The sequence below is a fragment of the Methylobacterium haplocladii genome, assembly GCF_007992175.1.
GTDB lineage: Bacteria > Pseudomonadota > Alphaproteobacteria > Rhizobiales > Beijerinckiaceae > Methylobacterium > Methylobacterium haplocladii.
The window spans coordinates 1-57,671 of the sequence record NZ_BJZT01000024.1 but is presented as its reverse complement, the minus strand read 5'-3'; the positions used below and the strand labels follow the sequence as shown (position 1 = coordinate 57,671).

The following is a 57,671-nucleotide window of genomic DNA, read 5'->3' as shown; positions in this document are numbered from 1 at the left end:
CTGTCGGACTCAGCGATCCCGGCCGCGATCGTCGGCGCCTTCGCCGGCATCGGCCAGGGCCTGGCCGACTTCGAGGCCGAGGTCGTCGAGGTTGAACGCCTCGCGCTCGGTGACCGACTCGCCGCGGGCCTGACGCTCGGCCTCTTCGGGGCTGCGGGCGACGTTGACGGTGACGGTGATCTCGACCTCGGGGTGCAGCGTGACCGGCACGTTGTGCAGGCCCAGCGTCTTGATCGGCTGGTGCAGCACGAACTGGTCGCGGCCGACGGAGAAGCCGTCCTTGGTGACGACCTCGGCGAGGTCGCGGGTGGAGACCGAGCCGTAGAGCACGCCGGACTCGCCCGACTGGCGGATCAGGGTGAAGCTCTGGCCGTTCAGCTTCTCGGCGACGCCCTCGGCCTCCTTGCGGCGGTCGAGGTTGCGCGCCTCGAGCTGGGCGCGCTGGGTCTCGAAGTGCTTCTTGTTGCCCTCGGTGGCGCGCAGCGCCTTGCCGCGGGCGAGGAGGAAGTTGCGGGCGTAGCCCGGCTTGACGCTGACGGTCTCGCCCATCTGGCCGAGCTTGGCGACGCGCTCGAGGAGGATGACGTCCATGGTAACAATCCTTCTTGGGGTTGGGTGGTTCAGAGGGAGCGGGGTCCGCCGGGCGGCTCCGCCGGGGCCGAGCGGCGCGCGAGCGCCGTGTCGGCGATGCCGAACAGGGTCAGCGCCACGAAGGCGAGGCCCTGAGTCAGGATGAGGACGAGGTACAGCCCGAACAGCAGGGCGCCGCGCGCCTGCCGTCCGCGCGAGCGGTCGTGGAAGGCGGCGAGCCCCTGCAGGCTGAAGGCCGCGCTCAGCGCGCCGATCAGCGCTACGCCGAGCACGCCGGGATAGCCGGGCACCAGCGCCAGGGCGATGGCGCCGACGAGCATCACCAGCACGTTGCGCGGCATCTGCGTGGAGGGAATGTCCGGCCAGGGCCGCATCAGCCGGCCGGAGATCTTCACGATGCGGGCTGCGGCCCACAGGTAGAACACCAGCAGGATGGTGAGGCCCTGCGCGGCGAGGCCCGGGGCGACGGTGGCCAGCGCGTCGGCGACCTCGTCCTGGACCGTGGGAGCCTTATCTTCGTTCGGGACGGGCGGCGGCTCCTGCGCGGGCGGCGGGGTCTCGCCCGAGGGTTGGCTCTCGGGCTGCCCGGCAATCGTCGCCGAAACCCTTGCGGACCCAGCGCCCTTCATCTGCGCCTGCACCACCTTCTTCGCCATGGTGCCGAGCTGCGTGCGAAACGTCTCGTAATTCGGCGCGGCGATCACGGCGATGGCGACGAAGGCAAGCGCGGCGGTGCCGGCGACCCAGGCGAGCAGGCGGCCGACCGGGTACCATTCGAGCGTGCCGTCGGCATTCGGCCGGCCGAGCAGGGCGAGGTAGGCGATCCACCAGGCGGGGACCGCGAGATAGGCCGCGAAGCCGATGCCGAGGAAGGGCGTGACGCCGATCGCCAGGGCGAGCGATCCGGCCGCGACGGCGGCGAGCCCGGCCCTGTGGCTCCAGCCCAGCCCGACGATGAGGATCGGCAGGGGGGCGAGCAGATAGAGCAGGATCGCGAGCGGCGTCGCCTGGAGCAGCATCCCGAACAGGAGCGCCGAGACGAGCCCGGCGAGGACGCCGATGCCGAGGTTCTGGGCCATTTTTGTGTGCTGCGCTGTCCCGCTGTGCCGGATCGGCCAGGGTTAGAGGCGTCGCTGCGCCCCAACGATAGTGGCTCGCGTGAACCACCCTCGACGAGAAGCCGGCCCAGCGAAGCCGGGCCGGCCACTCACAAAATTACTTGATGACGTAGGGGAGGAGGCCGAGGAAGCGCGAGCGCTTGATCGCCTGGGCGAGCTCACGCTGCTTCTTGGCCGAGACCGCCGTGATGCGGCTCGGAACGATCTTGCCGCGCTCCGAGACGTAGCGGGAGAGCAGCTTCACGTCCTTGTAGTCGATCTTCGGCGCGTTGACGCCGGAGAAGGGGCAGGTCTTGCGACGACGGAAGAAGGGACGACGGCCACCGCCGCCCGCACCACCGGCAGCCGCGCCGGCACTTGCACCGAAAGCCATGCTCAGTTCTCCCCGCCGAAGTTACGCTCGGGCCGATCGCCGCGATCGCCGCGGTCACCCCGGTCCCCACGATCGCCGCCGCCGCCGAACTCGTCGTCACGACGACGCGGACGGTCGCCGCGGTCGCGATCCTTGCGGTCGTCGCGGTCGCGCTTCTGCATCATGGCCGAGGGCTCGGCCTCGAGCTGCTCGACGCGGATGGTCATGAAGCGCAGCACGTCCTCGGAGATCTGCATCTGGCGCTCCATCTCGGCCAGGGCGGCCGGGGGGGCGGAGATGTTGAGGAGCGTGAAATGCGCCTTGCGGTTCTTCTTGATGCGGTACGCCAGGGACTTGATGCCCCAGGGCTCGATCTTCTCGATCGTGCCGCCATTGGCTTCGATGACGCCCTTGTAGGTCTCGACCATGGTCTCGACCTGCTGGGCCGTCACGTCCTGGCGCGCCAGGAAGACGTGTTCGTAGAGAGGCATTCTCGGGCCTTTCATCACAAAAAGGAGCCCGACCGCGTCTCAGCGGGTGTCTCGGGCCGGTTCGTCTCGCAATTCTCTCGGCGCCAAGCCCTTCGAGCCGTTGAATGGCCCGAGCGGAGTGTCGAAGGCGGGAACACCGGACGACGGATTCTTGGAAGACGAACCCTATGCCGCGAACGGCACCGCCCGTTCAGCCCCCGGCCGGAGCGAACGCGAAGCGGGGCGTGTAGCGGGGTTTGAGGGGGATGGCAAGACGCCCCTTCCCTTAAGCGACAACCCTGCCCGAAACCAATCTTGCGCGTTTAAGTGGGAAGAATTTACCTAGATATAAAGAGATATACTTAAATAATTCTAATAAGTCTAATCATGAAAGTTTATATAAAGTCTTAAACTGATATCTTTCTATCCAATAGACAATCATTCGAACGATGCCGATAGCATCATCTCAGTGAACACATTTTGGTCGAAACTAAAATCATAAAGAGCCTTGATACATCCCACGGTCGTAGGTTACAAAATCGACTGGATAGGCGGGGCTCTCGAAATTAAATGACTAGAAATCTCATCACGTGGGCAGCACAACAGCCGTTATGGGTAGCCGATAGCCTGAGACGCATCGCTCTAGCCGAAGATTACGTAGTCAGCGATGACGAAATCGAATTAATTGCTGAAGCAATAAGGCATGAGGTTGGCTTACGGTCTGAAATTCAAGTCTGTGAGGCACTATCTCATCACCATCTTGGTACAGGAAATTCTGAACATCAGCGAGTTGCGTTAGCGCAGCTTGGGCCGCTTGAAAACATTGATCGTTTAGCACCCAACCAAATCCTTAGGTTTGCCCCCGTTGGAATCACATTAATCTATGGGGAAAATGGAAGTGGGAAAAGCGGTTATACTCGCATTGCAAAGAAAATATGCCGCAGCCTGTCGGTTGACGATATTCGAGGAAATGTTTTTGAGAATGAATCCAATGCTATTAGGCAAGTCCAGATCCATTTTCAAATCGGGGATAGTCAGAAAACTATATTTAATTGGGTTACGGACAAAGCCCCGCCGAAAGAATTGCGCCAAATTTCTGTTTTTGACAGCAGAAATGCTCGTTTATACGTCGACAGTCAAAACAAAATAGCTTATCTACCGCATGAAGTGGCAATACTTGAGCATCATGGTCAGTTATGTCGGAAAATCTTGAAGTTGTTCAATGAAGAGGAAAGCAGCATCAAGCTGCGTATAAGTACTCCTTTGCCAACTGGGTACACCCCTGGCAGCCTGGTATCTACGATGCTCGAACGGCTGAATGCAAAATCGTCGTCGCTACCATCTGAGCTTGAAATCAAGCGTACTGCCAAGCTTTCCGAAGAAGAAATTATCGAATTATCTTTGCTAGAGCGAGAATTGGCTCAGGATCCAATTGCGCTAGCGGCAATACGCAAAAGATGCATTCTACTTCTTAACAGAATAATTCAAGTAATTGATTCTTTGAATCAGGGTCTTTCAGCAGAAGTTGAATTGGAATTAAAAAGGTTAAGAAGCAATGCGGATTACACTGCCGCTGCAGTCCGGCTAGCAGCTGCAGAAGGATTTTCGGATGAAAAACTTCCAAAAATTGGATCCGATGCCTGGAGGACATTGTACGAGGCTGCGCGCGCTTTTGCTGCGGTTTCTGACAACCTGAGTTCCGGGCAGCTTCCAGATGTTCAAGGAGCCCCATGTCTATTGTGTCAAGAACCACTAAGCGACGAGGCAGCCAGCCGAATGGCTCGTTTTAACGCATTCGTTCTGAGTGACGCGTCGCGTTGCGCTGATATTGCCAGAAACGAGCTAAACTCGGCTGTTGAAAGAATAGTTTCTTTAACGATACCCAGTGATAGTTTGGTGCAGGAAAGCCTTCAACCCTATTCTAGTCTTGAGTTGAAAAGGGAGGCCCTTGTCTCAAAAATCATGTCGATGTTAGTAAATTTTGAAAGACGTAAATCTTCTTTGTTAGATCAAAATTTAGCGATAGTGTCCTTACCGGACACTGCCGAGATACTAAGTTTTTTAACGTCAGATATCCCAAAAATAGAAGAAGAAATTTTGCAGCTTGAAAAGGTCGCGCTTCATGCCTCAGCATTGGATAGAAGGCGTGCCCGACTAGGCGATCTAAAAGATCGATGCAAATTGGGAAATGCTCTAGATATAACTCTTCAAAGATTATCAGATTTGAATCTTTTGACCGGGGTAAAAAAATGCATTGCCCAAACAAATACTCGTGCAACCTCTCTGCAGCTTAGCATTTTGCGAAAGGATCTAATAACAGATGAATTAGAACGGCGTATCCAAGCGGAAATCACGGCACTGGACCTTTCGCATCTGCCATTACAAACAAAAGAAGTAAGTTCTGCCGGAGAAAGTTTATTTTCGGTGGGTCTCAAGACTGCCTCTAGTTTCAAAAACAATCAAATTCTGTCTGAAGGCGAACAGCGAGCATTGGCTTTAGCTTGCTTTTTGTCTGAGATGGGGAGTGACGGCTCAAGCTATGGACTAATTGTAGACGATCCCGTTTCCTCTCTGGATCACAATCGCGTAAGGAAGGTAGCACAGCGCTTAATTGCTGAGGCAGAAAAGGGTCGGCAGGTAATCATCTTTACTCACAATATTGTATTTTTCAATGAGATTGTATCCGAGGCGTCGCGGTCGACCAACAAAATCCCATTGGTGAAATCAGTTATATCAAAATCCGCAACAGAAGGTTTTGGCATAATAAAAGAAGACTGTGAGCCTTGGATCGCTGACGTGAATGAGAGAATCAAAAATCTACGAGATCGCGCCAAAAGTTACCGTAGTGAAACTAATTTTAGTGATGAAAGATACCGCAGACTCGTAAAGGATTTTTATTCTGATCTTCGCGAAACCTGGGAACGATTGGTTGAAGAGGTTGTGCTTGCAAAGACTGTTGTGCGATTTGTGCCCGACGTCATGACGCAGCGTCTCCGCGAGGTTTGTATAACAGATAATGATTACAGGATTATCTATTTTGCAATGAAACGCGCTTCTGAACGTTCGGGACATGACATGGCAGCCGGCCGAAATATAACAGCGCCTACTCCTGCTGAAATAGAGACAGATCTGAAAGAACTCGATGAATTTAGAATCGAATACAAGAAACGCAGCAAAATGACAAGCACCGCTCGATCAGCCTTGGAAAATGCTGCGAAAGCGGAATTCATATGATAGATGATGAACGACTTGCGCACACAGGGTGTAGGATGATGCTTGAGATGTGCTCGCGCTGTTGACACTCACTTCAACGAAGCCGCAATCGCCTGCTGGATCCCCATCACATCCGCCCCGCGCTTCAGCGTGCGCTCGATCGGATCGGGCCGGCCCGAGACCCAGACCTTCAGCTCGGAATCCATGTCGAAGCTGCCGGCGGTCTCCACGGAGAAGGAGGTGATCGCCCGGTAGGGCACCGTGAGGTATTCGACCTTGCGGCCGGTCATGCCCTGCTTGTCGATCAGGATCAGGCGGCGGTCGGTGAAGACCATTAGATCGCGCAGGACGCGGAAGGCGACGCGGACGCTCTCGCCCTGCGTCAGCACGCCGGCGAGCTGCTGGTCGACCTCGCCGGGGGTGAGGTCGCTGCCGTGGCCAAGAAGTCCGTCGAGGAGACCCATGGGACTGCGCTCCGTGTCGTGTCCCGGTGATGTGGGAGGGCGGGGCCGCCTTTGCGAGCGGCCGCGCCGTCACCCCCCGGCGATCAGGTCCCGGATGCGGCTCGCCAGCGCCTCCATCACGAAGGGCTTCGTCAGCACCTGCATGTCGCGGTCGAGATGGCCGTGGCCGAGCACCGCGTTCTCGGCGTAGCCGGTGATGAACAGCACCTTGAGCTGCGGCCGCAGCACCCGGCCGGCATCGGCGAGCTGGCGGCCGTTCATGCCGCCGGGCAGCCCGACATCGGTGACGAGGAGGTCGAGGCGCACGTCGGATTGCAGCACCTTGAGGCCGCCGGCCCCGTCCGCCGCCTCGATGGCGGTGTAGCCGAGGTCTTCCAGCACCTCGGTGACGAGCATCCGCACGGTGGGCTCGTCGTCGACGATCAGCACGGTTTCGCCAACATCGGCCCGCGGCGCGCCGGAAAGGTCGGGCACCGCCTCGACATCTTCGGCGGCGCCGTAATGGCGGGGCAGGTAGAGGCACATGGTCGTGCCTTCGCCGAGCTCCGAATAGATCCGCACCTGTCCGCCGGATTGGCGCACGAAGCCGTAGATCATCGAGAGGCCGAGGCCGGTGCCCTGGCCGATGGGCTTGGTGGTGAAGAACGGATCGAAGGCGCGGGCGATCACCTCCGGCGTCATGCCGGTGCCGGTGTCGGTGACGCAGAGGGAGAGGTACTGGCCCGGGTCGAGGTCGCGGTCCTTGGCGGCGCGCGCGTCCATCCACTTGTTGGCAGTCTCGATGGTGATGCGGCCGCCGTCCGGCATCGCGTCGCGGGCGTTGATGCAGAGGTTGAGCAGGGCGTTCTCGAGCTGCGACGGGTCGACGAGCGCCGGCCACAGCCCGCCGGCGGCGACGACCTCGAGGGTGATCTGCGGGCCGATGGTGCGGCGGACCAGCTCCTCCATGCCGACGACCAGACGGTTCACGTCCGTCGGCTTCGGGTCGAGGGTCTGGCGGCGGGAGAAGGCGAGAAGCCGGTGCGTCAGCGCGGCGGCGCGCTTCGAGGCGCCCTGCGCGGCGTTGACGTAACGGTCGACGTCGCCGAGCCGGCCCTGGCTGACGCGGGTCTGCAGGAGTTCCAGCGAGCCCGAGATGCCGGTGAGCAGGTTGTTGAAGTCGTGGGCGAGGCCGCCGGTGAGCTGGCCCACCGCCTCCATCTTCTGCGACTGCCGCAGCGCCTCCTCGGCGTAGCGCTGCTCGGTGATGTCGCGCCCGACGATGTAAAACAGTGCGCCCTCCGGCACCGCGCTCCACATGATCGTGCGCTGGCGGCCGTCCTTGCAGAAGATGTGATCGACGAAGCCGTCGACGGTCTCGCCGAGCGCGAGCCGCCGGACGACGTCGGCGGTGGCGGCGTGGTCCTGCCTGTCGATCAGGTCGGAGAAGGGCCGCGCGAGAAGCTCGGCGTCGCTCCAGCCGAGCATCCGCGTCCAGGCCGGGTTCACCGCCTTGAGGTAGCCGTCGAGCCCGGCCGTGCCCATCAGGTCGTTGGTCATCGCCCAGAGGCGGTTGCGCTCGCGGGTGCGCTCGGCGACCTGCCGCTCCAGCTCGGCACGGGATTGCGCCAGCACCTCGCGCGCGTCGACGATCTCCTGGATGTCGGTGCAGGAGCCGAACCAGCGGGTGATGTCGCCCTTCGCGTCCCGCACCGGCTTCGCCCGGCCGAGCACCCAGCGGTAGGTGCCCGAATGGTGCTTGAGCCGGTACTCGATGTGGTAGGTCTCGCCCGTCGCCAGACTGTGCCGCCAGACGCCCCAGGCGCGCTCCCGGTCGTCGGGGTGGAACATGTCGTTCCAGCCCTCGCCGTCGGTCGAGCCGGCCGGCACGCCGGTGAACTCGTACCAGCGGTCGTTGTAGTAGTCGTGGAAGCCGTCGGGCAGGGTCGACCAGATCATCTGGTCGACGGAATTGGTGATGCCGCGGAACTTGCCCTCGCTCTCGCGCAGGGCCTGCTGCGTGCGCACATGCGCGGTGACTTCGTTGCCCTGGTTGAGCACGCCGACCACCGTGCCGTCCTCGGCGCGGATGGGCGTGAAGCTGTAGGTCCACCACGTCTCCTCGATCCGGCCGGCCCGCTCCATCGGCAGCATCTGGTCGAAGGCGGCGAAGCCCTCGCCGGTCTCGATCACGCGCTGGAACTGCGGCGCGACGATCGGCCAGATCTCGGTCCAGACCTCGGCGCCCGGCCGTCCGAGCGCGGCCGGATGGCGCTCCGCCGGGATCGGCGCCCAGGCGTCGTTGTAGATCAGCCGCAGCTCCGGCCCCCAATAGACCGCCGTCGGGAAACTCGAATGCAGGCAAAGGTCGACGGCCGAGCGGAGCGGCTGCGGCCAGGTTTCGGGCGGCCCGAACGGCGTCGCCGCCCAATCGTGCGCGCGGATCAGCGCACCCATGGCTCCGCCGCTGCGCAGGAAGACCGCGTCGCTCGTCATCGGGCCGCCGACTCCGCCCGCAGGAATGTCATGCACCCCGTGCGGTCACGGATGGTTCGGAGGCACGCGGCAATCACATGCGCACTATCGACGATCGGACCCTTCACGGGGCCGGAATGACATAGCTCCATGCGCGAGTCGATCCGTAGCCATTCACCCGATGTCGGCCGGCCCATCGAGAACCTGCCGCACGCGGCGGGCCAGCTCCATACGCCGATAGGGCTTGTCGATGACCGGAAATCCATGCCCGCCGGTCCCCGGCCGTTCGAGGGCGTCGGCGGCGAAACCCGTCGTGAGCAGCACCTTGATCTTCGGTTGCCGCTCTCGGGCCGCACGGGCGAGGCCGACGCCGGTCATCCCGCCCGGCATGACCAGATCCGACAGCAGCAGGTCGATGCGCGCGTCGTCCTCCAGGATCGCGATCGCGGCCGCCGGGCCGTGGCTGACGAGAACGTGATAGCCGAAATCCTCGAGGATGATCCGAGCGGTCTCGGCGACCTCGGGGCGGTCGTCGACGACCAGCACCGTCTCGGACCCGTGCCGCTCCGCGACCTTGGAGACGGGCCGCGCCTCGCGCTGGACGCCGGCCTCGGTCGCCGGAAACAGCAGCCGCACCACGGTTCCACCGCCGACCGCCGACGTGATCCGGACGGTGCCCCCCGACTGCTTGGCGAAGCCGTACACGGTGGCGAGCCCGAGGCCGGTGCCCTTGCCCTCTCCCTTGGTGGTGAAGAACGGCTCCATCACCCGCAGCAGCACCTCCGGCGCCATGCCGGTGCCGGTATCCGAGACGGAGACCTCGACATAGTTCCCGGCCTGGACGCCCTGGAGCAGGGCGGTCTGCCGGTCCTGCAGGACGCGGTTCCTGGTCTCGACCGTGACGCGGCCGCCCGCCGGCATGGCGTCGCGGGCGTTGACCAGGATGTTGAGCAGCGCGACCTCGGCCTGGGTCGGGTCGATGCGGGCGTTCCAGAGATCGGGAGCGAGCACGCAGCGCAGCTCGACATCGTCGCCGAGGGTGCGGTCGCCGATCTCGCTCATGCCCTCGACGAGGGCGTTGAGGCTGAGCGTACGACCCTCCAGGCGCTGCTTGCGGGAGAAGGCGAGGAGCTGGTGGGTGAGCGTGGCGGCCCGGTCGGTCGCCGTGCGGATCGCTTCGCCCGCGCGGCCGAGGCGGCCGAGATCGGGCGCGCCGCTCTCGACGAGGCTCTGCAGGATGTCGGTGTAACCGCTGATGACCTGCAGCAGGTTGTTGAAGTCGTGCGCGATGCCGCCCGTCAGTTGCCCGAGCGCCTCCATCTTCTGGGCCTGGTGAAGGGCCTCCTCGGCATCGCGACGGCGCGAGACGTCCAGCTGCGAGGCAAAAAAGTAGACGAGCTCGCCCTGGTTGTTGTGCACCGGCGAGACGAAAAGCGCGTTCCAGAAGGACGAGCCGTCCTTGCGGTAGTTCAGGATCTCGGTGGCGAACTCGCGGCGCTCGGCGATGGCCCGGCGCAGCGCATCGACCGCCACGCCGTCGGTTTCCGGGCCCTGCAGGAAGCGGCAGTTGCGGCCGATCACCTCGTCGTTGGCGTAGCCGGTCATCTTCGTGAAGGCATGGTTGGCGACGATGATCGGGTTGTCGGCCTGATGCGGATCGGTGACGATCATCGGCATCCGCGTCGACTCGATAGCGGCGAAGAAGATGTCGGAATGCGTGCCGGACATCTCGGCCGCTCCGCTCCCCGTCACCGACGGATGGTATCCATGGCCACGCTTCTCCGGGGACTCGAACATCATGGTCCTTGAAGGTCGGTCGTGAGAGCGGCCGACGGGCGGAAAGCGCTGACACGCCGAGGCATCGCACCAAACAAGGCGGTTCGCCCGATGTTCCGCAGCTGCCGACACGGCTTTGCCTCGACCGTCGGCTCCCCGACGTCGTATCGCGAGTTTTTCTTGAGCCGAGGGCGAGTCTTTTTCAGGTCCAAACCGCGCTCGACTGCGATAAGATCAGGGTTCCCAGTCTTGTGAGTGCATCGCAGCAGAGATTTTGCGCGATGCAGCACCGTCCTGGGCAATCTTGCTCGGATCGCGACGGGGTCTCGACCCGTTTCGACCGCAGCGACAAAGACCCGGCCGCGATGGGTCCCGTGCAAGATCTCGCCGGGACCGTCGGAGAGCGGGTATGGCCGGAGGACGACGCGCGCGATGAAGAAGAACAAGGTGATCACCGCCGAGGAGGCGATCGCGCTCATTCGTGAGAACGACGTCGTGACCACGACCGGCTTCGTGCAGAGCTGCATCCCGGAGGCGCTGCATGCGGCGCTGGAGAAGCGCTTCGTCGAGACCGGCAGCCCCCGCGGCCTCACCCTGATCATGACGGCTGGCGCCGGCGACTCGAAGGGCCTCGGCACCGGAAGGCTGCACCACGACGGCCTGCTCACCCGCGTCATCGCCGCGAATTTCGGCCGGATGCCGAAGGTGGCCCAGGCGGCGGCAGAGAACCGCATCCGCGGCTACAACCTGCCCCAGGGCGTGATCTCGCAGCTCTACCGCGCCTGCGCCGCCGGCCAGCCGGGCCTGTTCTCGAAGGTCGGCCTGCACACCTACGTGGATCCGCGCCATGGCGGCGCCAAAGTCAACGAGCTGACGCAGGACGACATCGTCAAGGTCGTCGAGGTCGATGGCGACGAGTGGTTGTTCTACACCGCCACCAAGATCGACGTGGCCTTCATCCGCGCCACCTCGGCCGACCCCTCGGGCAACCTCAGCTACGAGAAGGAGGCGCTGACGCTCGATTGCCTCGCCCAGGCCATGGCCGCCCGCAACAACGGCGGCATCGTCATCGCCCAGGTCGAGCGCATCGTCGACGACGGCTTCCTGCTGCCGAAGGACGTGCGCGTGCCCGGCATCCTCGTCGATTGCGTGGTGCTGGCCGAGCCCGAGATGCACCGCATGAACTACGGCGTGATGCACGATCCGGCGCTGGCCGGACAGATCCGCGTGCCGGTCACCGGCATCAAGCGGATGCCGCTCAACGAGCGCAAGATCATCGCCCGCCGCGCCGCTTTCGAGCTGCCGCCGAACGGCGTGGTCAATCTCGGCGTCGGCGCGCCGGAAGGTATCTCCTCCGTCGCCAACGAGGAAAAAATTACCCCCTACATCACGCTGACCACCGAGGCCGGCGCTGTCGGCGGCGTGCTCGCCAGCGGGTCGAGCTTCGGTGCCGCGACCAATGCGGACTGCATCATCGACCAGAACCAGATGTTCGACTTCTACGACGGCGGCGGCCTCGACATGACCTGTCTCGGCATGGCCGAGTGCGACGAGGCCGGCAACGTCAACACCTCGAAGTTCGGCGGCAAGCTCAACGGCTGCGGCGGTTTCATCAACATCAGCCAGAACGCCCGTTCGGTCGTCTTCGCCGGCACCTTCACGGCCGGCGGCCTCGAGATCGCGGTCGACGACGGGCAGGTGAAGATCGTCAAGGAAGGCAAGGCGAAGAAGTTCGTCACCGAGGTCCAGCAGAACACCTTCAGCGGCCCTTATGCGGTGCGGAAGTCGCAGCCTGTGATCTACGTGACCGAGCGCTGCGTCTTCCAGCTCACCAAGGAGGGGCTGGAGCTGATCGAGGTGGCGCCGGGCATCGACATCGAGCGCGACATCCTTCCGCACATGGACTTCAAGCCGGTGATCCGGAACCCGGTGCCGATGGACCCCCGCATCTTCCGCGAAGATCCGATGGAACTGCTCGCGGACCTGCTGAACCTCGATCTGAAAGACCGGGTCAGCTACGACGCGGAGCGCAACCTGCTCTTCATCAACCTGGAGGGCTGGTACTGCCGCGTGAAGAGCGACATGGACGAACTGCGCCTCACCATCGTCGCGGCCTGCAAGAAGGCCGGTCAGCGGGTCAATTCCGTCATCAACCACGACGGCTTCCGCCTCAACGAGAGCCTTTACGACGACTATGCCGGAATGATCCAGTATCTCCAGGCGAACTACTACGCGACGACCACCCGCTACGCGACCAGCGCCTTCCTCCGGCTGAAGATGGAGGAGGCCCTGACCAGGCGCGGCGTCGCCCCCCACATCTTCGAGCGCAAGGACGAGGCCCACGCGTTCGTCGGTGCCGTCGACAAGCGGGCGCGGAAGCAGATCTCGCCGGCGGTCGCGGCGGAATAACCTCGTCCGTCATTGCGAGGCGCGGCCGAAGCAATCCAGGGCCAACGAGCAGACGTCGCAGGCTTGGCCCTGGATTGCTTCGGCTGCGCCTCGCAATGACGTCTAGGTAAACGTCTTCCGCGGATCGAACGCGTCCCTTACCGCCTCACCGGCAAACACCAGCAAGCTCAGCATCACCGACACCACGAAAAAGCCAGTCAGCCCGAGCCAGGGCGCGTTGATGTTGTCCTTGCCCTGCGCCAGCAACTCGCCGAGGGAGGCCGAGCCCGGGGGCAGGCCGAAGCCCAGGAAGTCGAGGGAGGTGAGGGTGGTGATCGAGCCGTTCAGGATGAACGGCAGGAAGGTCAGGGTCGCGACCATGGCGTTCGGCAGCAGGTGGCGGGTCATGATCGCCACGTTGGAGAGGCCGAGCGCGCGGGCGGCGCGGACGTATTCGAAATTGCGGGCGCGCAGGAACTCGGCGCGGACCACGCCGACCAGGGCGGTCCAGGCGAACAGTGTCAGGATGCCGAGCAGCGTGAAGAAGCTCGGGGCCAGGAAGGCCGACATGATGATGATCAGGTAGAGCGTCGGCACCGCGCTCCAGATCTCGATGACGCGCTGGAAGATCAGGTCGGTCCAGCCGCCGAAGAAGCCCTGCACCGCCCCGGCGATCACGCCGATGACCGACGAGACGAGGGCGAGCGCCAGTCCGAACAGCACCGAAATCCGAAAACCGTAGATGATACGGGCGAGCACATCGCGCGAGGCGTTGTCGGTGCCGAGCCAGTGCTGCTCGATGTTCCGGCAACCGGCCTGACGGCCCTCGACCGTGATGCCGGCGCGCTCCGCGACCGGGCGGCACTGCTCGTCGGTCAGGTTCCAGGTCGGAGGGGAGGGCGACGGGGTCGGCAGGTCGCTCATGAAGGTGTTGTAGGAATAGGGGATCGGCGGCCAGATCGCCCAGCCGTTCTCCGCGATCTCCTTGCGGGTCTCCGGCGCGCGATAATCCGTCTGCGCCAGGAACCCGCCGAACTTCTCGTCCGGATAGTCGACGAACACGGGATAGAGCCACTCGCCCTTGTAGGATACGAGGATCGGCCGGTCGTTGGCGATGAACTCGGCGAACAGGCTGACGACGAAGAGGAGCAGGAAGATCACGGCCGACCACGAGCCGCGCCGGTTCTTCCAGAAGTTCGACAGCCGGCGGCGATTGATCGGCGAAAGCCCGCGCCGTGTCGGCGGCGGTAGCGAAGGCGCGGTGACGGGAACCGCATCGACCTGCGGGCGCGGCACCTCGTTCATCGGATAACGGCCTTGGCGGTGGAAGAAATCAATCGAGATGCGTTGCCGTGCCCTCGATCTCGTTCGGCCGCAAGCTGCCCTTCTTCTCGAGATGCTTGCGCAGCAGGCGGACGTTGCGGCGATTGGCCTTGAAGGCCGCATCGAACAAGTCGCCGGCCAGAGGCACCGCACCGACCGCACCGTCGAAGGCCACGTTGCCCATCATGCGCCAGACCAGCCAGCGCGGCGCGCCGAGGCGCCGGGCCTCGTAGACGATGTACGAGGCGATCGCCATGCCCGCGATGTCGCCGATCACCGGCACGAGGCCGATCAGCGCGTCGAGCCCCACCCGGCGATTGGTGCCCGGGATCAGGAACGCCGTGTCCATCAGGTGCGCGAGCTGCTCCAGGCGCAGCAGGCTCGCTTCCGCGCTCGTATCGGTGAAGCGGCGCAGGTCGGCCGCGCCGAGGGGCTCGGCGAAGACCGTGCGCGAAGTGCGGGGCGTGTCGGTGGCGCTCATGGGCAAGGATGTGGCCCGCCGCACGGGCCTCGACAAGGAAGCCACGCGGCCCGGAGCAAAAATTACTCACGCCGCCCTCGCATAGCCCGCCAGCCGGTCGAGCGCTGCGTCGAGCGTCGCGTCGGTCTTCGCGAAGCAGAAGCGCACGAGGTTCCGGACGCCACCCGTCTCGTAGAAGGCGCTGACCGGGATTGCCGCGACGCCGTGCTCGCGGACCAGGGTCTCGCAGAAGGCGACGTCGTCGGCTTCCCCGATGTCGAGGCTGAGGAAATACGTCGCAGCGCTCGGCAGCACCGTGAAGCCGAGATCCGCCAGGCCGGCCGCGAGCCTGTCGCGGGAGCGGGCGAGCCCGGCGCGCATGCCGGTGAAGTAGGCCTCGTCCTTGGCGAGCCCGTAGGCCGCCGCCTCCTGCAGGTTCGGCGGCGTCGTGAAGGTCAGGAACTGGTGCGCGCGGGCCAGCGCGCGCATCAGGTGCGGCGCCGCCATCACGAAACCGACCTTCCAACCGGTCAGGGAGAAGATCTTGCCGGCCGAACCGATCTTGATCGTGCGCTCGCGCATGCCCGGCAGCGCCATCAGCGGCCGGTGGCGGGCGCCGTCGAAGATCACGTGCTCCCAGACCTCGTCGCAGAGCGCGACGGCGTCGAAGCGCCGGCAAAATCCGGCGAGCAGCGACAGGTCGGCCTCCGCGAACACCGTGGCTGAGGGGTTCAGCGGGTTGTTGAGGATGACGAGCCTGGTTTTTTCCGAGAACGCCGCCGCCAGCGCGTCCTCGTCGATGCGGAAATGCGGCGGCTTCAGCGTGACGAAGCGCGGCACGCCGCCGGCCCGGCGCACCAGCGGCAGGTAGGCGTCATACATCGGCTCGAACAGCACGACCTCGTCGCCGGGCGCGACCAGCGCGAAGATCGCGCCGGCCAACGCCTCGGTGGCGCCCGAGGTCACCATCACCTCGGTCTCCGGGTCGAGGTCGAGCCCCTGGTGCCGGCCGTAATGCGCCGCGATGGCCACGCGCAGCGACGGCAGGCCCATCATCGGCGGGTACTGGTTGTAGCCGTCGCGCAGGGCCGTCGCCGCGACCTCGCGCACGTCCTCCGGCCCCGGGTCGTCGGGAAAGCCCTGGCCGAGATTGATCGCGCAATGCTCGCGGGCGAGCCGCGACATCGTCTCGAAGACCGTGACGGGAAGATCGGAGAAGACGGGGTTCATGCCACCGGATCGCAAGGGCGGGCGACCGCGCGTGGTCCTCTCGCCGCGTCAAGACGAGAACCCGATACCACGCGGGGATATCACGACAAAACGTGCGAGACCGCACATGACTTGCCCGAGGCGACGGCACGTGCACTGACGAATGTTGACAATCGTCAGTCGTGAGACAATTCTCAGTCCACGGCCGGCCGGCGATCGCTTGGTGGGGACTCCGCCCCCTCGTTCCTCTTGAGCGATTGCCGGTCCGGTTGTATCGAAAAGGCTGCCGCTTCGCACGGTGGCCTTTTTGCTATCTGCACCGGCCTCAGGATCGGCTACGGGTTTCCGCATGCGGATCCGAACCTCGCTCCTTCTGGCGCTCGGCGTCGGCGTCCTCGGCGTAGGGCTTCGCGCGGCGATCCCGGTTGCTCCGGTCGACGACGCCTTTCGCGATGTGATCCGCTTCTATCGCGCCCTCGAACCGGCTGCGCGCTAGCACCACAGCTAACTTTGCCGGGCGTCGTGCGAAACCGGCAACAGCAACATCCGGGAAACCTGGGTGCCGTACTCACGGCGTATTGCCGGGGGAGGGTGCGAACGCTCTTCGACGGCTCCGATCCCGCCGACGGCCGCGCCGCGCGTTCGACGGCATCGCGGTTTGACGGGACGGGCCCTACGATCGAATTGCTTTCGGTGTCCGAACGGAAGCACAGTTCGACCGGCGATCGACCGGGGTTCTGCACGAAGACTGGTTTCGACGTGGCGCATTGATTTGGGTCGAGGATGAACGAGAGTTCGCCCATACGCAGGGAGACCGCCCGGGAATATCCCGTGCTGACGCCCACACCGACCCGCCGGCGCAGCCGTCCGCTGCGCTGGATGGTCGTGCTTCTCGTCCTCGGGCTCGCTGGCGCGGTCGCGCACCGGATGTACGACGCCCGGAAGGCCGCCGGCACCGGCGAGGCCGGACACGGACGCGGCCCAGGCGGCAAGCATGGCGAGATGGCACAGGCCGTCGGCGTCGCCACGGTGGCGACCGGCGACATGCCGATCGTGCTGCAGGGCCTCGGCACGGTGACGCCGCTGGCCACCGTGACGGTCAAATCGCAAATCAGCGGCTATCTCACCGAGATCGGTTTTCGCGAGGGCCAGACGGTCAAGAAGGGCGACTATCTCGCCCAGATCGACCAGCGGCCCTACGAGGCGCTGCTGGCGCAGTATCTCGGCCAGCTCGCCCGGGATCAGGCGCTGCTGCAGAACGCCAAGCTCGATCTCGTCCGCTACCAGACCCTGAACCGCCAGGACTCGATCTCGAAGCAGAACGTCGACACCCAGGCCGCCCTCGTGAAGCAGAACGAGGGAACCGTCGCCGCCGATCAGGCGGTGGTCGACCAGCAGCGGCTCAACATCGCCTACGCCCACATCGTCTCGCCGGTGGAGGGCCGGGTCGGCCTGCGCCAGGTCGACCAGGGCAACTATATCTCGGGCGGTTCCACCAACATCGTGGTGGTGACGCAGCTCCATCCGATCTCGGTGCTGTTCACCCTGCCGGAGGACGACGTCTCGCGGGTGATGAAGCGTGTCCGCGAGGGCGCCAAGCTCACCGTGCGCGCCTACGACCGCGGCGACCAGCACGAGATCGCCACCGGCAGCCTCGACACGGTCGACAACCAGATCGACGTCACCACCGGCACGGTGAAGCTGCGCGCGCTGTTCCAGAACGACGACGAAACGCTGTTTCCGAACCAGTTCGTCAATGCCAAGCTGACCGTCGACACCATCCGGAACGCCCCCGTAGTGCCCACCGGAGCGATCCTGCGGGGCACGCCGGGCGCCTACGTCTACCTGATGCAGGGCGACGACAAGGTCACGGTCCGGCCGATCACGGTGGGCGAGACCGACGGCACCCGCACGGTGGTCACCGCCGGGCTCCAGCCGGGCGACCGTGTCGTCACCGACGGCACCGATCGCCTGCGCGAGGGCGCGCCGGTGCGGATCACCTCCGGTGCAGGCGGCCCGCAGGCCGCCGCGCCGGGCCGCGCGATCGACAACACCGCGCCCGGCACGGCCGCCTCCCAGCAGGCCGAGGCCGGCAGCGCCTCGACGCCCGGCACCGGCGAGGCGACGCAGCCGCAGGCGGGCGACAGCTCGCGCCGGCGCGGGCGCCACAAGGCGGCGCAGTGATGAAGCGCGCGTCATCCCTCCCCCCTCTGCGGGGGAGGGTGGCCCCTGCGTCTGCAGGGGTCGGGAGAGGGGAGCGCCCTCTCCGGAACTGTCGCTCCCCTCTCCCGGCCCGCTTCGCGGGCCACCCTCTCCTGCAGAGGGGAGAGGGAACGACGTGGCCGCCTAGGCGCAGAGCATGAACCCCTCCCGCATCTTCATCCTGCGCCCCGTCGCGACGACGCTGCTGATGCTGGCGATCCTGATCGTCGGCATGGTGTCGTACGTGAACCTGCCGGTCTCGGCGCTGCCGTCGGTGGATTACCCGACGATCCAGGTCCAGACCTTCTATCCCGGCGCCAGCCCCGAGGTGATGACCTCGGCCGTCACGGCGCCGCTGGAGCGGCAGTTCGGCCAGATGGCCAACCTCAACCAGATGTCCTCGCAGAGTTCGGCCGGGGCCTCGGTCATCACCCTGCAGTTCAGCCTCGACATCTCCCTCGACATCGCCGAGCAGTCGGTCCAGGCGGCGATCAACGCGGCCGGCAATTTGCTGCCATCCGACCTTCCGGCCCCGCCGGTCTACGCCAAAGTCAACCCGGCCGACGCGCCGATCCTGACGCTGGCGCTGACCTCGAAGACGATGCCGCTCACGCAGGTGCGCGACCTCGCCGAGACCCGGCTGGCGCAGAAGATCTCACAGGTCGCCGGCGTCGGCCTCGTCAGCATGGGCGGCGGCCAGCGGCCGGCGGTGCGAGTGCGCTTCAACTCCCTGGCGCTCGCGGCCTACGGGCTCAACATCGACGACCTGCGCACGACGATCTCGAACCTCAACGTCAACACGCCGAAGGGCAACATCGACGGCCCGACGCAGAGCTACACCATCAACGCCAACGATCAGATCCGCGACCCGGCCGTCTATTCCAGCGCGATCATCGCCTACAAGAACGGCGCGCCGGTGCGGCTCTCGGACGTGGCGACGGTGGTCGACGGGGCCGAGAACACCAAGCTCGGCGCCTGGATGGACCGCACGCCGGCCGTGATCCTCAACATCCAGCGCCAGCCCGGCGCCAACGTCATCGAGACGGTCGACAAGATCAAGGCGTTGCTGCCGCAGCTGCAGGCCAGCATGCCGGCCGCGATCGGCGTGGCGCTCCTCACCGACCGCACCGTCACGATCCGCGCCTCGGTGGAGGACGTGCAGGTCGAGCTGATGCTCGCCATCGGCCTCGTCGTGCTGGTGATCTTCCTGTTTTTGCGCAGCTTCTCCGCCACCCTGATCCCGAGCCTGTCGGTGCCGCTCTCGCTCATCGGCACGCTGGCGGTGATGGACCTGTGGGGCTTCTCCCTCGACAACCTCTCGCTGATGGCCCTGACCATCGCCACCGGCTTCGTCGTCGACGACGCCATCGTGGTGATCGAGAACATCGCCCGCCACGTCGAAGGCGGCGATACGCCGCTCGAGGCCGCGATGAAGGGCAGCCGTGAAATCGGCTTCACCATCCTCTCGCTGACGGTCTCGCTGATCGCGGTGCTGATCCCGCTGCTGTTCATGGGCGACGTCGTCGGCCGGCTCTTCCACGAATTCGCGATCACCCTGGCGGCCACCATCGTGATCTCGGCCGTCGTCTCGCTGACGCTGGTGCCGATGCTCTGCGCGCGGCTGCTGAAGCCGGTGGTGCATGGCGAGCGTCGCGAGGGCTTCATCGGCCGCTTCGGCAGGCGGCTGACCGAGGGCACGATCAGCGCCTATGGGCGCGCCCTGCGGGTCGTGCTGGCGAACCAGGGCCTGACGCTCGTCGTCACCCTCGGGACGATCGCGCTGACGGCCTACCTGTTCGTGGTGATCCCGAAGGGCTTCTTCCCCGTCCAAGATACCGGCGTCATCCAGGGCATCTCCCAGGCCGACCAGAGCGTGTCCTACGCCGCCATGGCGGAGCGCCAGCAGCAGCTCGCCGACATCGTGCTCAAGGATCGCGACGTCGCGAACCTGTCCTCCTTCATCGGCGTCGACGGACAGAACGTGACGCTGAATTCCGGCCGCATGCTCATCAACCTGAAGCCGCAGGCCGAGCGGACCGGCAGCGCCAGCGACGTGATCCGGCGCATCAGCGCCGCCACCCGCGAGATCCCCGGCGTGCGCCTCTACATGCAGCCGGTCCAGGATTTGACGATCGATACGGCGGTCTCGGCGACACAGTATCAGGTCATTCTCGAGAACCCGAACCTCGGCGAGTTCGAGACCTGGGTGCCGCGCTTCGTCGAGGCGCTGCAGCGCTCACCGCTGCTCGCCGACGTCACCAGCGACTACCAGGGCAACGGGCTCGCCGCATACGTCACCATCGACCGGCCGACGGCGGGCCGCTACGGCATCACACCGGCCTCGGTCGACAACGCGCTCTACGACGCCTTCGGCCAGCGCATCATCTCGACGATCTTCTCGCAGTCGAACCAGTATCGGGTGATCCTGGAGGCCGATCCGGCGCTCCACACCACCCTCGACTCGCTGAACAACCTCTACCTGCCGTCCTCGACCGCCGCCTCGGGCCAGGTGCCGCTCTCGGCCATCGCCCGCGTCGAGGAGCGCCGCGCCCCGCTGCTCGTCGGGCATCTCGGGCAGTTCCCGGCCACGACCGTGTCCTTCAACCTCGCCCCGGGCGCCGCCCTCGGGCAGGCCGTCGACGCGATCGCGCAAATCCGAAAAGACATCGGCCTGCCGGCGAGCTTCAACGTGGTGCCGCAGGGCTCGGTCTTCGCCTTCCAGTCGGCGCTCTCGAACGAGCTGTTCCTGATCCTCGCCGCGATCGTCACCGTCTACATCGTGCTGGGCGTGCTCTACGAGAGCTTCATCCACCCAATCACCATCCTCTCGACGCTCCCCTCCGCCGGGATCGGCGCGCTGCTCGGGCTGATGCTGTTCGGGCTGTCCCTCGACATCATCGCGATCATCGGCATCGTGCTCCTCATCGGCATCGTGAAAAAGAACGCGATCATGATGATCGACTTCGCGCTGCAGGCCGAGCGCGAGGAGGGCATGAGCCCGCGCGATGCGATCTACGAGGCCTGCCTGCTCCGCTTCCGCCCGATCATGATGACGACCTTCGCGGCCCTGTTCGCGGCGGTGCCGCTGATCATGGGGACCGGCGTCGGCTCGGAACTGCGCCAGCCGCTCGGCATCGTCATCGCCGGCGGACTCATCGTCAGCCAGGTGCTGACGCTGTTCACGACGCCGGTGATCTACCTGTTCTTCGACCGGCTCGAGCGGCGGATCATGGGCCGCCGCGAAGGCGGGTACCGGGCTGGCGAGGCGCTGCCTTGAGCGGCGCGAGCGCAGGGCATGTGCGCATCCCCCTCTCCCCGCACGCGGGGAGAGGGCTTCATGCCCCCTTGTCGGGGCATGAAGCGAGGCGGCAGCCGAAGGTGAGGGGGCACAGTCGGAGGAGCCTCATCCGGAGTCACCCCCTCACCCTCGCTCCGGCTTCGCCTCCGCTTGCCTCGCCCCCGACAAGGGGGGCTCGGCCCTCTCCCCGCGTGCGGGGAGAGGGAAGGGCGCGGCGATGAACATCTCCGCCCCCTTCATCCGCCGCCCGATCGCCACGACGCTGCTCACGGTCGGCGTGCTGCTAGCCGGGCTGTTCGCCTTCGTGCGGCTGCCGGTGGCGCCGCTGCCGCAGGTGGATTTTCCGGTCATCCTGGTCCAAGCGCAGATGGCGGGCGCGAGCCCTGAGACCATGGCGACGACCGTGGCCGCGCCGCTGGAGCGCCGCCTGGGGATCATCGCCGACGTCAACGAGATGACGTCGACGAGCTCCACGGGCACGGTGCGGATCGTCCTGCTGTTCGGCCTCAACCGCGACATCGACGGGGCCGCCCGCGACGTGCAGGCGGCGATCAACGCAGCCCGCGCCGACTTGCCGACGGCGCTCCGCCAGAACCCGACCTACCGGAAGTTCAACCCGGCCGATGCGCCGATCCTGATCCTCGGCCTGACCTCGGACACGCTCTCGCCGGGCCAGCTCTACGATTCCGCCGCGACCGTCGTTCAGCAGAAGATGTCCCAGGTGGACGGCATCGGGAACGTCGATATCGGCGGCTCGTCGCTGCCAGCGGTGCGGGTCGAGCTCGATCCGACCGCCCTGTTCCACTACGGCATCGGCCTCGAAGGGATCCGCGCGGCCTTGGCGTCTGCAAACGCGAACTCGCCGAAGGGGGACGTGACCGCGGGCGCTCGCCGCTACCAGCTCTACGCCAACGACCAGGGGCGGCAGGCCTCGGATTACCGCGACATCGTCGTGGCCTATCGCAACGGGGCGGGCGTGCGCCTGACCGATGTCGGGGTGGTCGAGGATTCCGTCGAGGACAAGCGCAACCTCGGCCTCGTCGACGGCAAGCCCGGCGTGATCCTGTTCATCTACAAGCAGCCCGGCTCGAACGTCGTCGAGACGGTCGACCGCGTGAAGGCGGCGATCCCGCAGATCCAGGCGGCGCTGCCAGGGGACATCGACCTCCACATCTCCGGCGACCGCTCGGCCACGATCCGCGCTTCTCTGAAGGAAACCGAGGAGACGCTGCTCATCGCGGTCGGCCTCGTCATCCTCGTGGTGTTCGTCTTCCTGCGCTCGGGCCGCGCGACGCTGATCCCGGCGGTGGCCGTGCCGATCTCGATCATCGGCACCTTCGCCGCGATGTACCTGCTCGGCTTCTCGCTCAACATCCTTTCGCTGATGGCGCTGATCATCGCCACCGGCTTCGTCGTCGACGACGCCATCGTCGTGCTGGAAAACATCCAGCGCCACATCGAGGACGGCAAGCCGCGGGTCGAGGCGGCGCTGCTCGGCGCCCGCGAGGTCGGCTTCACGGTGATCTCGATGAGCCTCTCGCTCGTCGCCGTGTTCCTGCCGATCCTGCTGATGGGCGGCATCGTCGGCCGGCTGTTTCAGGAATTCGCAGTCACGCTCTCGCTGGCGATTCTGATCTCCCTCGTCGTCTCGCTGACGACGACGCCGATGATGTGCGCCCGATTCCTCAAGCCCCATCACGACGCCTCCGCCGGCCCGGCCAAGCGGCCGAACATCGTGGCACGGATCCTGGAGGGCGGCTTCGACGGCCTGCTGCGCGGCTACGAGCGCACCCTCGGCTTCGCGCTCCGCCACCGCCGGCTGGTGCTGCTCAGCGTCTTCGCGGCGATGGGGCTGAACGTCTACCTCTACGTGATCGTGCCGAAGGGCTTCTTCCCCGAGCAGGATACCGGGCAGCTCATGGGCGGCATCCAGGCCGATCAGCGCATCTCGTTCCAGGCGATGAAGGAGAAGCTGACCCGGGCGAGCGCCATCGTCCAGGCCGATCCGGCGGTGGAGAGCATCGTCGGCTTCACCGGCGGGCGCGGTACCAACTCCGCGAACGTCTTCGTCGGCCTGAAGCCGCTCGGGACCCGCGATTCCATCGAGAAGGTCATGGCGCGGCTTCGCCCGAAGCTCGCCCAGGTCGCGGGCGCCCGGCTGTTTCTGTTTCCGCGCCAGGACCTGAAGATGGGCGGGCGGCAGAGCTTCGCCCAGTATCAGTATTCGCTGCAGGGGGATTCGGCCGACGAGCTCTACGCCTCGGCGCCGCGGCTCGTGCAGGAGCTTCAGAAGCAGACCGACCTCTTCGCCGACGTGACCTCCGACCAGCAGGAGGGCGGCCTCGAAAGCCGTCTCGTAATCGACCGGCCGACGGCCTTCCGCTACGGCATCACGCCCGACAAGATCGACAACACCCTCTACGACGCCTTCGGGCAGCGGCAGGTCTCGACGATCTACAACCCGCTCAACCAGTACCACGTCGTGATGGAGATCGCGCCGCGCTACCTCCAGAGCCCCGAGACCCTGAAGCTGATCTACGTCTCCACCTCCGGCGGCAACGCCCGCGGCTCGGCGGTCACGAATGCTGTCGCGGGCACCGTGAGCGGGCCGGCGGCTGCGGCCACCACGACGAGTTCCGGCTCGTCGTCGCCGTCGAGCACCGGCACCTCGGCGACGTCGAGCGGCTCGCCGGCCCCGGGCAGCGCCAGTACCACCGTCGCCCCGACGGCGGGCGTCGGCGCCAGCAGTGCTTCGACCGGCACCGACGCCTCCACCATCGCCTCGGATTCCGCCCGCAACGCCGCCTCGAACGCCATCGCCGCGTCGAAGGGCGGCGCCTCGTCCAGCGCCCCGGTGTCGAGCGCCAAGGAGACCATGGTGCCGCTCTCGGCCTTCGCCCGGTTCGAGACCGGCAACGCCCCGGTCCAGGTCGCGCATCAGGGTCTGTTCGTCTCGACCACCGTCTCGTTCAACCTCGCCCCGGGCAAGAGCTTGTCGGAGGCCACCGCCGCGATCGAGAAGGCGATGACGGACCTGCGCATGCCGGCGACCATCCACGGCGAATTCTCGGGCGCGGCCAAGAACTACATGGCCTCGGCCTCGCGCCAGCCGCTCCTGATCCTCGGCGCGCTGCTCGCGGTCTACGCCGTGCTCGGCATCCTCTACGAGAGCTACATCCATCCGATCACGATCCTCTCGACGCTGCCGTCGGCGGGCATCGGCGCCGTGCTGGCGCTGCTCGTGACCGGCACGGAGTTCACGATCATCGCGCTGATCGCAGTCTTCCTGCTGATCGGCATCGTGAAGAAGAACGCCATCCTGATGATCGATTTCGCCCTCGACGCCGAGCGTACCCGCGGCGCCTCGCCGGCCGACGCGATCTACGAGGCCTGCCTCTTGCGCTTCCGGCCGATCATGATGACAACGGCGGCCGCGCTTCTCGGCGCCGCGCCGCTCGTGCTGGCGGCCGGGGAGGGCGCGGAGCTCCGCCGGCCGCTCGGCATCGCGATCATCGGCGGCCTCATCGTGAGCCAGATCCTGACCCTCTACACGACCCCCGTCGTCTACCTGTACCTCGACCGCCTGCGCCACTGGGCGAAGAACCGGCGCGCCCGGCGGGCGGCCGGCGGCGCGACACCATTCCCGGCCGAGTGATGGCCATTCGTGATGCTAGAACGGATGGGTTCGCACCCCCCTCTCCCCGCACGCGGGGAGAGGGTCGCGACGACCTCGTCGTCGGCGCGACAAGCCCGAAGGGCGAAGGTGAGGGGGCGGCTGCAGGATTGACCGCTCCGGACACGCCCCCTCACCTTCGGCTGCCGCCTCGCTTTGCCGACGACAAGGTCGGCAAAGCCCTCCCCCCACCACAGTCGGGCTTGCCCGACTTTGGCAGACAAAAGCCAATTTCGGGCAAGCCCGAGATTGGTGCGGGGAGAGGGGATGCGCGGGGGCCTCGCAGCATCCTGGCGTTCGGCCTTGCGTGCGTGATCTCGACGTCCCTCTCCGGCTGCCTCGTCGGACCCGACTACACACGCCCCTCCGTCGAGACGCCGCTCGGCTTCAAGGAAGGCGGGATGCGGGAGGACAGCGTCGCCTGGGTGCAGAGCCGGAAGAACTGGCGGCCGGCGCAACCGAACGACGGCGCGGTCCGCGGCGACTGGTGGACGGTGCTGCGCGACCCGACCCTCGACCGGCTGATGCGGTCGGTCGACGTCGACAACCAGAACCTGCGCGCCACGATCTCGAACTACACGCAGGCCCGCGCCCTCGTCGCCCAGTCGCGCGCGGCGCTGTTCCCGACGGTCATCGGCGCACCGTCGATCACACGGGCGCGCACGGGGGGCGTCGAACGTACGAGTTACTCGCTGCAGGGGCAGGCGACCTGGGAGCCGGACCTGTTCGGTCGTATCCGGCGTCAGCTCGAAAGCGACGTCGCCAGCGCACAGGCCTCGGCGGCGGATATCGGCCTCGTGCGGCTCGGCATCCAGGCCGAGCTTGCGACCACCTACCTGCAGCTGCGCTACCAGGATTCGCTCAAGAAGGTCCTCCAGGAGAACGTCGAGGGCTACAAGCGCAGCCTGGCCATCGCCGAGAACCAGTACAATGCCGGCGTCGCAGCACGCTCCGACGTCATCACCGCGCAGACGCAGCTCCAGACCACGGAGGCGCAGGTCATCGCCACCGACCTGCAGCGCGCGGTGTTCGAGCATGCGCTGGCCACCCTGATCGGGCGGCCGCCCTCCGAGCTCGGCGTCGCCGTCGGGCGGCTCGCGGACAGGCCACCCGCCGTGCCGGTCGGCGTACCCTCGCAGCTGCTCGAACGCCGCCCGGACATCGCGCAGGCCGAGCGTCTGGTGCAGGCGCAGAGCGAGCAGATCGGCGTCGCCGTCGCGGCGTTCTTCCCGACGGTGACGCTTTCGGCCACCGGCGGCTTCGCGGGCCTGACCAGCAACGGCATCTTCTCGGCCACCAACGCCGCCTGGGCACTGACCGCGGCCGGCACACAGGTGCTGTTCGACGGGGGCGCCCGCAGCGCCGCGCTGCAATCGACCCGCGCCGGCTACGACGCCTCCGTCGCCACCTACCGCCAGACCGTGCTGACGGCCTTCGGCGAGGTCGAGAACGGCCTGTCGGGCATCCGTGTCCTCGCCCGGCAGCAGGTGAAGCAGGACGAGGCCGTGGCCTCGGCCCGCAAGGCGGTCGAGATCACCCTCAACGAATACCGCGCCGGCACCCAGAACTTCACCACCGTCGTCACGGCGCAGGCGCTTCTCGTGAACAACGAGGTCGCCTCGCTGCAGGTGCGGCTGAGCCGGTTCACCACCGCCGTCGACCTGATCCGGGCGCTCGGCGGCGGCTGGGATGCCCGCTCGCTGCCCACGGGCGAGGAGCTGAAGGACAAGGCGCTCGATTTGCCGATCGATCACGGACAGGCCCTACGCACGGCGGAGTGACAGGCTGTCCGGATGCTTCATTCGGACCGCCTGTCAGCAAGCCCGCGCGGCATCTGAGCGAAACCGAATTCCGCATTGCGAAGCAGTCCATCGGATTTCGTATGACAGGCCGACGCGGAACGTGGCCACGATTGCTCCGTTGACGGATGATTTTCGCGCCGCAGCACGCATCCGGAACCCACCCATGGCCGAGCACCCCCTTCTCCAGAACGACGTGAAGGCCGGGATCGCGCGGGCGCCGGCCTGCACGCTGGTGATCTTCGGCGCGGGCGGCGATCTCACAAAGCGGCTGCTGATGCCGGCTCTCTACAACCTTTCGAGCGGCGGCCTGCTCTCGAAGGATCTCAAGATCATCGGCGTCGACCACAATGCCAACGACGATGCCGGCTGGCGCAAGGACCTCACCGACACGATGCAGTCCTTCACCAAGGACAAGAGCGCCGAGTTCCACGCAGACCACATCGACGCGGCGAGTTGGGGTTTCATCGCCGAGCGGCTTCACTTCTTCCAGGGCGACTTCGAGAAGGACGAAAGCTACAAAGCGCTCGCGGAGAAAATCGAAGGCAATGCGATCTTCTACTGCGCCGTCGCAGCCCGCTTCTTCGGTCCGGTGGTCGACGGCCTTGGCAAGGCGGGCCTCCTGAAGCAGACGGACGATGCCTTCCGCCGCGTGGTGATCGAAAAACCGTTCGGCTCCGACCTCGCCTCGGCCAAGGCGCTGAATGCCCGCATCCTGAAACAGGCTGACGAGAACCAGTTCTACCGGATCGACCACTTCCTCGGTAAGGAAACGGTGCAGTCGATCATGGCGATCCGCTTCGCCAACGGCATCTTCGAGCCGCTGTGGCGGCGCGAATACGTCGACCATGTCCAGATCACCGCAGCCGAGACCGTCGGCGTCGAAATGCGCGGCTCGTTCTACGAGCCGACCGGGGCGCTGCGCGACATGGTGCCGAACCACATGTTCCAGCTGCTCTGCATGGTGGCGATGGAGCCGCCGAACTCCTTCGACGCCGAGGCCGTGCGGACCGAGAAGGCCAAGCTCGCTGAAGCAGTGAAGCCGATCCAGCCTGACCACGCGGTCCGCGGCCAGTATACGGCCGGCAGGGAGCAGGGCCGCGACGTCCCGGCCTATCGCGACGAGCCGAACGTCGCCACGGATTCGAACACCGAGACCTACGTCGCCCTGAAGCTCGAGATCGACAACTGGCGTTGGGCCGGCGTGCCGTTCTATGTCCGCACCGGCAAGCGCATGGCCGGGCGGCTCACCGAAATCGCGATCCACTTTAAGCCGGCGCCCTACCGGCTGTTTCGCGATACGCCGACGGACGCCGTCGCGCCGAACGTCATGCGCATCCAGATCGATCCGGATGCCGGCGAGACCACGGAGATCAACGTCAAGGCGCCGGGCCCGCAGATGCGCCTCGGCCGCGTCGAAACGTCGTTCTTCTACAAGGACTTCTTCGACGAGAAGCCGAATGTCGGCTACGAGACTCTACTCTACGACTGCATGACCGGCGACGCCACGCTGTTCCAGCGCGCCGACAACATCGAGGCCGGCTGGGCCGCCGTGGAGCCGCTGCTCGACGCCTGGAGGAGCGCCCCGGTCGAGCCCTACGCCGCCGGCAGCGCCGGGCCGAAGGCGGCGGACGATCTCCTGGCCCGCGACGGGCGCAAGTGGCTGCCGCTTCCGGTCGAAGCCTGAGCGCCGTCAGGCCGGCAGCCGCGACCGGCCGACCGATCTCATGGGATATAGTTCGGCGAGATCGTCGTGGTGCAGCAGCAGCACGCCGGTCGTGGCGGCCAGTTTGCGGGCGGCGGGGGTGAAACCGGCATTGGAGACGACCGCCGCCATCTCCGCCGACCAGTGCCGGGCCGCCGCCGCCACTTCCTGCACGGCCCCGTTGCCGACGGGCTTTCCGTAGCGCTTGCACTGCACGACGAGGCGGGTGCCGCCGCGCTCGGCGATGACGTCGGCACCCTGGTCGCCGCTGGCCTGGGTCGGGCGAGCCTGCCAGCCGGCCTGCCGAAGGAGACCGGCGCAGAAACGCTCGTAGGCGACCCCGTCCTCGGGCATGTCCGCTTCGTCGGGCAGGCGAACCGAGGACGCCACCCGCTCGACGATGGCGATCATCTCGTTCCAGCGCGGTTCGACATAGTCCGCGAAGCCCCGCGCCTCGACCTTGGGCAGAATGCTGCGTTCCACGAAATACGCGCGCTCGCGCAGCCAGCCGTCCTCGACCGTGTTGCCGTAGGCGTCGACGAAGCGCTCCTGGCGGCGGCGCAGCGCCAGGATGCGCGCGTGTTTGCGGGTGACACGGCGGACGAGGGCGCGGAACCGGCGTGGCCGATCGAGGCGGTAGAGCACGATCGCCGCCAGCAGGGCGCCCGTCCCGACGAGTGCCGGCCTGCCGTAGACCAGCGCCAGTCCGCCGCCGACGACGAAGGTCCAGAACAGGCGCGAGACCGATTTGGAACGACCGGACATGGACCTTGCGCAGGTAAGCTCGCAACGAACGGCGATGACCCGCGAAGCGTCGCAGGTACCGATTGCCCGACGGATAACGGGGCGGTCGGCGCCGTCGAAGCGGCTCGGCAAGGATCACGCCCCTCGGGGCCACTTCCTCTGCAACCTCAGGGGCTTGGTGGAGTTCGGTCGATGCCAGTCCGCCCGTAAAACACCTGTGGACGATGCGCTGACCTCAGTCACCCGATCGATCGCAGGATCGCGCCGAAACGGCATCCGGTCCAGCCGGCAAGTGGATCACTCCGCTGTGACGGCGCGGCGCTCCTTGCCGAGCCCCATCGCCTTGGCAAGCTTCGAGCGCTCATCGGCATAGTTCGGCGCGACCATCGGATAATCCGCAGGAAGGTTCCAGCGGGCGCGGTATTCTTCGGGTGTCAGGTTGTATCGGCTCCGGAGATGGCGCTTCAGCGACTTGAACGGCTTTCCGTCCTCCAGGCAGATCAGGAATTCCCGCGTGATCGATTTCCGGACCGATACGGCCGGTGTCGGCCGCGCGATCGGCTCGGGCGCTTGCGGAGCAGACAACTGCTGCAGCATGGCATGGACGGCCGCGACGAGCGCAGGCAGATCGGCAGGTGAGATGGGGTTGCTTCTGACGAAAGTCGAGACGATGTCACGGGTCAACTCGGCGCGGTCCAGCACAGTGTTGCTCTCGCTCGTCATTATCACCGCTTCCTCTATGCGAACCCTCGGTCTCGGTGGAGCAAAGGCCCAACCGGTCAGCGCGCTGACGCCCTGATGAACGAGCTCTATAGAAAAAGCTACGGGCTCCGAGCTGAAAATCAGTCGCTTGAGCCGCCTTCACTGACAAACGGTCGAGTACTCGACGGTTTACGTCGAGGCCTCTAAAGACGATCGGCCCGCATACACGCAACCTATCGCGCAGCGAGCGTTGCCCAGCGAATGCGTTATTCATTCTCTGTTTCGCGCGGTGCGAAGTCGGTGCCGTTCGGCACAGGCCGGTGTCGGCGGTTACTGAATGCCAACACTAATGGCGTCAGCTGATACGATTCAATCCAAGGTCGAGGTTTCGCACCTCACGATCCCGCGAGAGGGCCCGGGAACGTTAACCAACCCAACCCGTTGTCGCCCCGAAGTCGTGCGTTGCACATCATTTAGCGTTTCGAGGTCGCGCCGGAGATGCAGAACAACTGGATGAGCCTGGATCAGGTCGCCGCGGACCGGCACCTCACCCTTGCCGAGGCAGCCGAACTGGCCGAGCGCGAGCATTGGCCGAAGGTGTTTCGCCTCCACCAGACGCTAGTGCTGGTGCCGGCCGCCAGGGGCTAGACACGGCGCCCGCCAGGGTGTGCACCGGGAGCGTTGCGCCGCCTCAGCCGTGATGCAGACCGGGACGTACACATGAGCACCTACGGCTTCGCAGCGATGCTCGCGCCGCGAAGCGTGGCCGTCGTCGGCGCGGGAGAGCGCGACGGATCGGTCGGTCGCGCGGTCATCGATGCGTTGCGTGCTGGCGGCTTTGCGGGGGCGATCCGGCCGGTCAATCGCAAATACCAGACGATCGACGGCGAACCCTGCTTCGCCAACCTCGCGGAACTTCCCGAAAAGCCCGATCTCGTCCTGATCGCCACGCCACCGGACACCGTGCCCGGCATCGTCGACGAGGCCGGTGCGTCCGGAGCTGCGGCGGTCATCGTGTTGTCGGCGCATCTCGGGCGAGGCGAAGCGGAGCCGATCGGCGCGGCCCGGCGGGCGGCACGACGGCATGGCCTGCGCCTCCTCGGCCCCGACAGCATCGGGCTGGCGGTGCCCGGAGCCAGGCTGAACGCGACGCTTCTGGCGCATCCGCCGCGGCCGGGCGATCTCGCACTGGTGACGCAATCCGGCACCGTGGCCTCGGCGATCGCGGCCTGGGCGCATCGGCGCGAGGTCGGCTTCTCGGCGATCCTCACCACCGGCCGCTCGGCGGATGTGGATGTGGCCGACGCCCTCGACCACTTCGCCGCCGATCTCCACACCCGCGCGATCCTGCTCTCGCTCCACCGCGTCGACGACGCCCGCAAGTTCCTGTCGGCCGCACGGGCGGCGGCGCGGGTGAAGCCCGTGGTGGTCCTGCGCACGGGGCGGCATCAGGCGCCCGAGACCGAGCCGCAGACCCATACCGGCGCGCTGGCCCGGCCCGATGCGGTCTACGCCGCCGCCTTCCGTCGGGCGGGGCTGCTCGCGGTCGACACCCTCGACGAGATGTTCTCCGCTGCCGAGACCCTGCGCCGGCAGCGGCCGTTTCCGGGCAACCGGCTGATGATCGTCGCCAATGGGCGCGGCATCGGCGCGCTCGCGGCCGACAGGCTGGCCGAGCGGGGCGGCACCGCCGCCGACGCCACGCCCGAGACGCTGGAGGCCATCGCCCCAGTCCGCCACGGCACGTCCAAGAACCCGATCGATCTCGGCGTCGATGCGGAGGCGCGGGACTACGCCGCCGCGCTCGGGCCGCTGCTGGCCTGCCGCGGCAACGATGCGCTGCTCGCGATCCACGTCCCCACCGCCCGCGCCGGCGCGCGGCAGACGGCCGAGGCGGTCGCCGGCGCCGTCGGCGAGGCGCGCCGCGGGGGGGATCGCAAGAAGCCGGTCTTCGCGGTGTCGGTGGGCGAGGATGCGGAGGCGGCGGCGATCTACGCGAAGGCCGGCATCCCGCTCTTCGCCACCGATTCCGACGCGGTCGACGGGTTCCTGCACGTGGTGCGCTACCGCGAGGCGCAGGAGAACCTGATGCGCACGCCGGCCTCGCTCCCCCCGGCGTTCAAGCCGGACGTCGAGACCGCGAGAAGCATCGTCGCGGGCGCCCTCGCGGCGGGGCAGAGCTGGCTCGATCCCCTCAGCGTCAAGGCGCTGCTCGCGGCCTACGCCATCCCGATGCAGCCCTGCCTGCTGGCGCCGGACGGGACGAGCGCCGCCGAGGCCGCCTGGCCGATGATCGCGCGCGGCGAGCCGGTGGCGCTCAAGCTCGTCTCGCCGGACGTCGTGCACAAGTCGGATGTCGGCGGCGTGCGCCTCGGCCTCACCTCCGAGGCCGATGTGCGCGAGGCCGCAGCCCGCATGGTCGCCCGCGTGCGAACGCTCCGGCCGGAGGCGCGCATCACCGGCTTCGCGGTGCAGGCGATGGTGCCGAGGGGCAACCGGCGCGAGCTCATCGTCGGGCTGGCGGAAGACCCGACCTTCGGCCCCGTGGTCGTGTTCGGCACCGGCGGCACCGCCGTCGAGGTCATCGACGACCGCTCGCTCGGCCTGCCGCCCCTCGACCTCCGCCTCGCCGCCGACCAGATTTTTCGCACACGCGTGTCGCGGCGGCTCGCGGCCTATCGCGACGTGCCGGCCGCCGATTTCGATGCCATCGCCCTGGTGCTGGTGCAGCTCGCGCAGATCGCCGCCGACCTGCCCGAGGTGCGCGAACTCGACATCAACCCGCTGCTCGCCGACGCCGACGGCGTGCTCGGCCTCGACGGCCGCATCCGCGTGGAGCGGGCTTCGACGCTAGGACGTGATGTGTTTCACGTGAAACAATTCCCATCGCGGTTCGCGATCCGGCCCTATCCGGTGGCGTGGGAGCGCACCATGACCCTGAAGGGCCGCGCCATTCGCGTGCGCCCGGTGCGCCCCGAGGACGAGGGGCTGTTCGCCGCCTTCTTCGCCGAGATCGACCCGGAGGACGTGCGCCTGCGCTTCTTCACGCCGATGAAGCACTTCAGCCACGCCTTCCTCGCCCGCCTGACCCAGCTCGACTATTCCCGCGCCATCGCCTTCGTCGCCCTCGACGCTGCGGACGACACGATGCTCGGCGCGGTCCGCCTCCACGCCGACGCCAACCACGAGAGCGGCGAATTCGCCATCCTGGTCCGCTCGGACATCAAGGGTGTGGGGCTCGGCTACGCGCTGATGCGGATGATGCTGGATTGGGCGAAGGCGGAGGGGATAGCGCGGGTGGAGGGGAGTGTGCTGGCGGAGAACCGGGCGATGTTGGCGGTTTGTCGGCGGTTGGGGTTTGAGACGAAAGGCAGTTGGGATGATGCTTCTATAGTTAATGTTACGAAACGTAACCAATGAGTATCTTTTCTTAAAATGCAATAATAGCGGTAGAGATTGATCGAATGACCCATAATATCCGCCCCGAATCAGATATATTTTCTGATTTAGCAACAATCTGTTCTAAACCTGGGTTTGCGCACGTTATAGCAGCGATTTGTTTCAGAGACAACGTAATTGGCATTAAAGATGAAATAGACGCCAAAACTATTGCGGGACAATTCAGGGATAACAGATTAATTCGAACTGAGATATCGACTCTAATTGGCCTGTGGTTTCGATCTGGCTGCTCTGTCGATATAGTAAGCCAACGAACTATATCAGAGCTAGCTATTCGAACAGAGCAGATTCTTGAGGAGTTGCACACCGTTATTGGGCGCCCCTTAATTGACGAAATTTCGACAGCAAAGCCAGCCTCAAACAAGAATCCTTTTTTAAAGGGTGAAGTCCTTCGAGAACCAATATTCTACGGTGGGGATTCCGCTTACGGATTTCAATATCGTGATTTCTCGAAGCTTAAATACGCATCCGATAACGAATGGCTAATCAAAAATAGAAATATTGACGTTAGTTTGGCAGTGAATATAGTTTCTATTATAGGAGAGTTTCAGAATGAAAATTTGAAACGCCATCTACTTACTTTGAAAAATGCAAATCAATCGACATGGACTATGCTGCCTGGGTTTGCTTTTTCTGCTGCAGAGATAGCAGAAAATTCGGCCTATACCCCTGATCAAGTGCGATTCGTTATTGAGGCTTTTTCTCCGCCGTTAGAAACGGGCAACAGTCAGTTTTCGAAAATTGGAGATTTCAATATTGTAAACGCATATCCAATAATACGCATTGAATCCGAAAAGTATTTGTTGTTTCATTATTATACGCTATTTGAAGCACTATATGAGAATCCGTTTTTCTGGATGATTGCGGACAAAAACTACAAGGAAATCGCTGCTAAAAACAGGGGAGAATTTTTAGAGAAGTTTGCTTATGAAAGACTGAAGACCGTATTCGGCACGAGCAAAGTATATCGCAACGTCAAATTAGAAATTCCTGGCAAGAAAGATGCGGGCGAAATCGATGTTTTGGTTATTTTTGCAGGAAGAGTTCTGCTAATCCAAGCAAAAACTAAACGGTTAACAATCGAAGCCAGAAAAGGCAATGATCTCGCTATTGCCGCTGATTTTAAAGCAAGCATTCAAGACGCCTACGATTAAGGCTGGCTATGTTCAGACTTGATTCTTAGAACAGAAACTGTTCTGAGAGACGACTGCGGAAACCTGATAAATCTTAGTAAAAGCATTCGCAAAATATACCCTATTTGTCTCATTTCAGATCATTACCCAGCTCTTTCTTTCCAGTCGCGAATTTTTCTTCGCACTAACAAGCACGAAATTATATCTCAACCATTCGTGTGTGATATATTTAACTTGGACGTAATGTGCGAAATGTTGCATACTCCTTTATACTTACTAAGTTATATAGACAAGAGACTGCAATACAATGATAGAATATTTTCAGTAAACGAATTAACAATACTGTCGTATCACATAAAAAGAAATCTATGGATAGGTGATAATCACGATTTTGTTCAGCTGCATGAAGATATTTCTGCTGATCTCGACGCAGCTATGCTCGTGAGACGGGAAGGCCTCCCAGGACAACGTACGCCTGATGGGATATTGACAAGATTTACAAACACAAGTTTAGGACAGCTCATTTCTCGGATCGAAGCATCAGACAATGAACACAGTGTCGATTTCGGTTTTTTGTTGCTTACACTTTCCGAGGAAACGTTAGAATATATCAGCAACGGCATTGATCGTATTAGTGCAATGACGATAAGCGATGGGGGTTTCCATGACTTAACAGTTGGAATAGGAGACGCTAATGCCGGTTTAACAATTCACTGCAGCCTCTCAGATATTGATATTTCTTCAAAAAAACTAAAATCACATTGCGAGATAAGAAAATATAGTCAAAACGCGCGTGAGTGGTATGGCATTCTCCTGCGTCCTAATGTGCCTTCTCCTATTTTTGGAGTATCGTTAAAATACCCTTGGAAGAAGAATGCTAAACTAGATTATTTGGTGAGTACTATGCCAAAAGGTATGAAATTCACGAAGCGTAGCAGCAGATTTAATATGAAAATCGGCAGAAATGATCCATGCCCGTGCGGCAGTGGAAAAAAATTTAAGAGATGCTGCCTTTAAGTTGAGTAAATTAATTATTCTTTTTGCCTTTTATTTGAGATGAAAACTTTTATTACTGGGAAAATCATATTGGAAGCCGTCGCGAGCGCAATCTCGGAGACAATAATCCTGAATTGTAGGTGGCTCTGTCAGGCTTCGGTCCTTAGAATTGCCAGAGCCTTGCCATCCCGCCCCAGCACCCCATCTCCTACGTATCGATCTGTGGCCGGACTTTCCGGGCCGTGACTCCTTCGCAGGGCGGTTCCGTCGTTTCCACCCCTATCGGTATCTCCGGCCCTTCGCGTCCGCGCGGAGTGCTAACCACATGACAAGCCTGCGAAGATTCTAAGGATTCTACATGACCACCGGTACCGTGAAATGGTTCAACGAGACCAAGGGCTTCGGCTTCATCCAGCCGGATGACGGCGGACAGGACGTGTTCGTACACATCTCCGCCGTCGAGCGCGCCGGCATGCGCAACCTCGTCGAGGGCCAGAAGCTCTCGTTCGAGCTCGAGACCGACAAGCGCTCCGGCAAGAAGGCCGCCGCGCAGCTCCAGTCGGCCTGATCCGTCGAACCGTTTGCCGGCCCCGTCGGGTCCGGCGCTCGGCAGGAAAGCCGCTCCCTCGGGGGCGGCTTTTTTCGTGGGTGGAGCGCCTTCCCTCCCCCTTGTGGGGAGGGATCGAGGGTGGGGGTGGTTCCGCTGGCCTGGGTTGGTGGCAGGCGGAGCCACCCCCACCTCCAACGCCTCCCCACAAGGGGGAGGAGAGCCCGCGCGTACCCATGAAAAAGCCGCCCGGCGAGGAGCGGCTTCTGTTGGGTGACCCAAATCGTCATTGCGAGCCGAAGGCGAAGCAATCCAGGGTCGCTTCACCACCGGTGTGGGGTGGCCCTGGATTGCTTCGCTACGCTCGCAATGACGGAGGAGGGCTCAGCTCTCGCTGGACTCGCTCGCCTCCGTCTCCGTCGTCTCGCTCTCGCCGGCCGGCTCGGCGGCGGGCTTCGGGGCGGCGGGGCTGTCGCGGCGGAAGCGGGAGGGGGGCGAGCGGCGGGCGGAGCCCTTCTCGACTTCGCCGGTGGAGGCGGCGATCTTCTTGGCGCGGGCGTTGAACTCGGCCATCGAGAGGCCCGGCGTGCGCCCGTTCGGGGTGTTCTGAGCCATGGTCTGTCCTCTCTGGGCGCTGCGCGGCGGCCGGTGCCCGGCATCCGTCGGCGACAGCGTGGCAAATGATGATTCGCTCAGGGCCGCGCTCCGAGACGCTCGGAAGATGCTGACGGCCACGGCGTCGCCCGAGGCGCCGGATTGCGCAGGGGGTCCGGGGAGATAACACGTCCCGGGCCGCGATGTGCCGATAAATTCCGCGCGGGGTTTCGTGCGATCTTCTCCCAGCCTTGCCGGGAGGAGCACAAAGGTCTATTAAGCCACCATCGATCTAAGCCCGGAATTTGGGCCGTGTACGCCTTCGCAGGGCGGTTCGGAATTTCTCGACTTCTATCGGTTATCGGACGGTTCGCCACGGTATGGCGGCCGATGCACTACGCACGATTTCCTGCGAAGCGACAAGGACGACTATGAGCACCGGCACCGTCAAGTGGTTCAACGAAACGAAGGGCTTCGGCTTCATCCAGCCGGATGACGGCTCCAAGGATGTCTTCGTACACATCTCGGCCGTCGAGCGCGCCGGCATGCGCAACCTGATCGAGGGCCAGAAGATCTCCTACGAGATGGAGACCGATCGCCGCTCGGGCAAGCAGTCGGCCGGTTCGCTCCAGAGCGCCTGATCCGACATCGACGCCGAAGCCGCTCCGGTCCGGGGCGGCTTCTCTCGTTTCTCAGCATCCAATCCATTCCAGGCCAGGCCATCGGGGCTGCGGCCGCTCTAAGGACCCTACGTGAGCTTCATCAGCCAGAACAAACTCGACGACCGTCTCTCGGCGCAGCAGAAGGCCCGCGAGGCCATGGTGGAACGCTTCCGCAAGCGCCCCGCTGCAGACGATCCGGCCGTCATCGCCCGGAATGCCGAGCGCAAGGCGATCGCCGAGGCTCGTGAGGCCCGCGCCGAAGAGCGCGAACTCGCCCGCATCGCCGAGGAAGAGCGCAAGGCCGCCGAGATCGAAGCCGCCCGTCAGGCCGAGATCGCCCGCAAGGCCGCCGAGGTCGAGGCCGCCGCCGAACGTGCCCGCGAGGCCCAGGCCGCGCAGAAGGCCGAACGCGACGCCCGCTACGCCGCCCGCAAGGCCAAGATCAAACTGCGCCGCTGAGAAGCGGCCCTCCGGCGTCGCCTCGTGGTGACGCTCCGAACCACGACGAACCAGAAAGCGAGGGCTCCGTGCCCCATAAATTCAAGCTCGGCCAGCGCGTGAAACGCACGCGCCCGTCGTTCTCCGACGACAAGGCCGGCTTCGGCGACATCTCCGAGGTCGTGCGCCTAATGCCGGCGGATCAGACCGGCGAGGTCTCCTACCGCATCCGCTCCGGCTTCGCCGAACGAGCGGTCCGCGAAGACGAGATCACCGAAGCCTCCTGAAACGAAAGAAGCCCCGCATCCTGGATGCGGGGCTCTTTTTTGGCCGGTACGCGTCCCCGGAAGGGGAGGGCGGTCAGTGGCCGCCCTGCGTCCCGTCGCGGGTGGACTCGTAGAGGAACCACGTGCGCTCCTCGGACTGGTCGATCCACTCCTCGAGCAGGCTCGTAGTCGAGACGTCGTTGGCCTCGTCCGTCACGCTGTGCAGCTCGCGCATGTTGGCGGTGAGGTTCTTGTTGTCGTCGCGCAGCTCCTTGAGCATGTCGAGCGGCGAGACGTAGTCCGCGTCGTTGTCCGAGACCCGCTTCAGGCCCTCCGCCTGTCCGAGGGACCGCAGCGTCGTGCCGCCGATCTTGCGGGCGCGCTCGCCCACCGCATCGATGATCCCGAAGATCTGCTCGCTCTGCGCGTCGAGGAGCAGGTGGTAATCGCGAAAGTTCGGGCCGCTGACGTGCCAGTGGAAGTTCTTCGTCTTGATGTAGAGCGCGAAGAGATCCGACAGCAGGACGGTGAGGCCCTCGGAGATCTTCGTCACGTCGGCCGGATCGAGATCGGTCGGGGTGTTGAGGCGGTCGCTGGCGACGCGCAGGTCGGGTTTGGCCTTGGCCATGGTCTCACTCCATTCGGGGTTGCTGTCTCGGTGATGGCGCCCGCCGCATGCCTCTTGGCGCGGCGCGTCATGCCCCGAAAATGACTGGCAAAACCGAATGTTCCCCGTTGCATGCCCGCACTGCATGAGGCGGGCAGCTTAGAGTAATTCTAATTAACTCAGCCGTTCGAAACGGCCCTGTCGTCCGGCCGCGGCATGGCGCCCGAGACGAGGCGCAGGCTGTCGACGGTCACGTCGGCGCTCGGGCGGCTGAGGGCGGCGAGGCGCTCCGGCGTGGGGGCCGGCAGGCGCACCATCACGATGGTGCCGACGCCCTCGTCGGAGCGGATGCGCAGGGCGCCGCCGTGCAGCTCCGAGGTCGAGCGGGCGATGGCGAGCCCGAGGCCCGACCCGCGGTGGCTGCGGGTGAGGTTGTTCTCGACCTGCTCGAAGGGCCTGCCGAGCTTGGCCAGGGCGCCCTTCGGGATGCCGATGCCGGTGTCCTCCACGAACAGGTGGACATAGGTGCCGCAACTCCGGCCCCGCACCGAGACCCGTCCGCCGGCCGGCGTGAACTTCACCGCGTTCTGCAGCACGTTGCCGAGGATCTGGGTCAGCGCCCGGTCGTCGGCGAGCAGGCGCAGGCTCTGCTGCATCTCCACGCAGACGCGGAGGTTCTTGGCCTTGGCCTCCAGCTCGATCAGCTTCACCGCGCCGCGCACGGCATCGGCCGCGACGATCTCGTGGCGGTCGAGGCTGACGCGCTTGGCCTCGATGCGGGCCATGTGGAGGATGTCGTCGATGACCGAGAGCAGGTAGGTGCCGCTCTCGCGGATGTCGCGGCAGTAGGTGGCGTAGCGCGGGTCGCCGAGGCGTCCGTAGACCTCGCTCTCCATCAGGTCGGCGAAGCCCATGATGGCGTTGAGCGGCGTCCGCAGCTCGTGGCTCATGTTGGCCAGGAACTCGGATTTCGCCTGGTTGGCGATCTCGGCCTTGGCCTTCTGGTCGAGATGACGTTCCGCGAGATCGGCGAGCTGGTGTGTCTGGAGTTCCAGCGTCCGGCGCGAGCGCTTCAGGTCCTTCACCGTGGCGATCAGCTCGCGCTCGGAGACCACGAGCTTCTCCTGCTGGCGCTTCAGGCCCGTAATGTCGGTGCCGACCGAGACGTAGCCGCCATCCTTGGTTCGGCGCTCGGAGACCTGGAGCCAGCGGCCGTCGGTCAGCTCGACCTCGAAGGTGCGCGCAGCCGGGCTGGCGCGGCCGACGTCGGGGAGTTCGCGCCGCACCGGCGGCAGCACGCCACGGCCCATGATGTCGGCATAGCGGCGGCCCGGGATCGCGTCCTCGTTGGAGAGGGCGTGCAGGTCGCGGAACTTCGAGTTGCAGAGGACGAGGCGGTTCGAGTCGTCCCAGAGCACGAAGGCCTCGGAGATCGCCTCGACGGCGTCGCGCAGGCGCATGTCGGCGGTTGCGGTGGATTCGGCGAGGCGGCGCTGCTCGGTGACGTCGACGGCGATGCCGACGAGGTGGCGGCTGCCGTCGGCCTCGTCGTGGACGATCTCGGCCCGGGTGCGCAGCCAGATCCACTCGCCGGAGGCACCGCGCATACGGAATTCGTGATCGATGGTGGCCTGGGCGGCGGCGAGGTGGCGCGCGAGGCTGTAGAGGTCGCCGTCCTCCGGATGGACCAGGGCGTTGACGTCGCCGAAGGAGAGCAGGCCCTTCTCGGCGGGGTAACCGAGCATGGCGTACATCGAATCCGACCAGAAGATCTCGCCCCGCGGGATGTCCCAGTCCCAGAGGCCGCAGCGGCCGCGCCCGAGCGCCGTGTCGAGCCGGCGGCGAACCTCGTCGCAAACCCGGTCGGCAGCATGCGCCCGGCGGGTCTGGAGGGTATAGGCGGCACCGATGCCGACGACGACGAGGGCGGTCGCCCCGAACAGCACGGCGAGGGTACAAAGCCGCTCCCACCACGCGGCGGTCACATGCGCCACGGGCCGGATCACGGCGACCTGGCCCGTGCCGTCGGCCAGCCGGTGCACGGCGGCGATGACCTCGGCGCCATCGGCAAGGCGCAGGATCATCGCACCGGCCGTCTCTGCGAGTGAGCTGAGGACTTGTTCGGCGCCGAGAACCGCGGTGAGCGTCGCAGGCGTCCGATCCTGAAGCGGATAGGCAGCGACGATCCGGTCGTCACGGCTGACGACGAAGACCTGACGGCCCGGATGCGTACCCGCCGGCATCAGCCGATTGAGGCGCTCCTGAGCGGAGGTGCGGGCGGTCTCGCCGGTGACGCCATGCTCGCTGAAGGCCGCAGCCCCGAGCCGTGCGAATCCCTCGACCTCGGCATGGGCAGCGCGCACCACCTCGGTGTGCTGCAGGCGGAGGTGCAGGGCGATGACGCCGAGCAGGCAGAGCAGGAAGCCGGCGAGCATCCCCGGGACGGCGAAGCGCAGCCAGGTCTCGGCCCGCATCATCCGTTCGTGTGCTGCCGTTCGCGGTCGCCGGATCCCGAGGATCGTATCGGCGCGCACGCGCGCGGCCAGGGAAGCGGAACCCGCCTCCGGCATGTCGATCTCCACATCTGTACGGCTGGCACGCCCCGAAGCAGTCACGAACGCTCGCTTCGAATCGTATTCATATTGAGCACTGAGACGCCCAATTTGTCCACGGTTTTTACGGGCCTTGTTGTTGACTCCTTAAGAAAGACGCGGGCCGAAGCGAGTCGGGTCAGCCGCCTAAAAACGCGATTCGCTGCAAAGACTTAGATAAATTTTTCGCTTGGGTGTCGCAGGTGTGTCGCAGTCGCGCGGTTCCTTTCGCGAGACGGCCTCCCACAATGCCGTTCGGACCGTGTCCGCGAAGCGTCACCGGGGCCAGAACGCAGCGCGTTTTCGCCGGGCGAAGCCAGCGCGCTCGAGGCGCGAAACGGTTCGAACACCCGGACCGATCGTCGTCGCAAGCGAGGCGATCCGGGCCGCCGCCGCTCCTTCTCCGGCTGGATCGCTCGGATCCGCTTCCGTCCTCTCGAACAGGGCGAAGCAAGGACGGAAGGTAATACCGTTTCCGGTTGATCGGTTCGGCGGTGCGCGTTCCCCCTCTCCCCGCACGCGGGGAGAGGCCCGCATGGACCTCGTCGTCCATGCGGGAAGCGTAGGCGAAGCCGAAGCGGCGGTGAGGGGGCGGCGCCAGATGAGGCTCCTTCGTCGAAGCCCCCTCACCGTCGGCTGCCGCCTCGCCGTGCCCCGGCAAGGGGCACGGCCCTCTCCCCGCAAGCGGGGCGAGGGGATGCGCGCAGCCCGAACGGATCATCAGGAAACCGTATAAGATCGACGTTCCGGCGGCGTGGTGCCGAATACCGGTCCGACGCACCGGAGACGGCATGGCTATACGGGTCCGGCGCCCGGTTGCTGTGTCGAGCCCTCGAAGGCGGCCGAACGCCGCCTTGTCCGTCATCCGGCGAGACTGCGCCCCGCGATATCCACCACGTCGCGGGAGAGGCCGCCTGCTCCCGCGATTCCGCGCAGGGCTCCTTCGGCTGCAACGCGACGCACGGGCTCCAGCTGGCGCCAGGAGCCGAAGGCGGTGAGGAGGCGGGCGGCGATCTGGGGGTTGCGCTTGTCGAGGGCAAGCACGGTCTCGGCCACCAGTGCATAGCCGGCGCCGTCGGGCCGGTTGAACTGGGTCGGATTGGCGAGGCTGAACACGCCGATCAGCGAACGGACGCGGTTCGGATTGGTCATCGAGAAGGCCGGGTGCCGCTGGAGGCGGCCGATGCGGGCGATGGTATCGTCCTCCGGGATCGCGGCCTGGATCGCGAACCACTTGTCGAGGACGAGGGGTTCGGCGGTGTAGAGCGCGGCGAAGGCCGCAAGCTCGGCCTCGCGGGCTTCGCCCGGGATCAGCGACAGGGTGGCGAGACCGGCGAGCCGGTCGGTCATGGTGGTGGCGGACGCGATCTGCTCGCGGGCGAGCGTCGCCCCGTGCTCCGGATCGGCGACGGCGATCAGGTCGAGGGCCGCGTTGCGGAAGGCGCGGCGTCCGGCCGAGGCGGCATCCGGGCTGAAAGACGCCCCAGCCGGCTCCGCCAGTCGATCGCGCACAGAAACGAGCCGGTCGCGCAGGCGTGCGGCGATGCCCTGCCGCAGCCGGCGCCGTGCCGAAAAGATCGCGTCGGGATCGATGTTCGCGCCGATCTCGCCCGCGACCTCGCCCTCGCTCGGCAGGGCCAGCATCAGCGCCGCGAAGGCCGGATCGCGCAGGGCCTCCTGGTCGACGAAGGCAGCGAGCGCATCGGCGAGCCCGGCGGCGCCGTCGAGGGTCTCAGATCCGCTGCGCGCGCCCTCGATGACGATGCGGAGCGCCACGCGCTGGGCCGATTCCCAGCGGTTGAAGGCGTCGGTGTCGTGGCGCAGCAGCGTCAGGCGCTCGGCATCGCTCAGGGCGATCTCGACGCGGACCGGAGCCGAGAAATCGCGGAACAGCGAAGGCACCGGCGGCGCCGCGATGTTCTCGAAGGTCAGGCCGTCCTCGGCCTCGTCGAGCACGAAGACGCCGTCGCGCAGCCGCTCATGCGTCACGTCGAGAGGGCCGTCCGGTCCGACTAGGCCGAGCGCCACCGGGATCACCAGCGGCGGTGCATCGGCGCCGGCGCCCGGCCGGGTCTGGCGGATATTGAGCCGATAGGTTTTCGCCGTTGCATCGTAATGCCCGGAGACGGCGATGCGCGGCGTGCCGGGGCGCTCGTACCATTGCGCGAAATGCGCGAGATCGCGGCCGGTCTCCGTGGCGAAAGCCTGCAAGAAGTCCTCGACCGTCGCGGCCGTGCCGTCATTGTCCGAAAAGTAGCGGTCCATGCCCTTGCGGAATGCCGAGTCGCCGATCAGCGCTTTCAGCATCCGCACGATCTCGGCGCCCTTCTCGTAGACGGTCGCCGTGTAGAAGTTGTTGATCTCGGCATATTGCTTCGGACGCACCGGATGGGCCAGCGGCCCGGCATCCTCCGGGAACTGGCGCGCCCGCAGGGTGCGAACCTCGCCGATGCGGTGAACCGCCCGCGAACGCATGTCCGACGAGAATTCCTGATCGCGGAAGACGGTGAGGCCTTCCTTGAGGCAAAGCTGGAACCAGTCGCGGCAGGTCACGCGATTGCCCGACCAGTTGTGGAAGTATTCGTGCGCGATGATCGCCTCGATATTGGCGTAGTCGGCGTCGGTCGCCGTCTCGGGGCTGGCGAGCACGTATTTGTCATTGAAGATGTTGAGGCCCTTGTTCTCCATCGCGCCCATGTTGAAGTCGGACACGGCGACGACGTTGAACACGTCGAGATCGTAGGCGCGGCCGAACACCAGCTCGTCCCAGGCCATCGAGCGGGCGACGGCGTCGAGGGCGTACTCGGCGCGGGCTTCCTTGCCGGGCTCGACATAGACGCCAAGGGCGACCGCGCGGCCCTCGGAGGTCGTGAAGCTTCGGCCGACGTGGCCGAGGCGGCCGCCGACGATGGCGAAGAGATAGGCCGGCTTCGGGTGCGGGTCCTGCCAGATGGCATAGTGGCGGTCGGTGCCGGGCACCTCTCCTGTCTCGACCGGATTGCCGTTGCCGAGCAGCACCGGCGCCTCGTCCCGCGAAGCCTCGATGCGGGTGGTGTAGACCGAGAGGATGTCGGGACGGTCGAGGAAATAGGTAATGCGCCGAAAACCGTCGGCTTCGCATTGCGTGCAGTAGACCCCGCTGGAGCGATAGAGCCCCATCAGCTTGGTGTTGGCGGTCGGGTCGACCTGCGTCTCGAGGGTGAGCCTGAACGGGCGCTGCGGCGGCGCATGCAGGGTCAGCCCCGACGGCGTCGCCGTGTAGGCCTCCGCCGGCAGCGGCTCACCGTCGAGGCGGAGACTCAAAAGAGTCAGTTCGTCACCGTCGAGCACCAGCGGCGCGATCGGCACACCGGCCGGGTTCGGGCGCACCGCCAGCACCGCCGTCATCCGGCTCGCTTGGCGATCGAGGCGGATGTCGAGGTCGACCGTGTCGATGAGGTGATCGCTCGGGCGGTAGTCCTGAAGGCGGATCGTCGGGGGCGTCTCGGTGCGCATGGGCGGCTCGACCTCGGGCTCGGACGGGGCGGATGGGTCTCTATCGGGGCCGCTGCCGCCGCGCGCAACCGTTGACGCCCGCCGTCCCGGAGCCATCTCACCCGGCACGGCACGCAGCTTGGGATCAACGATGAAATATCTGCACACGATGGTTCGCGTAGCGGATCTCGACTCGGCCCTCGACTTCTATGTGAACACGTTCGGGCTCCAGGAAATCCGCCGGGTCGAGAACGAGAAGGGCCGCTTCACGCTGGTCTTCCTCGCCGCCCCGGACGATGCCGGCCGCGCCGCGGCGGAGAAGGCTCCGGAAGTGGAGCTGACCTGGAACTGGGACCCGGAGACCTATTCCGGTGGGCGCAATTTCGGGCATCTCGCCTATCAGGTCGACGATATCTACGCGATCTGCCAGCGGCTGCAGGACAGGGGCGTGACCATCAACCGGCCCCCGCGCGACGGTCACATGGCCTTCGTGAAATCGCCCGACGGCATCTCGATCGAGTTGCTGCAGAAGGGCGAACGCAAGCCGCCGCAGGAACCGTGGGCGTCGATGGAGAACACCGGCAGCTGGTAGGTTTTTTGTTCGCTCGCAAACACAATGCCGTCATCCCGGGGCCGCGCAGCGGAACCCGGGATCCACAAATGGCCGCAGCGTGTCGGGTGGATCCCGGGTTCTCGCCTTCAGCGAGCCCCGAGATGACGGAGCGGTACCGAATCTACGGGCTCGCCGCAGGCGTGATGCCGAGTTCGGCGAGCTTGGCGGCGACCGCCTCCACCGGGCGCTTCAGCTTCAGGCTCATCACCGGGAGCGTCAGGCCTTCGCGGGCCATCTCCTTCAGGCTGTGAACGGCGTCCAGGCTCCATTGTGTCTCTGTCGACATGGCGCAACCTCCTTCGCGGCGAGAGGCCCGACCCGGCGGTCCGTGGCCTCATTGCCTGCCAGAGTGACCCTCTCGTGCGACGCGGACAACCGGGCGCCGAAAATCCGTGCAGGCCCGGAAATCGGGCAGGCCATCTCCCGCGAATGTCCTTGACCGCCGAGGTGCCCGCGGCGCACATCCGCCGCGGATCAGTCGGCCGGGCGGCCGCTCCATGCTCGCATGGGGAGGAAAGTCCGGGCTCCATGGAGAGACGGTGCCGGATAACGTCCGGCGGGGGCGACCCCAGGGACAGTGCCACAGAGAGCAGACCGCCTTGCTTTGCAAGGTAAGGGTGAAAGGGTGCGGTAAGAGCGCACCGCGGACGCGGCAACGCGGACGGCACGGCAAACCCCACCGGGTGCAAGACCGAATAGGGGCGACACGCTCATCCCCGCGAGGGGACGAGCAGGCCCGCTCTCCAGGCCCGTCGCCCGGGTTGGTTGCTTGAGGCGGTCGGCGACGATCGTCCCAGAGGAATGGCCGCCACGTCCGGGTGCCGCAAGGCGCCCGGGCCCTACAGAACCCGGCTTAAAGGCCGGCTGATTCCCTTGGCTTTTCGAGATACGGGATTCCGGAGCGATCCCCCGGAATCCCTCTGCTTTTTGACGATCGATTAACCTTGCTGAGGTCTCTTCCGACGAGGCCCATCTCGCATGGCCACGCTCGTTGACGGCGCTCGAAGGCTCATGGTACCCGGATCGAACCCGCTCAAGGTGATTTTCGGATCAGCGGATTTTCGCCTAGGTTGCCAGGCGGGGATTCGTGCGCGGGCCTGTGGCCGCCGTGCGCCCGGTAACGCCACCTCTGCCCGGACCGCCCTGGCGCGGTCGCTGCGCGCTGCAGGATCGCATGAGCCGGTTGTCTTCGGAAACGACGAGATTCGCAGCGATTCCGCCGGCAGCGGTGTGCGAGGTTCTGCGATGAACCGGCCTTCGCGCAGGGGCGCGCCCGGCGAGGGGCCGCACGTTCCGGTTCTCATGGCCGAGGTGCTCGACGCCCTCGATCCGACAGGCCCGGGCCTCGCCGTCGACGGCACCTTCGGCGCCGGCGGCTACACCCGCGCACTGCTGGACCGCGATCCTGCCCTCCGCGTCATCGCCATCGACCGCGACGCCACGGCCATCGCCGGCGGCGCGGCCCTCCAGACTTATGCCGGCGACCGGCTCCGCCTCGTCCAGGGCCGCTTCGGCACCCTCGACGCGCTGGTGCGGGCCGAGGGTGAACGCCAGGCCGACTGGGTCGTGCTCGATATCGGCGTCTCGTCGATGCAGCTCGACCGGGCCGAGCGCGGCTTCTCCTTCCGCAACGACGGCCCCCTCGACATGCGCATGTCGAGCGAGGGCCAGAGCGCCGCCGACCTCGTCAACGAGGCCGACGAGGAATGGCTCGCCGACATCTTCTTCCATTACGGCGAGGAGCGTCGCGCCCGCGCCGTGGCCCGCACCATCATCGAGGCCCGCCGCCGCGGGCCGATCGAGACCACGGGCCAGCTCGCCGAGCTGATCGCCGGCGTCGTGCGGGTCGAGCCCGGCAGCCACATCCATCCGGCGACGCGCAGCTTCCAGGGCCTGCGCATCGCGGTGAACGACGAACTGGGCGAACTCGTCGCCGCGCTCCACGCCGCCGAGCGCATCCTGAAGCCCGGCGGCCGGCTCGCGGTGGTGACCTTCCATTCGCTGGAAGACCGCATCGTCAAGCAGTTCCTCTCGGCCCGCAGCGGCCGCGCGGTCCAGGCCTCGCGCCACGTGCCGAGCGTCGAGCGGCCGGCGCCGAAGAGCTTCTCTCCGGTGACCAAAGGGCCTGTGCTGCCCTCCGAGCAGGAGTGCCACGTCAACCCGCGCGCGCGCTCCGCGAAACTTCGCGCCGCCGAGCGCACCGACGCCCCCGTGCCCGAACCGCTCGACGCGGTGCAGGCGCTCGCTGTCCTTCCGGCCACCGCCGGGCTTCGCGGAGGATCGCGTCGGTGATCCGTCTCTTGAATTTCCTGGCCGTGTTCGGCCTGATGGCGGCGGCCGTCTACGCCTACTCGACGAAGTACGACACGCTCTACCAGTCGGCCCAGGTCTCGAAGCGGAAGACCGAGCTGCACACGGAGCGTCAGGCCATCGCGGTACTGCGCGCGGAATGGCAGCTGCTGACCCGTCCCGACCGGCTCCAGGCCGCCGTCGAGCGCCATCTCGCCCTGGAGCCGATCGGCACCGAGCACTTGGCGCGGATGTCCGACCTGCCGGCGCGCCCCGATCGCGGCGACGAGATCGGGCGGCTGCTCGCGGCCACCGCGACGCCGAAGGATAAGCCGACGGTCAAGGCCGACGAGCCGCGCACCACCGGCTCGATCACGCGCTCCACCACGACCCGCACCGTCAGCACCCGCACGCCGTCCACGGCTTCGAGGTAAAATCCGTGTCCGAACACCCTCCGCAGGATCAGGACGTGCCGGCCGCGGACGCGCAGGCGGAAGCGGATTCGCAGGCCGGGCACCACGCCGTGCCGGACCACGAGCACGCCATGGCGGAAGCCGTCGAGCACGCGGAGGATGCGCCCGAGCGCATCGTCGCGGTCGAGCCGCGCGCGCCGTTCCTGGTCAGCTTCTACCGGACCATGACCCGGCTCGCGATCGAGCGCTCCTTCACCCGCGTCGGCATCGTCGGCCTCGGCTTCGGCGTGGTCTTTCTCGCCATCAGCGTGCGCCTGATCGTGATGGCAGCGACGCCCGGCAACGGCTCGGACGACCACCGCGTCGCGGCGGCCGCGACCACGGCGATCCGCCCGGACATCATCGATCGCAACGGCGAGATCCTCGCCACCGACATCCGCACCGTCTCGGTCTTCGCCGAGCCGCGCAAGATCTACGACAAGGACGAGGCGACGGAGCTTCTCACCGCCGTGTTGCCCGAGCTCAACGCCTCGGAGCTGCGTGCCAAGCTCTCGACGAAGAAGGGCTTCGTCTGGGTCAAGCGCGAGATCACGCCGAAGCAGCAGCTCGAAGTCCACCGCCTCGGCATCCCCGGCGTCGGCTTCCTGCCCGACCACAAGCGCGTCTATCCGAACGGCGTCGCCGCCGCCCACATCATCGGCGCGACGAACCTCGACAATGTCGGTATCGCCGGCATGGAGAAGTACATCGACAACCAGGGCAACGGCGCCCTCAACAGCCTCGGCTTCGTCGCCAAGCAGGCCGACCTCGCGCCGGTGCAGCTCTCGCTCGACCTGCGCGCCCAGTTCGCGGTGCGCGACGAGCTCGTGAAGGGCATCGAGCACTTCAAGGCCAAGGCCGGTGCCTCGATGATCCTCGATGTGAACACCGGCGAGGTGATCGCGCTCGCCTCCTATCCCGATTTCGATCCGAACGAGCCGAAGGACGCGCTCTCGGCCGACCGCATCAACCGGATGAATGTCGGCGTCTACGAGATGGGTTCGACCTTCAAGGCGATGACCCTCGCCATGGCGCTCGATTCCGGCAAGTACAACGTCAACTCGACCTTCGACACCCGCGGCGGCGTGCTGAACTGGGGCCGCCAGCGCATCCACGACTACCACGCGACGGGCCGCGTGCTGACGATGCCGGAGGTGTTCACCCACTCCTCCAACATCGGCTCGGCCAAGATGGCGCTCGGCGTCGGCATCCCCGGCCACAAGGCCTTCCTGCGCAAGATGGGCCTGCTCGACCGGATGCGGACCGAGCTGCCCGAAAGCGCCTCGCCGATCCTGCCGCCGCGCTGGAGCGAGATCAACACGATCACCATCGCCTTCGGCCACGGCATCGCCGTCGCCCCGATCCAGGCGACCGCCGCCGTCGGCGCGATCATCAACGGCGGGGATTTCATGGTCCCGACCTTCCTGAAGACGGACGAGGCCACCGCGCGCGCAAAGTCCACCCACGTCATCTCGGCCCAAAATAGCGAGGCGATGCGCTTCATCATGCGGCTGAATGCCGTCGAGGGCTCGGCCAAGAAGGCGTCGGTGCCGCTCTACTACGTCGGCGGCAAGACCGGCACGGCCGAGAAGGTGATCGGCGGCCGCTACAACAAGAACCGCCTGTTCACGACCTTCATGGCCGCCGCCCCCATGGACAAGCCGAAATACCTCTTCGTCACGCTGATGGACGAACCGCAGGGGCTGCCCGAGACCGGCGGCTACGCCACCGCCGCCTACAATTCCGGCTCAGTGACGGGTAAGATCATCGAGCGCGTCGCGCCGATCCTCGGCCTGCCGCCACAATTCGATCCGCCCGCGAAGCCGTTCCCGCTGATGGTCAAGCTCGGCGCGTATCACGCCAACATGGTCGACGGCCGGTGAGCGGGGCTCCTGCGTCGAAGGTGTGCATCCCCTCGCCCCGCCAGCGGGGAGAGGGGGGAGGCTCCGCAACATGACCGCGCCAATCCTCCGCTCCCTATTCCCCGAGACCGACGCCGGCGAAGCGCCCGTCACCGCCGTCACCGCCGACAGCCGCAAGGTCGTACCCGGCAGCGTCTTTGTCGCGATCCCCGGCACGAAGGCCGACGGACGGCTGTTTGCCGCCAAGGCCGCCTCCGCTGGCGCCGTGGCGGTCGTCGGCGAGGGCGAGCGCCCGGCCGATCTGCCCGCCGAGACCGCCTGGATCGCAGTGCCAGACGCGCGCCGTGCGCTCTCGCTCGCGGCCGCCCGATTCTCCGGACGGCAGCCCGAAACCGTGGTCGCCGTCACCGGTACTTCGGGAAAGAGCTCGGTCGCCGACTTCGTCCGCCAGATTCTCTCGAAGATCGGCCGCGAATCCGCCAGCCTCGGCACCGTCGGCATCGTCACCAACCGGGGCGCGGCCTACGGCTCGCTGACCACCCCCGATCCGGTGACGCTGCACGAGACGCTGGCGCGGCTGGCGGATGACGGCATCACCGACCTCGCCATGGAGGCGTCGTCCCACGGGATCGAGCAGCGTCGCCTTGACGGAGTCGCGTTGGCGGCGGCCGGCTTCACCAATCTCGGGCGCGATCACCTCGATTATCACCCGAGCGTCGAGGCTTATCTGGAAGCCAAGCTCCGGCTGTTCACGACGCTGCTGCCGAAGGGCCGGCCGGTGATCGTCAATGCCGATGGCGCCTATGCCGAACGGGTCATCGGCACTGCCGATGCGGCCGGCCACGAAATCCGTAGCACAGGCCGGGCCGGCCGCTACATCCGGCTGGAGGATGCCCGCACCGAGGGGTTTTCACAGGCGCTGACGCTCCGCGGTCCCGGCAAGGATGGCGAGACGACGTACACCGTCAAACTTCCCCTCGTCGGCGGCTTCCAGGTCGAGAACGCCCTCGTCGCGGCCGGCCTCGCCCTGGCGACGCCGGGCGGCGCGGCCGATCCGGCCGGCGTGTTCTCCGCGCTCGAGTCCCTCATCGGCGTGCCGGGCCGCATGGAGCGGATCGGCGAGGCCAACGGCGGCCTCTGCCTCGTCGACTACGCGCACAAGCCCGAGGCGCTGGAGCACGTTCTGACGGCGCTGCGGCCCTTCGCCGGCGGACGCCTCGTCCTCGTCTTCGGCTGCGGCGGCGACCGCGATACCGGCAAGCGGCCGATCATGGGCGAGATCGCCCAGCGCCTCGCCGACCGGGTCATCGTCACCGACGACAACCCCCGCAGCGAGGAACCCGCCGCGATCCGCGCCGCCATTCTCGCCCACGCCCCGGACGCGGAAGAGATCGGCGACCGCGCCGAGGCGATCCGCACGGCTGTCCATGCCCTCCAGCCGGGCGACGTGCTCGTGGTGGCCGGCAAGGGCCACGAAACCGGCCAGATTGTGGGCGACCGCGTGCTCCCGTTCTCGGACCACGACGCGGTCCGCGCCGCGATCGCGGAGTTGAAGCAGTGACCACTCCGGCAGACCCGCGCTTTCCCCTCTCCCCGAACGCGGGGAGAGGGTCGAATGCACCTTGTCGTGCATTCGGCAAGCGGAGGCGCAGCCGAAGCGATGGTGAGGGGGCGCTTCCGAGAGAGGCTCTTCCGGCACCGCCCCCTCACCATCGGCTGCCGCCTTGCCGCGCCGACGACAAGGTCGTCGCGACCCTCTCCCCGCGTGCGGGGAGAGGGGATGCTCGCGACCGTTGCGCCCATTCGGAGGCCGCATGACCGATACGACCTCCCTTTGGACGCCCGCCGCCCTCGAAGCCGCCACCGGCGGCAGCCTTCACGGCGATGCGCGCGCCGTCACCGGTGCCTCGATCGACACCCGCACCCTGCAACCCGGCGACCTGTTCTTCGCGATCCGAGGGGAGGCCCGAGACGGCCATGACTTCGTGCAGTCCGCTCTGGAAAAGGGCGCCGGCGCGGCCGTGGTCTCGCAGGACCGCGCGGGGGAGTTCGAAGGCCCGGTGCTCGCAGTCCCCGGCGGCGGCGGGGACCCGGTTCTCGACGCCATGCGCGCCCTCGGCATCGCCTCTCGCGCCCGCTCGACGGCCGGTATCGTCGCGGTGACGGGGTCGGTCGGCAAGACCGGCACCAAGGAGGCACTGCGCCACGTGCTGTCGGCGCAGGGCGAGACCCACGCCTCCGTCGCCTCCTACAACAACCATTGGGGCGTGCCGCTGACCCTGACGCGGATGCCGGAGACGGCACGCTACGGCGTGTTCGAGATCGGCATGAACCACGCCGCCGAGATCGTGCCGCTGACGGCGCAGGTCCGGCCGCAGGTCGCGCTCGTCGTCACCGTCGAGCCGGTGCATATCGAGCACTTCCGCTCCCTCTCGGCCATCGCCGACGCCAAGGGCGAGATCTTTTCCGGCATCGCGCCCGGCGGCGTCGCGATCCTCAACCGCGACAACCCCAACTACGAGCGGCTGCTGGCCCATGCCCGTGCCTCTCGGGCCGGCCGCGTCGTGACGTTCGGCGAGCACGCGGAGGCCGACGTGCGGGCGAACCGCATCGTCACCCGGCCCGACCTCTCGGTGGTCGACGCCACCGTGATGGGCGTGCCGGTCACCTACCAGCTCGGCACGGCCGGGCGGCACACCGCGATGAATTCGCTCGGCGTCCTCGCCGTAGTCCATTCGCTCGGCGCCGACCTAGCCCGCGCCGCGATCTCGCTGGCCGGGCTCAAGCCCCCGGTCGGGCGCGGCGAGCGCACGGCGCTGGCCATCGCGGACGGCGAGGCCTTTCTGGTCGACGAGAGCTACAACGCCAACCCCGCCTCGATCCGCGCCGCCTTGGCCACGCTCGCCGGCATCGAGACCGGCGGACGGGGCCGCCGCATCGCGGTGCTCGGCGACATGCTCGAACTCGGGCCCTCGTCGGAGCTCCGCCATCGCGAGCTCGCCGATGCGGTCCGCGCCAATGGCATCGACCTCGTCTTCACGGCAGGCAGCATGATGCGCCACCTGTTCGAGGCATTGCCCGTGGCCAACCGCGGCGTCGCCGCCGCGACCTCGGGCGAACTCATGGACGCGGTGCTCGACAGCCTGCGCCCGGGCGACGCCGTGATGGTGAAGGGCTCGAACTCGATCCGGATGGGCAGGATTGTGGAAGCGGTGAAGGCCCGCTATGCGGTCGGCACCGATCCGCGGGAAGCGCCACGCAAGGTTGCGCCCTGACCGAATGACGCCGGCCGTCACGCATCGCGGCCACGTTCCCTGACACCGCGACACCGCGCACCGCGAGGCGCCCGGACGCGATCATGACCGCGGCGATTGCACCGACATGCTGTACCTCCTCTCGGACCTGACGAGCAGCTTCAACCCGCTCAACGTGTTCCGCTACATCACCTTCCGCACCGGAGGGGCGCTGTTCACGGCGGGCCTGTTCGTCTTCTGGTTCGGGCCGTGGATCATCTCTCTGCTGCGCCTGCGCCAGGGCAAGGGCCAGCCGATTCGCGAGGATGGCCCGCAGACCCATCTCGTGAAGCGCGGTACGCCGACCATGGGCGGGCTGATGATCTTGGCCGGCTTCCTGGTCGCCGTGATCCTCTGGGCCAACCCGCGCAACCACTACGTCTGGGTGACGCTGGCCGTCACCGTGGGCTTCGGCGCGATCGGCTTCTATGACGACTACCTCAAGGTGACGAAACAGTCGCATCTCGGGTTTTCGGGCAAATTCCGGCTGGCGCTGGAAGCCGCCATCGCCGGCGCCGCCTGTCTGCTGATCTCGATCTACTCGCCGGCCGGCCTCCAGAACGAACTCGCCTTCCCGGTCTTCAAGGACGCGCTGCTGAACCTCGGCTGGTTCTGGGTGATCTTTGCAGCCTTCGTCATCGTCGGCGCCGGCAATGCCGTGAATATCACCGACGGGCTCGACGGCCTCGCCATCGTACCGGTGATGATTGCCTGCGGCACCTTCGGCGTCATCGCCTACCTCGTCGGCAACTCCTTCACCGCAGGCTACCTGCAGGTGAATTACGTGCGCGACACCGGCGAACTCGCGGTGGTCACCGGGGCGGTGATCGGGGCGGGCCTGGGATTTCTCTGGTTCAACGCGCCGCCCGCGCAGATCTTCATGGGCGATACCGGCTCGCTGGCACTGGGCGGCCTGCTCGGCACCATCGCGGTGGCGACGAAGCACGAGATCGTGCTCGCCATCGTCGGCGGCCTGTTCGTGCTGGAGATGATGTCGGTGATCATCCAGGTCGCCTCGTTCAAGCTCACGGGCAAACGCGTCTTCCGCATGGCGCCGATCCACCACCATTTCGAGCAGAAGGGCTGGAAGGAGGCACAGGTCGTGATCCGCTTCTGGATCATCGCCGTGATCCTGGCGCTCGCCGGCCTCGCCACGCTGAAGCTGCGCTGAGACGATGACTCCCGCCTCCACCTTCGCCGGCCAAAAGCTCGCCCTGTTCGGCCTCGGCGGCTCCGGCCTCGCCACGGTCCACGCGCTGAAGGCCGGGGGCGCCGACGTGATCGCCTGGGACGACAGCCCGGAAAGCGCGGAACGGGCGCGCGGGCTCGGCATCACGGTCTCGGATCTGCGCGAGGCCGACTGGTCCGGCGTCGCAGCCCTCGTGCTCTCGCCCGGCGTGCCGCTGACTCATCCCGAGCCGCACTGGACCGTCGGGCTGGCCAAGGCCGCCGGCATCCCGATCATCGGCGACATCGAGATCTTCTGCCGCGAGCGCGCGGCCATCGCGCCGGATGCGCCCTTCGTCGCCATCACCGGCACCAACGGCAAGTCGACGACCACGGCCTTGATCGCCCACGTCCTCGCCCAGGCCGGCTACGACGTGCAGATGGGCGGCAATATCGGCACCGCGATCCTGTCGCTGCAGCCGCCGTCGCGCGAGCGCATCCACGTCGTCGAGCTCTCGACCTTCCAGATCGACCTGACGCCGTCGCTGAAGCCGGGTGTCGGCATCCTGCTCAACCTCACGCCCGATCATCTCGACCGGCATGGCACCATGGAAGCCTACGCTGCCATCAAGGAGCGCGTGGTGGCTTCCGCCGACCTCGCGATCCTCGGCGTCGACGACGCCCATTGCGCGGCCATAGCCGGCCGCCGCTCCGGGCCGATGATCCGCGTCCACGTCGCGGGCCACGGCGATGCGGCGGCGGACCTCGTCGCCAGCGAGGGGAGGGTGCTCGAAGGCGACACGGTGCTCGCCGACCTCGACGGCATCGGCTCGCTGCGCGGCGCCCACAACTGGCAGAACGGCGCGGTGGCGACGGCGGCCGCACGCGCCTTCGGCGTCGAAGGCGACGCGTTGGCGGCGGCCCTAAAAAGCTTCCCCGGCCTCGCCCACCGGATGGAGCAGGTCGGCCGGCGCGGACGCGTCCTGTTCGTCAACGATTCCAAGGCGACCAACGCCGATTCCACGGAGAAGGCGCTCACCGCTTTCCACGACGTGCACTGGATCGTCGGCGGCAAGGCCAAGGAGGGCGGCATCGCACCGCTCAGCGCATTGTTCGATCGCGTGGCGCACGCCTACCTGATCGGCGCATCGAGCAAGGCCTTCGCGGAGACCCTCGAAGGCCGGGTGCCCTACACGTTCTGCGAGACGCTCGACGTGGCCACGGGCAGAGCAGCGGAGGCGGCTGCGGCCTCCGATGCACCGGAGCCGGTGGTGCTCCTGTCACCGGCATGCGCTTCGTACGACCAGTTCCGGAATTTCGAGATCCGGGGTGACCGGTTCCGGGAGTTGGTGACGGCACTGGGTTGAGAAAGGTCGGCTCGGCCGCCGTCCGTCATTGCGAGCGCAGCGAAGCAATCCACGGCCAACGCACGGCCGTTGCGTGTGTCGCCCTGGATTGCTTCGCCTTCGGCTCGCAATGACGAGAGTGGTGCCTACCGCGCCAGCACCTGGGCCGCCTGCCGCGTCGTCGCGACGGCGTCGGAGACCTCCGAGACCGCCGTCGAGATCGCGTTGATGTTCTCGGAGATGTCGCCGACGGCGCGGGAAGCGTCCTGCATGTTGGCCGACATGTCGCGGGTGACGGCACTCTGCTCCTCCACGGCCGCGGCGGTGGCCACGACGTGGTTGCGCACGATCTCGACCGAGCCGCGGATCGAGTCGAGGGCGCCGACGACGTCGTTCGAGACCGCCTGCACGCTGTTGATCTCGCCGTTGATCTGGTCGGTGGCGCGGGCGGCCTGGGCCGCGAGGTTCTTCACCTCCTGGGCGACGACGGCGAAGCCGCGGCCGGCCTCGCCTGCGCGGGCGGCCTCGATGGTGGCGTTCAGCGCCAGCAGGTTGATCTGCGAGGCGATGGTGTTGATCAGCCCGACGATGCCGGTCATCGAGCTCGCCGCATCCGAGAGCTTCTGCGTGAAGTCGCTCGCCTGCTGAACCCGCTCGAAAGCGAGGTCGGTGGCGTCCTGCGACTTCGCCATGCTCTGCGAAATTTCGGAGACGGAGGCTGCGAGTTCCTCCGCCGCGGCGGCCATGGTCTGGACGCTGCCTGAGGTCATGTGCGCCGCGCCGATCGCAGCGCTGGATTCCTGGCGGGACCGGCTCACGGCATGGTCGATGTCCTCGATCATCGTGCCGAGGCGCGTCAGCAGGTTCATCTGGTCGGTGACGTCGGTGGCGAACTTGACGATCTTGTAGGGCCGGCCGGAGGCGTCGAAGATCGGGTTGTAGCTCGCCTGGATCCAGACTTCCCGGCCACCCTTGCCGACCCGCTTGAACCGGCCGGCCTGATAGCTGCCCTGCTTCAAGGCGGCCCAGAACGCGAGGTAGTCGGCACCCGCGCGCTGAGCCGGGTCCATGAAGAGGCGGTGATGCTGGCCCTTGATGTCGGCCAGGGCGTAGCCGGTCAGTGCCAGGAAGCCGTCGTTCGCTTCGAGGATCTCACCGTCGAGGGTGAAGGAAATCACCCCCTGCGACTTACGGATCGCTGCGATCTGGCTTGCCCGGTCCGCATCGTCGGCCTTCTGGCGCGTGATGTCGGTGGCGAACTTGACGACCTTGTAGGGTTTGCCGTCCCGCCCGAAGACCGGATTGTAGGAGGCCTCGATCCAAACCTCGCGGCCGCCCTTGGCGACCCGCTTGAACTGGGCGGCCTGGAATTCGCCGGCACGCAACTTGTCCCAGAAGGCGCGGTATTCCGGCGACTGGCGATAGCCCGGCTCGACCAGCATGCCGTGAGGCTGGCCGACGATCTCAGCCAGCGAATAGCCGATCACGCCGAGAAAATTCGCGTTGGCCTTGAGAATGGTCCCGGACAAATCGAACTCGATGATGCCTTGAACCCGGTCCAGGGCAGCGAGCGTAGCTTCGGTCTCGGTGTTTTTTCTCAGCGCGAACATCGAACGGCAATCCCCCCACGGCCACCCGACGGTCCCGAATACATGGGGATTCATCCAAAACCAGTGACCAGCACCGGACGGGGAGTATTCCGATGATTCGCGTGTCGGCGAGTGCTTATTCCTTCGCAACTTTTGATACGTTCGGATTGCTTAAAAATTTCCTCGTCTGGATGGGAATTGCTCAACTGCGGCAAAACGACCGACCTTCCGGTCGCCGGTGGGGGGAGCCGGCGACCAGTTGAATTCATTTCCAATCGGTGGCGGCGCTGCCGCAGGATCGCGTTGGCGGCGGACCGTACCGTAGTCCGCTCGTTTGGAAGGTGCCCTAGCT

The 57,671-nt window shown here is 66.0% G+C and carries 42 protein-coding genes and 1 other RNA gene; 25 read left to right on the top strand and 18 right to left on the bottom strand.

Going from position 1 to position 57,671, the window contains the following annotated elements; translation table 11 throughout:
* Positions 1-9: 9 nt before the first annotated feature.
* The 4 genes from rplI to rpsF all read right to left on the bottom strand — a co-directional run bounded on the left by rplI (position 10) and on the right by rpsF (position 2,552).
* Positions 10-591 carry a 50S ribosomal protein L9 gene (rplI, locus tag MHA02_RS11210; RefSeq protein WP_147078726.1) on the bottom strand — a complete coding sequence of 194 codons (582 nt, stop codon included), beginning with the start codon at positions 589-591 and terminating at the stop codon, positions 10-12.
* A 29-nt stretch (positions 592-620) separates the two neighbouring features.
* Complete coding sequence (locus MHA02_RS11205) at positions 621-1,670, bottom strand: DUF2232 domain-containing protein (RefSeq protein WP_147078725.1); 1,050 nt, start codon at positions 1,668-1,670, stop codon at positions 621-623.
* Between the two features lie 136 nt (positions 1,671-1,806).
* On the bottom strand, positions 1,807-2,082 hold the full coding sequence (rpsR, locus tag MHA02_RS11200; protein WP_147078724.1) for a 30S ribosomal protein S18: 276 nt from the start codon (positions 2,080-2,082) through the stop codon (positions 1,807-1,809).
* A 2-nt stretch (positions 2,083-2,084) separates the two neighbouring features.
* Positions 2,085-2,552, bottom strand: a complete 468-nt coding sequence (gene rpsF / locus MHA02_RS11195; protein ID WP_147078723.1) for a 30S ribosomal protein S6 — start codon at positions 2,550-2,552, stop codon at positions 2,085-2,087.
* Between the two features lie 549 nt (positions 2,553-3,101).
* Between rpsF and MHA02_RS11190 the strand changes: the two genes are divergently transcribed.
* Positions 3,102-5,765, top strand: a complete 2,664-nt coding sequence (locus MHA02_RS11190; RefSeq protein ID WP_147078722.1) for an AAA family ATPase — start codon at positions 3,102-3,104, stop codon at positions 5,763-5,765.
* Positions 5,766-5,833: 68 nt separating this feature from the next.
* On the opposite strand, the gene MHA02_RS11185 is transcribed toward MHA02_RS11190, so the two are convergent.
* From MHA02_RS11185 to MHA02_RS11175, 3 genes are all read right to left on the bottom strand, one after another.
* A complete protein-coding gene (locus MHA02_RS11185; protein WP_147078721.1) occupies positions 5,834-6,208 on the bottom strand; it encodes a PH domain-containing protein in 375 nt (124 codons plus the stop codon).
* A 69-nt stretch (positions 6,209-6,277) separates the two neighbouring features.
* Complete coding sequence (locus MHA02_RS11180; RefSeq protein WP_147078720.1) at positions 6,278-8,683, bottom strand: PAS domain-containing hybrid sensor histidine kinase/response regulator family protein; 2,406 nt, start codon at positions 8,681-8,683, stop codon at positions 6,278-6,280.
* Between the two features lie 153 nt (positions 8,684-8,836).
* Complete coding sequence (locus MHA02_RS11175; protein WP_147078786.1) at positions 8,837-10,459, bottom strand: histidine kinase famiy protein; 1,623 nt, start codon at positions 10,457-10,459, stop codon at positions 8,837-8,839.
* A gap of 411 nt (positions 10,460-10,870) precedes the next feature.
* Here MHA02_RS11175 and MHA02_RS11170 point away from each other — a divergent pair, with 411 nt between their 5' ends.
* Positions 10,871-12,847, top strand: a complete 1,977-nt coding sequence (locus MHA02_RS11170) for an acyl CoA:acetate/3-ketoacid CoA transferase (RefSeq protein WP_147078719.1) — start codon at positions 10,871-10,873, stop codon at positions 12,845-12,847.
* Positions 12,848-12,949: 102 nt separating this feature from the next.
* On the opposite strand, the gene MHA02_RS11165 is transcribed toward MHA02_RS11170, so the two are convergent.
* From MHA02_RS11165 to MHA02_RS11155, 3 genes are all read right to left on the bottom strand, one after another.
* Positions 12,950-14,131 (bottom strand): ABC transporter permease, encoded by a 1,182-nt coding sequence (locus MHA02_RS11165; protein ID WP_147078718.1) that lies wholly within the window; start codon positions 14,129-14,131, stop codon positions 12,950-12,952.
* 28 nt (positions 14,132-14,159) lie between these two features.
* Positions 14,160-14,630: a DUF4112 domain-containing protein gene (locus tag MHA02_RS11160; RefSeq protein WP_147078717.1), complete on the bottom strand. Its 471-nt coding sequence runs from the start codon at positions 14,628-14,630 to the stop codon at positions 14,160-14,162.
* Between the two features lie 66 nt (positions 14,631-14,696).
* On the bottom strand, positions 14,697-15,839 hold the full coding sequence (locus tag MHA02_RS11155) for an aminotransferase (protein ID WP_147078716.1): 1,143 nt from the start codon (positions 15,837-15,839) through the stop codon (positions 14,697-14,699).
* Between the two features lie 328 nt (positions 15,840-16,167).
* On the opposite strand from MHA02_RS11155, the gene MHA02_RS22130 reads away from it, so the two are divergent.
* From MHA02_RS22130 to zwf, 6 genes are all read left to right on the top strand, one after another.
* Positions 16,168-16,314: a hypothetical protein gene (locus MHA02_RS22130; RefSeq protein WP_170249175.1), complete on the top strand. Its 147-nt coding sequence runs from the start codon at positions 16,168-16,170 to the stop codon at positions 16,312-16,314.
* Positions 16,315-16,601: 287 nt separating this feature from the next.
* The gene (locus MHA02_RS11150; protein ID WP_147078715.1) at positions 16,602-18,002 is read left to right on the top strand and encodes an MdtA/MuxA family multidrug efflux RND transporter periplasmic adaptor subunit; all 1,401 of its coding nucleotides are present in this window, start codon (positions 16,602-16,604) and stop codon (positions 18,000-18,002) included.
* A gap of 175 nt (positions 18,003-18,177) precedes the next feature.
* Entirely contained in the window at positions 18,178-21,297 is a 3,120-nt protein-coding gene (locus MHA02_RS11140; protein ID WP_147078714.1) for an MdtB/MuxB family multidrug efflux RND transporter permease subunit, read from the top strand.
* 238 nt (positions 21,298-21,535) lie between these two features.
* Positions 21,536-24,973 carry an efflux RND transporter permease subunit gene (locus MHA02_RS11135; protein WP_147078713.1) on the top strand — a complete coding sequence of 1,146 codons (3,438 nt, stop codon included), beginning with the start codon at positions 21,536-21,538 and terminating at the stop codon, positions 24,971-24,973.
* Positions 24,974-25,302: 329 nt separating this feature from the next.
* The gene (locus MHA02_RS11125; protein ID WP_238180384.1) at positions 25,303-26,772 is read left to right on the top strand and encodes an efflux transporter outer membrane subunit; all 1,470 of its coding nucleotides are present in this window, start codon (positions 25,303-25,305) and stop codon (positions 26,770-26,772) included.
* A gap of 184 nt (positions 26,773-26,956) precedes the next feature.
* Positions 26,957-28,477: a glucose-6-phosphate dehydrogenase gene (zwf, locus tag MHA02_RS11120; RefSeq protein WP_147078712.1), complete on the top strand. Its 1,521-nt coding sequence runs from the start codon at positions 26,957-26,959 to the stop codon at positions 28,475-28,477.
* Positions 28,478-28,483: 6 nt separating this feature from the next.
* Here the strand turns inward: zwf and MHA02_RS11115 are convergent, their stop codons facing one another.
* Positions 28,484-29,260: a restriction endonuclease gene (locus MHA02_RS11115; RefSeq protein WP_147078711.1), complete on the bottom strand. Its 777-nt coding sequence runs from the start codon at positions 29,258-29,260 to the stop codon at positions 28,484-28,486.
* A 276-nt stretch (positions 29,261-29,536) separates the two neighbouring features.
* Positions 29,537-29,962 carry a Ros/MucR family transcriptional regulator gene (locus MHA02_RS11110; RefSeq protein WP_147078710.1) on the bottom strand — a complete coding sequence of 142 codons (426 nt, stop codon included), beginning with the start codon at positions 29,960-29,962 and terminating at the stop codon, positions 29,537-29,539.
* Positions 29,963-30,454: 492 nt separating this feature from the next.
* Between MHA02_RS11110 and MHA02_RS22850 the strand changes: the two genes are divergently transcribed.
* The 5 genes from MHA02_RS22850 to MHA02_RS11090 all read left to right on the top strand — a co-directional run bounded on the left by MHA02_RS22850 (position 30,455) and on the right by MHA02_RS11090 (position 36,097).
* Complete coding sequence (locus tag MHA02_RS22850) at positions 30,455-30,589, top strand: hypothetical protein (protein ID WP_280177983.1); 135 nt, start codon at positions 30,455-30,457, stop codon at positions 30,587-30,589.
* A 72-nt stretch (positions 30,590-30,661) separates the two neighbouring features.
* The gene (locus tag MHA02_RS11105; RefSeq protein ID WP_147078709.1) at positions 30,662-33,361 is read left to right on the top strand and encodes a bifunctional acetate--CoA ligase family protein/GNAT family N-acetyltransferase; all 2,700 of its coding nucleotides are present in this window, start codon (positions 30,662-30,664) and stop codon (positions 33,359-33,361) included.
* Between the two features lie 44 nt (positions 33,362-33,405).
* Positions 33,406-34,554, top strand: a complete 1,149-nt coding sequence (locus MHA02_RS11100) for a nuclease-related domain-containing protein (protein WP_147078708.1) — start codon at positions 33,406-33,408, stop codon at positions 34,552-34,554.
* Between the two features lie 231 nt (positions 34,555-34,785).
* On the top strand, positions 34,786-35,550 hold the full coding sequence (locus MHA02_RS11095; RefSeq protein WP_170249173.1) for an SEC-C metal-binding domain-containing protein: 765 nt from the start codon (positions 34,786-34,788) through the stop codon (positions 35,548-35,550).
* Between the two features lie 337 nt (positions 35,551-35,887).
* Positions 35,888-36,097, top strand: a complete 210-nt coding sequence (locus tag MHA02_RS11090; protein ID WP_147078706.1) for a cold-shock protein — start codon at positions 35,888-35,890, stop codon at positions 36,095-36,097.
* A gap of 363 nt (positions 36,098-36,460) precedes the next feature.
* Here the strand turns inward: MHA02_RS11090 and MHA02_RS11085 are convergent, their stop codons facing one another.
* On the bottom strand, positions 36,461-36,691 hold the full coding sequence (locus MHA02_RS11085; RefSeq protein ID WP_147078705.1) for a hypothetical protein: 231 nt from the start codon (positions 36,689-36,691) through the stop codon (positions 36,461-36,463).
* Positions 36,692-37,101: 410 nt separating this feature from the next.
* On the opposite strand from MHA02_RS11085, the gene MHA02_RS11080 reads away from it, so the two are divergent.
* The 3 genes from MHA02_RS11080 to MHA02_RS11070 all read left to right on the top strand — a co-directional run bounded on the left by MHA02_RS11080 (position 37,102) and on the right by MHA02_RS11070 (position 38,057).
* Positions 37,102-37,311, top strand: coding sequence for a cold-shock protein (locus MHA02_RS11080; protein ID WP_147078704.1), 210 nt, complete (start codon positions 37,102-37,104; stop codon positions 37,309-37,311).
* A gap of 111 nt (positions 37,312-37,422) precedes the next feature.
* Complete coding sequence (locus tag MHA02_RS11075) at positions 37,423-37,791, top strand: DUF6481 family protein (protein WP_147078703.1); 369 nt, start codon at positions 37,423-37,425, stop codon at positions 37,789-37,791.
* A gap of 68 nt (positions 37,792-37,859) precedes the next feature.
* Positions 37,860-38,057 (top strand): hypothetical protein, encoded by a 198-nt coding sequence (locus MHA02_RS11070; RefSeq protein WP_147078702.1) that lies wholly within the window; start codon positions 37,860-37,862, stop codon positions 38,055-38,057.
* Between the two features lie 73 nt (positions 38,058-38,130).
* On the opposite strand, the gene MHA02_RS11065 is transcribed toward MHA02_RS11070, so the two are convergent.
* From MHA02_RS11065 to pepN, 3 genes are all read right to left on the bottom strand, one after another.
* Positions 38,131-38,664 carry a Dps family protein gene (locus MHA02_RS11065; RefSeq protein WP_147078701.1) on the bottom strand — a complete coding sequence of 178 codons (534 nt, stop codon included), beginning with the start codon at positions 38,662-38,664 and terminating at the stop codon, positions 38,131-38,133.
* Between the two features lie 158 nt (positions 38,665-38,822).
* Positions 38,823-41,213, bottom strand: a complete 2,391-nt coding sequence (locus MHA02_RS11060; protein WP_147078700.1) for a PAS domain-containing sensor histidine kinase — start codon at positions 41,211-41,213, stop codon at positions 38,823-38,825.
* 882 nt (positions 41,214-42,095) lie between these two features.
* Positions 42,096-44,729 (bottom strand): aminopeptidase N, encoded by a 2,634-nt coding sequence (pepN, locus tag MHA02_RS11055; protein WP_147078699.1) that lies wholly within the window; start codon positions 44,727-44,729, stop codon positions 42,096-42,098.
* 130 nt (positions 44,730-44,859) lie between these two features.
* On the opposite strand from pepN, the gene MHA02_RS11050 reads away from it, so the two are divergent.
* A complete protein-coding gene (locus MHA02_RS11050) occupies positions 44,860-45,300 on the top strand; it encodes a VOC family protein (RefSeq protein WP_147078698.1) in 441 nt (146 codons plus the stop codon).
* Positions 45,301-45,442: 142 nt separating this feature from the next.
* Here MHA02_RS11050 and MHA02_RS22125 read toward each other — a convergent pair whose 3' ends face one another.
* Complete coding sequence (locus MHA02_RS22125) at positions 45,443-45,607, bottom strand: hypothetical protein (RefSeq protein ID WP_170249171.1); 165 nt, start codon at positions 45,605-45,607, stop codon at positions 45,443-45,445.
* 188 nt (positions 45,608-45,795) lie between these two features.
* Between MHA02_RS22125 and rnpB the strand changes: the two genes are divergently transcribed.
* The 8 genes from rnpB (at position 45,796) to murD (ending at position 55,751) form a co-directional block, all read left to right on the top strand.
* Positions 45,796-46,193, top strand: an RNA gene (gene rnpB, locus MHA02_RS11045) — RNase P RNA component class A.
* A 373-nt stretch (positions 46,194-46,566) separates the two neighbouring features.
* Positions 46,567-47,613: a 16S rRNA (cytosine(1402)-N(4))-methyltransferase RsmH gene (gene rsmH / locus MHA02_RS11040; protein ID WP_147078697.1), complete on the top strand. Its 1,047-nt coding sequence runs from the start codon at positions 46,567-46,569 to the stop codon at positions 47,611-47,613.
* Complete coding sequence (gene ftsL, locus MHA02_RS11035) at positions 47,610-48,044, top strand: cell division protein FtsL (RefSeq protein ID WP_147078696.1); 435 nt, start codon at positions 47,610-47,612, stop codon at positions 48,042-48,044. The genes rsmH and ftsL overlap by 4 nt, the downstream gene beginning before the upstream one ends.
* A gap of 110 nt (positions 48,045-48,154) precedes the next feature.
* Positions 48,155-49,945: a peptidoglycan D,D-transpeptidase FtsI family protein gene (locus tag MHA02_RS11030; protein WP_147078784.1), complete on the top strand. Its 1,791-nt coding sequence runs from the start codon at positions 48,155-48,157 to the stop codon at positions 49,943-49,945.
* Between the two features lie 70 nt (positions 49,946-50,015).
* On the top strand, positions 50,016-51,485 hold the full coding sequence (locus MHA02_RS11025; protein WP_147078695.1) for a UDP-N-acetylmuramoyl-L-alanyl-D-glutamate--2,6-diaminopimelate ligase: 1,470 nt from the start codon (positions 50,016-50,018) through the stop codon (positions 51,483-51,485).
* 253 nt (positions 51,486-51,738) lie between these two features.
* On the top strand, positions 51,739-53,199 hold the full coding sequence (locus tag MHA02_RS11015; protein WP_147078694.1) for a UDP-N-acetylmuramoylalanyl-D-glutamyl-2,6-diaminopimelate--D-alanyl-D-alanine ligase: 1,461 nt from the start codon (positions 51,739-51,741) through the stop codon (positions 53,197-53,199).
* A 106-nt stretch (positions 53,200-53,305) separates the two neighbouring features.
* The gene (gene mraY, locus MHA02_RS11010) at positions 53,306-54,388 is read left to right on the top strand and encodes a phospho-N-acetylmuramoyl-pentapeptide-transferase (protein WP_147078693.1); all 1,083 of its coding nucleotides are present in this window, start codon (positions 53,306-53,308) and stop codon (positions 54,386-54,388) included.
* Between the two features lie 4 nt (positions 54,389-54,392).
* Positions 54,393-55,751 (top strand): UDP-N-acetylmuramoyl-L-alanine--D-glutamate ligase, encoded by a 1,359-nt coding sequence (gene murD / locus MHA02_RS11005; RefSeq protein ID WP_147078692.1) that lies wholly within the window; start codon positions 54,393-54,395, stop codon positions 55,749-55,751.
* 125 nt (positions 55,752-55,876) lie between these two features.
* Here murD and MHA02_RS11000 read toward each other — a convergent pair whose 3' ends face one another.
* Positions 55,877-57,340: a methyl-accepting chemotaxis protein gene (locus MHA02_RS11000; RefSeq protein WP_147078691.1), complete on the bottom strand. Its 1,464-nt coding sequence runs from the start codon at positions 57,338-57,340 to the stop codon at positions 55,877-55,879.
* Positions 57,341-57,671: the final 331 nt, after the last annotated feature.

What these genes read in the sequence shown, in the direction of transcription:
- pepN (WP_147078699.1), bottom strand. Translation starts at nt 44,729, where the DNA reads ATGCGCACCGAGACGCCCCCGACGATCCGCCTTCAGGACTACCGCCCG.
- MHA02_RS11095 (WP_170249173.1), top strand. Translation starts at nt 34,786, where the DNA reads ATGTTGCATACTCCTTTATACTTACTAAGTTATATAGACAAGAGACTG.
- MHA02_RS11150 (WP_147078715.1), top strand. Translation starts at nt 16,602, where the DNA reads ATGAACGAGAGTTCGCCCATACGCAGGGAGACCGCCCGGGAATATCCC.
- MHA02_RS11090 (WP_147078706.1), top strand. Translation starts at nt 35,888, where the DNA reads ATGACCACCGGTACCGTGAAATGGTTCAACGAGACCAAGGGCTTCGGC.
- MHA02_RS22130 (WP_170249175.1), top strand. Translation starts at nt 16,168, where the DNA reads ATGCGGATCCGAACCTCGCTCCTTCTGGCGCTCGGCGTCGGCGTCCTC.
- zwf (WP_147078712.1), top strand. Translation starts at nt 26,957, where the DNA reads ATGGCCGAGCACCCCCTTCTCCAGAACGACGTGAAGGCCGGGATCGCG.
- rplI (WP_147078726.1), bottom strand. Translation starts at nt 591, where the DNA reads ATGGACGTCATCCTCCTCGAGCGCGTCGCCAAGCTCGGCCAGATGGGC.
- MHA02_RS22125 (WP_170249171.1), bottom strand. Translation starts at nt 45,607, where the DNA reads ATGTCGACAGAGACACAATGGAGCCTGGACGCCGTTCACAGCCTGAAG.
- MHA02_RS11015 (WP_147078694.1), top strand. Translation starts at nt 51,739, where the DNA reads ATGACCGATACGACCTCCCTTTGGACGCCCGCCGCCCTCGAAGCCGCC.
- MHA02_RS11185 (WP_147078721.1), bottom strand. Translation starts at nt 6,208, where the DNA reads ATGGGTCTCCTCGACGGACTTCTTGGCCACGGCAGCGACCTCACCCCC.
- MHA02_RS11175 (WP_147078786.1), bottom strand. Translation starts at nt 10,459, where the DNA reads ATGTTCGAGTCCCCGGAGAAGCGTGGCCATGGATACCATCCGTCGGTG.
- MHA02_RS11030 (WP_147078784.1), top strand. Translation starts at nt 48,155, where the DNA reads ATGGCGGAAGCCGTCGAGCACGCGGAGGATGCGCCCGAGCGCATCGTC.
- MHA02_RS11180 (WP_147078720.1), bottom strand. Translation starts at nt 8,683, where the DNA reads ATGACGAGCGACGCGGTCTTCCTGCGCAGCGGCGGAGCCATGGGTGCG.
- MHA02_RS11160 (WP_147078717.1), bottom strand. Translation starts at nt 14,630, where the DNA reads ATGAGCGCCACCGACACGCCCCGCACTTCGCGCACGGTCTTCGCCGAG.
- MHA02_RS11080 (WP_147078704.1), top strand. Translation starts at nt 37,102, where the DNA reads ATGAGCACCGGCACCGTCAAGTGGTTCAACGAAACGAAGGGCTTCGGC.
- MHA02_RS22850 (WP_280177983.1), top strand. Translation starts at nt 30,455, where the DNA reads ATGAGCCTGGATCAGGTCGCCGCGGACCGGCACCTCACCCTTGCCGAG.
- rpsF (WP_147078723.1), bottom strand. Translation starts at nt 2,552, where the DNA reads ATGCCTCTCTACGAACACGTCTTCCTGGCGCGCCAGGACGTGACGGCC.
- MHA02_RS11190 (WP_147078722.1), top strand. Translation starts at nt 3,102, where the DNA reads ATGACTAGAAATCTCATCACGTGGGCAGCACAACAGCCGTTATGGGTA.
- MHA02_RS11135 (WP_147078713.1), top strand. Translation starts at nt 21,536, where the DNA reads ATGAACATCTCCGCCCCCTTCATCCGCCGCCCGATCGCCACGACGCTG.
- MHA02_RS11115 (WP_147078711.1), bottom strand. Translation starts at nt 29,260, where the DNA reads ATGTCCGGTCGTTCCAAATCGGTCTCGCGCCTGTTCTGGACCTTCGTC.
- MHA02_RS11110 (WP_147078710.1), bottom strand. Translation starts at nt 29,962, where the DNA reads ATGACGAGCGAGAGCAACACTGTGCTGGACCGCGCCGAGTTGACCCGT.
- MHA02_RS11060 (WP_147078700.1), bottom strand. Translation starts at nt 41,213, where the DNA reads ATGCCGGAGGCGGGTTCCGCTTCCCTGGCCGCGCGCGTGCGCGCCGAT.
- MHA02_RS11050 (WP_147078698.1), top strand. Translation starts at nt 44,860, where the DNA reads ATGAAATATCTGCACACGATGGTTCGCGTAGCGGATCTCGACTCGGCC.
- MHA02_RS11170 (WP_147078719.1), top strand. Translation starts at nt 10,871, where the DNA reads ATGAAGAAGAACAAGGTGATCACCGCCGAGGAGGCGATCGCGCTCATT.
- MHA02_RS11140 (WP_147078714.1), top strand. Translation starts at nt 18,178, where the DNA reads ATGAACCCCTCCCGCATCTTCATCCTGCGCCCCGTCGCGACGACGCTG.
- MHA02_RS11165 (WP_147078718.1), bottom strand. Translation starts at nt 14,131, where the DNA reads ATGAACGAGGTGCCGCGCCCGCAGGTCGATGCGGTTCCCGTCACCGCG.
- MHA02_RS11205 (WP_147078725.1), bottom strand. Translation starts at nt 1,670, where the DNA reads ATGGCCCAGAACCTCGGCATCGGCGTCCTCGCCGGGCTCGTCTCGGCG.
- murD (WP_147078692.1), top strand. Translation starts at nt 54,393, where the DNA reads ATGACTCCCGCCTCCACCTTCGCCGGCCAAAAGCTCGCCCTGTTCGGC.
- mraY (WP_147078693.1), top strand. Translation starts at nt 53,306, where the DNA reads ATGCTGTACCTCCTCTCGGACCTGACGAGCAGCTTCAACCCGCTCAAC.
- MHA02_RS11100 (WP_147078708.1), top strand. Translation starts at nt 33,406, where the DNA reads ATGACCCATAATATCCGCCCCGAATCAGATATATTTTCTGATTTAGCA.
- MHA02_RS11025 (WP_147078695.1), top strand. Translation starts at nt 50,016, where the DNA reads ATGACCGCGCCAATCCTCCGCTCCCTATTCCCCGAGACCGACGCCGGC.
- MHA02_RS11000 (WP_147078691.1), bottom strand. Translation starts at nt 57,340, where the DNA reads ATGTTCGCGCTGAGAAAAAACACCGAGACCGAAGCTACGCTCGCTGCC.
- MHA02_RS11085 (WP_147078705.1), bottom strand. Translation starts at nt 36,691, where the DNA reads ATGGCTCAGAACACCCCGAACGGGCGCACGCCGGGCCTCTCGATGGCC.
- MHA02_RS11065 (WP_147078701.1), bottom strand. Translation starts at nt 38,664, where the DNA reads ATGGCCAAGGCCAAACCCGACCTGCGCGTCGCCAGCGACCGCCTCAAC.
- rsmH (WP_147078697.1), top strand. Translation starts at nt 46,567, where the DNA reads ATGAACCGGCCTTCGCGCAGGGGCGCGCCCGGCGAGGGGCCGCACGTT.
- MHA02_RS11155 (WP_147078716.1), bottom strand. Translation starts at nt 15,839, where the DNA reads ATGAACCCCGTCTTCTCCGATCTTCCCGTCACGGTCTTCGAGACGATG.
- MHA02_RS11105 (WP_147078709.1), top strand. Translation starts at nt 30,662, where the DNA reads ATGAGCACCTACGGCTTCGCAGCGATGCTCGCGCCGCGAAGCGTGGCC.
- rpsR (WP_147078724.1), bottom strand. Translation starts at nt 2,082, where the DNA reads ATGGCTTTCGGTGCAAGTGCCGGCGCGGCTGCCGGTGGTGCGGGCGGC.